Genomic DNA, 57671 nt, shown 5'->3' with positions numbered 1-57671 from the left:
TCACCTTGGTAACCGGATCGGGTTTGATGTTATCCCAGGCCTGAACGGGCCCGACCCAGGAGCCGTCCCGGATCAGTGACTCGTTTCCGGCCTTATCCACCACGGTGACGGCGAAGTAATAGTCGGTGTTATTCGCCGGAACCGGCACCTCTGCCGTGGTCATCTGCGGCAGGGTGAGGTTGCTCAGGACGGGGATCAACCCTCTTGTTATGCTTATCCGTTTCGTCTCGCGATAGACGTTGTAGTGATCGAAATCGGTCTCTTTGCTCGGCTGCCACGAGAGGATTATCACATAACCCTCATCGTCCGGCTTATCCTGAGCGGTCAGCCCCTCGATCGGCTCAGGCAGGGTGGAATCCAGTGTCAGCGGTTTGGGCGAGAACTTGAAGCTCTCATTGCCGTTCTCATCCGCCAGGAAGCCGATCAGAGACCCGTTCAATATGCTATCATCCGGTCTGACCTCATAGACGCCCGTGTATATGCCGTCGCCCGCCGTCTCGTCATATCCCGTGCCGTCATCGGCCATCGGGATCTTCACGAGCTTTCCCTTTTTATCCTTTCGGTTGTTTATGTTGAACGAAGCCCTGTTTCCGGGCTCGCCCTTCAGCTTCACCACAAGCAGATCGCCCCTCCTGAGGGGTTTGTCGCCGTTATGGGTCACCTCCTGGATCTTAGGCGGGACAGCATCTATGGTGATCGTAACCGGCGCGTATAACTCCTGTGAGTTGCCGGCCTTATCGGTGACGATGACCTTGATGGGGGTGTTTTCGATCGAGTCGCCCCTATGGACGACGTAGATTCCGGCGTATATCCCGTCACCGGCCACCTCATCCCCCTGAGCGCCGTCATCTCTCAGCTTCAACCCCGATTTGAACCCTTCGATCTCGAATTCGGCTTTAGCGTTGAGCTCAGATCTGATGACGACCTTGAGGGAATCGCTCTCTCCTAAAACCCTGTCGGACGTCACGTCGACAGGGACGAAATCCCCTCCTCCCCTGGAGATAAGGACTGAGAGATCGGTGATCTCCGGAGGTAAGGTGTCGAAGGTCACAGGCGTGAAGGCCTCTCTGCTGCTGACGTTCCCGACCTCATCCTCCAGATACCCCACCACGGAGGCACCCCGGACGTCATCCCCGGAGACAACGGTGTATTCGCCCTCATAAACCCCCTTCTCCTTTTCCTCCATCTCGACCCTTCTCAGGAAATCGCCTTTCCGGATCTCGAAATATGCGAGCTTGCAGCCGGGCTCGCCTTTGAGCTTAACGTGCAACGTTCCGCCGAGCGGAATCGGATCGTGACCGTCATGGGAGATCTCCTCTATCCCGGGCGGCATCGTGTCTATCAGAATCTGAGGCTGGAGGAAAAGCCTCGCCGCTTCAGAGGTCGAGACGTCAGGGAAGAGGCTCACATAGGGTTGATCGGAAAGTGTATCCCCCTCCTTCACCGTATAGCTCGCCGTATAAACCCCGGGCTCCTCCTCATTCATCTCGATGTCCCTGATCACCTTGGGCAGGGTGAGCGTGACCCTTTTTTCGGGGAGCCACTCGATCCGGACGTTCAGTTTATCGCCGATGCCGAGCGGCTTTCGGGCATCATGCAAGGCGGATTTCACCAGAGCGGTCGTGATCGTATAATCGCCCGGCCTCTCGTTCTCCGTCCTGACTGCCAGGAGATATCCTCCGGGGTTGACCTCCGCGTTCAAGGAGGCCCGGCCCTCATTTGAGGGATCGGCCTTCGCCGAGGCGATCATCGTGCCGTCGAGCCGTTTCAGCTCCGCTATCGTTTTCCCCACTGCGTTCGCCCTCTCGATTCCGATGGCGAGCGATCCGTGCGATTTGACCTGAAGGGCGTATAGATCGACGTCCCCGTTCGAGAAGGTTCTGCAGGATATTACGTCGTCAACCGATATACCGGAAGCCATATCGGGCTTATCGTTCGGCTCGAACTCCATCGATCCCTCGGGTTTCCTCTTGATCAGGAGAAGCGAGTATTCAAATCGGGGAGGTTTATCGGGACTCTCTATAAGCATGTAATACTTTCCCGCTTTTAATCCCACCCAGCTTTCGGCCTCCGCATGATCGGAATCCAGACTCAGCTCGTCCACCTGAACCCCGCCTTCGGAGGGCGATCCGTAAAATGTGATCAGCCTGATCGTGCTTTTTCCGCCCGATCGTATGAGCTTCAGCTCCAGCATCTCGCCTTCAACGGTCTCCGTGAAGGTGAACCAGTCCTTATCACCTCCTCCTCCCTCGCCGATCAACTCCAGGGCGTTATCGATCCGAACCGCGTTCGCGGCCATCCACTCGTCGTTGGGCTCGACCTCCCAGGCGTAGATCGGCTTGAGCTCGCGATAGACAGCGCAGATGCGATACTCCGCCGCGGGGTTTTCCGACTTAGAGATAACCCTTACCAGATACCGCCCGGGCGAGACCCCTACGCTCGAGTGGCCTCTGCCGCCTGTGGAGGGGTCCACGGTGAACTCATCGATCGCCTTGGCCGTCTCCAACCCATGGAAAATCGAGATCGTGCTCCGCCCGATCCCCTTCTCCCTTCCGAAGGTAATATCGAGCATCCCCGGTGAGTCGATCTGTATCGAGAACCAGTCCACATCGCCGTCATCGGAGTTGGTTCCCACAACCGGCTGGCCGGAGCTCAGGCGGAACGCCGTTTCAGGTGTGTCGTTCGGCTCGGATTCCCTCACGGGACTTCTCAACACGTTGAACTCCCATTTGATCGGCTGCGTGTCGGGGCGATCCGCCGGTTTCGCCCAAAAGACATGTCCCCCGTCGGCGAGCCCGAAAAAGGCGATATGGCTGCTCGCGGAAAGCTCATATGATCCGTCATCCAATCGATACAGGTATCCGGGGATGGGTTTCGGCTCGGGCGAGGGAACCCACCGGGAAAGATGAAATATCACAGCGTCGGAGAGCGATAATCCCAGCGGAGCGGCGACGATCCGGCCGGGCACGGGCTCACCCTGAGGTATGTTCGGGATGGATTGAACCGGTCCGAAGACGGACGTCGTAGCTAAGGGGGACTCATTGCCCGATCTGTCCACCGCCGTCACGGCGAAATAGTAATCCACCCCGTCCGCCGTCTGCACCTCATAGGCCGTGACGTTCCGATCGGGGACTTTTATCGGGTTGAGCCCTTCCGTAGAGGCGATCGGCTCTCTTGAGACGTAGAGGTTATACCGGCTGAAGTCCTCCGCCGGGGAGGGCCCATCCCATCTGAGGACGATCACACCTCCCAGATCGCTCGGCCGATCCTCGGCCCGAACGCCCGTGACGGGAGGCGGGGGGAGGTTATCCAGGGCTCTGATGGGGCCGAAGATGGAGCCCCCCGACTTAAGCGACAGCTTCGATTCGTTGCCGGCCTCATCCACCGCCGTCACGGCGAAGTAGTAGTCCGAATCGTTCTCCGGCACATTCACCTCGGTTCGGGTGATATCCGCCGATCTGAGCTCGAGGATCGGCTTAAGTTCCTCCGTCGAGAGGATGGGCGTGGGCGAACGATAGATCCTGTATGCGTAGAAGTCAGGCTCATCCGATCGATCCCAGGATAGAATCAGGGTGAATCCTTCATCGAGAGGCTTATCGGCAGCAGTGACCCCCTGGACCGGCTCGGGCGGATCGGTGTCGATTGAGATCCTGAGGGAGGCCGATTTTGAGGCGGACTTCCCGTTTGGTTTGACCAGGCGAACGATCACCTTCGCCCTATCGGCGCTATCGCCCTCCTTGACCGTATAGGTTCCGATGTAATTCCCATCTCCCGTCTCACCGAGTGGAAGGTCTTCGACGACCCCCTCTATCGAGAATCTGGCATCGCAGCCCGGCGTCCCCTTAACGCGCACGGTGAGAACTGAGCCGAGCCTAAGGGTCCTCGTCGCATCGTGCTCGACCGACTCTATCTGCGGCGGGATGGTATCTATGTCCAGGGCGTCCCGCGACTCGACGACGCTCTCGTTTCCGGCGGCGTCCTTCAGATGGGCGATTATCCTGACGCCCAGGGCCTGATCGCCCATCTTCACCTGATAGCTTCCCTCGTATTCCCCCTCCCTTTTCTCCTCAAGCGGGAGATCATGTCTGAGTTCGCCGATATCGAACCAAGCCTGACAGCCCGCCTCACCCTTCACGATCACCTTGAGGATCTGTCCTTCAATTAGCACCCCCTCTCCCTCATAGCTCACCTCATCTATACGGGGCGGGAGCGTATCGATCACGACCTTGTCGAACTCGCCCGATCTGCCCTTCACGACCGCCTTGGTCTCGTTACCGGCCCCGTCTCGGAGATAGCATATCACGTCAGAGCCCGACGTGTTATCCCCTTCCCTCACCTGATATTCCCCCTCGTACCTTCCGGCCTCCTTCTCCTGAAGCGGTATCTCCTCGGCGATTCCCGTTATCTCGAACCACCCCTCGCATCCGCTTTCGCCGCCCACCTCGATCCCGATCTTATCCCCGGCCTTAAGCGGTTTGACGGCGTCATGCTGAGCCCGGGTTATCCTGGGAGGGACGGTGTCCACGTTTATCCTCACGCCGGGGATCTCGAAGGGGATCACCTCGCCTGAGACGTTGAATTCCAGCCTCACCCTGCCGTCTGAGAGATCATCGCCGTCCTTTATCCTATATTCCATTCCCATCAACCCTCCGCTTCCGGAGAGCCTCACGGGCTCGATCAATCCCTTCACCTCGCCCCATATCTCGCCGGCCGTCGCCCAATCGACGGTCACCCTCAGCAGATCCCCGGCTTTCATCATCGCCCTTCGATCGACCCCTATGCCCTTCAGGATGATCAGGCCTATCTGATAGATCGCCCCGGCATCACCCTTAACCTCGATAACGTACTCCCCCGCGCTCAGGGGATGGCTCAGATAGAACCGATATCCCCCATCCTGGTCCTCATCGGTTTCCACTTCAGTTCCCCTCTCGTCCCTGATACCGAGCTGGAGGTTGCCCCAGGAGATCAAGGTCACGGCCAGCCTCTCTCCTCCTTCAACGCGGAGGCGGTAGAGATCAACATCGCCCTTTCTCTGGATCATGCCTGAGATGATCGAATCGCCATGAAGGGGAAAGCCATCCTCATCGTTGGGTTCCATATCCGCATCTGCTGCGAGGGGACTCTGATAGATGGTCACGCTTCCCTTCGTCTCCACCCTATATATCCCCGCCTTAAGCGATATCGCCCCCTGGCCCTCCATAAGAAGGTCATCGTCTCGATAGAGCTTTACCTCGACGCCGCCGTTTTCGCCGACCAGATTGAGCGTGGCGTCTCTCATCAGGACGAGGCTGCATGTGCCGGGGCCGATGAGCTTGGCGTTGGGGAGGATGGTCTCCTTTTTCCCGTCCAGTTTCAGCTCCATCGGCTCGATTCGAAACTCGCGGGATATAACCTCTCCGTTAAGCTCTATCTCCAGTTCGTGATCGCCTGGGGTGAGCGATCGGATGAGAAGATATGGTCCCTCAGCTTCCCCCTCAACTCCATCCAGGCGATATCTGAAATCTTTCGTCCCTCCATTCTTCCATCCTCTCCACCAGACGAGCACGCCATCCCCCCTTATGATCCCTTTTGGAAGGGAGATAAGCCTCTCATCCATGGCTGAGATTGCGCCCGCCCTGATCGGCCCGATCCGGATTATCTCCGACTCGTTCCCGCTGATATCCTCGGCGCTGAGCCCTATGTAGTAATCCCCATCCTTATCTGCCGGCAGATCGGCCGATCTGACCTGGTTATGGGTGATCCGGACGAGTTCTCCTCCGGAGAGATTTGGATTCTGTGATATATAAACTTTGAAGGCAGCCCAGTCGGCCGGTAGGCTCGGGTATTCCCATCCGATGTAGATCCTTCCCCCCTCCACCATCTCGGCTTTCAGATCGATGGGCTTCGGAGGAGCGAGATTATCCAGCGCGTCTCCCACAGTGACACTGCCGGCGCCTAAGGCGGAGATATTGCCCGCCTCGTCCTCGGCCACCACGGCGAAATGATACTGCCGCCCGTTCTCCTCCACATCCAGCAGAACGCTCTCCTTCTCCGTCTCGGCAATAGGGCTCATCGTCGAGAGATCCCCTATGCTGTCGGAGCTGAGGTAGACGAGATATCCCTTCAGGTCCTCAACTTTCACTCCCTGCCAACTGACCCTGACCCTGTATCCCTCATCGTCCGGGACATCCTCGACCTTCACCCCTTCCACCTCAGGCGGGGGAACGCCGTCCACCTTGACACTGCCCGCCTCGATCTGAACCGACTTGCCGTTGGACTTCTCAAGGATAGCTATCACCGACAGATCTTCTCCCCCGATGCCTCTCCCGACCTTCCAGCTTCCCACATACATGCCGTCATTCGCCTCTCCGTCCCCGTGTTCGCCGTCATCGTACAGCTTCCCCTCAACGCCCAGCCCCTCTATCCGGAATTTACCCTGACATCCCGCCTCGCCCCAAAGCTCAACCTTCACCACATCCCCCAGCTTGAAGCTTTCACCCTCGACCTTCGCCTTTGATATGGAGGGAGGGGTTGTGTCCAGATTCACCTTTCTGACTGCTTCCATGCTCGACTCATTGCCCGCCTTATCCTTCAGATGAGCCACCACCGCTGCCTCCATCGCCTTATCTCCCGTCTTCACCCGATACGTCCCGACGTAGACCCCGTCTCCGCCGGCGCCATCCCCGTGTTCGCCGTCGTCATAGAGCGGGATCCCCTTCACCAGCCCTTCGATATCGAACCATCCCTGACATCCCACCTCGCCTTCAAGCGTGATCTTCAGTTCATCCCCCTCCACCAGCAGCCTCGTTCCGTCATGTTTGACCGATTTGATCTGAGGCGGTTTCGTATCGATCGTGATGGGTGGGGGAACATCGATCGAGCTTTCGTTTCCAGCTTTGTCCTTGAGCTTAAGGGAGAGCAGGACGTCCCTCAGCTCCACCCCTTTGGGGACCGAATAGCTTATGGTGTAGACCCCGTCTTTCTTCTCCTCAAGTGGAAGATCCCGAACCAGACCGGGGATCGTCAGAAGGGGAGTGATTCCGGGCTCGGATTGGAGCTTGACGTTTATGACGGGGTTCAGGGTTGAAACTATGCCGGTTACGTCGTGTGATGCCGATTTAGCCGCTGGCGGGAGGTTATCCAACGCCTGAACCGGTCCCGTTATGGCCCCATCGCTTAGATCCGATTCGTTTCCGGCCATGTCAACCGCCGTGACGGCGAAATAATAGCCCACGCCGTTCCGCTCGACCTGCACCTGGCATGACCTCCCCTTAACGCGAGCTATCGGCGAAAGCGCCTGAAGCGATGTGATGGGGATAGGCGAGATATATACGTTGTATTCCGATACGTCCGGATCGGGCGAAAGGCTCCAGCTCAACTGTATCTGGAAGCCGTTATCCTCCGGCACGTCCTCGCCCCTCAACTCTGAGGGTGGAGAGGGTTTGACGGCATCGATGCTAACCGGCTCCTTTATCTCAAACTCATACTTCGTGCCGAATCTATCGACGAGTTTAACCCTTACGATTCCTTCTCTCACCAGATCGCCCTCCTGGACGACGTATGAGCCGGAATAGTTCCCCCTGCCGTCTCCGTAGAGCGGTATCCCCCCTCTGAGTAAGGGCGAAGGATCCTTCGTCCCTCCAACTATGTCGAAGGAGGCGGTGCCGTCGGTTATCGAGGAGGTTAGGGTTACGGTCAACCTCTCGCCCGACTTGAGGATGTGATCGGCATCGTGTTTGGCATCTATAATGGCCTTTCCCGCCTGGAGGGTGATCCTCTCGGAATATTCGTAAAGCGCCTCATCCCCTTGAGGGGTCTTGAAGGTGAAGAGCATCCTGGCGTTTTCAACCGAATCGCCTTCCCTCAACACATATGACAGCTCATACCGGCCGGGCGAGACCTCGCTCAAAGGCATCCTCTCAAATCGCTTCCTCGCCTCCTCGTCCTGGAAATCCCCCTCCAGCGTGAGATACACCTCCCTGCCGGCGGTCCAATTTACGGCTACCCTGAGTTCATCCCCCAGACCGAGCGGCTCCTGAGCGTTATGCTCTATCGAGCCTATCAAGAGGGCGTTCAGCCTATATCTCGTCGTCTCCCTTTCACCCGACGGGACGATCTTGACGTAGTATGTTCCTGGATCGGCGTCGGGAACGGGGAGGCTTCCACGCTGAGAGGTTGATGGGGAGATCTGAAAGGAGGAGATCGGTATCAGATTGGAGTTGAAAAGCTGGAGCTCCGTCTGACCGATCCCCTCAGGTCTCTGAAGCGTCAGACAGAGCAGACCCTTCCTGCCGAGGTTGAATTTGAACCAGTCATCATCCCCATCGCCCCAGCTATATCCGTAGATCCCCATCTCCACGCCGAGCGGAGTGACGTAATCGGGGTTTTCCTGGGGGGAGACCGTGTTAGGCTCAAGTTCATACTCTGATCCGGGCGGGAGATCGCCAAGCGTGAGGGTGATCTGGTAGGTGTTTCCCACCCCCTCCTGATCGTTGGACACCCTGACGTAATAGTCGCCGAACGAGACCAGGAACGAGATCGAACCCCATCCATTGCTCAGCGGCGAGACGGAGAGGGCGGAGACCTGGGAGATGTCGGAGATGATCGCTCCCTTGAAGATCTGAACCGATGTCTCACCGGCGGCTTGAAGCCTCGACAGATTCAGCCTGAGTAGCTTTGGAGAGGTGAGGTCGAAATGCAGTTTATACCAATCGGATGAATCCTGATCCCCGTTTTTCATGCCGATGGCCGTGACCCGATCCTCCACGAGGCTCAATCGAGTGGCGGAAGCGGGCGATGAATTATCCTCAACCTCCCATATCCCATGGGGAGAGGCCGGGATGTAATCGGCTGAGAGGATATAGAGGGGATGTTTCTCGTCGGGCGACGGGGCGACCTTGATGAAAAGGGTCGAATCGGGAGAGATGCCGACGGTCGCCGATCCGCGTTCGCCGTTCGAGACGTTCACGCTGAAGGAGGCAGCCTTATTCCCCTCGGAGGGCGTGTTCAGGTAGAGCGAGATCTCAGTGGAGGAGTTTCCGCCATCCCTCCGGAAGGTCACCGTCGCTGCGGTAGCGTCCTGAGGGAATGCGACCTTATACCAGTCCACGTCTCCCCCGCCGAGCAGGCTCACTCCTCTCATCTCCACCCCCAGAGGCAGATCCACCGCCAGATCGGGCGTATCGTTCACCTCCGGCTCACCTCGCACCACCGGCGAGATCCTGAAGCTCAGCTCGGCCGGCTGATCGTCCTGTCTCAACGTGCTGTCTATCGATTTGACGAGCAGACGATGCTCTCCCTTGGTCAGATTCCAAAGGGTGACGTGGTTTGAATCGGTGAAGGTGAAGGGAGAGCCGTCCAGGCTGTAATAAAATCCGATCAATCCGGCTTCATCGGAGGGTCTACCGCTCCACCAGATCGTCACATCCGAATGGCCGATGACGTTGGGCGGTGACAGGGGCAGTATGTAGGTGTCGGGGCTATCCCCGAAAGCCGTGAAGCCGGTTATGAGGAGAAACGTCACGAGCGTTATCGCTCTACAGATAGACCGGAGACTGGAGTCAGGAGGCAGAAGACCGAGATATCTTTTCTGTTTCCTCTTTCCTGTCCCACGCCTCCTGTTTCCTCTCTCCATCAGGAATAACCTCCTTCAGAGCTGAGATCGCTTGCCAGCCCCGCGCTCACCGGACTTCAAAAACTTCCCGCCAATTGCTAGATAAGTGTATCACATCATCATCTATCCCTTCAACCCTTCCTCGTCAGCGAGCCCCACGATCCTCATCTGCTTGCCGGGTAAGTCAACGTTTCGCCCTGATCCACAGAACCCAGTCCTCCTCATCTGGAGTTTTCAGGAGGATGCTCTTCCCACCTGTGATGGCCGCTGCCGGTATGATCCTCCCCGTTCGAGGATCGAACCAGCGGGCGAGGAAGCTTCCCTGGGCATCGGAGAGGTCAAGCTTGATCTCTCCGCCGTTCAGCGTATAAACCAGATAGCTTCTGCTGGGGTCGGCGAGACACCACGTGGTTTCAGGATTGTTCAGGACTATATCGGTCGGATGCATATGAGGGATCTCGCTCGCGAGGTGTTTACGAATGAAATCGTACGACGGCAGTATGATATCCACGTCGGCGGGACGGTCTTCGGCTCGGCATCGTTGCCGGGCTGCGTCGCCATGAAGTCGATCCACGGCTGATTCGGAAAGGCGAAGTTTCCCGTGACGCCGTGGACGCTCCACAGCCGATGCCAGGGGTTGTGTTTTTGCGCGAAGGTGATATCCGAGGCGACCTGTTCCTTGCTCCAACCCTCCTGCCACTCAAGGCATAACACGAACATCGTGTTCGGGTAGGCACTCAGGCGGGCCATGCCGTATCGGATGAGCCGCTCACGATCGGCCCTGGATAGTTTTCCGAAGCCGCTGTCATCGGCGAAAAACCACAGCTCGGCGATAATCCCCTCCTCCTTCAACTGCCTGATAATCCGTTCGTACATCCTCCAGCGGGCGAGGTCGAACCGCGTTTTATCGTTTCTCTCCGCCGTGCCGAGCCAAGGAGTTGTGGAGATGCCGCCGTAGTCGCCCTTGTTCGCTATGTAGATGTTGATCTTATTGGCCTTATATAGCTTGCGCGCTCGATCGATCATATGCTGGCGGTTATCCTCGGTGATCTCCTCGCTCAGGAGCGTGTGGCTGTAGCGCTCCTTAGGCGGGGCGGTATCATCCAGGAAGTTGCCCATCAGATATACATATCCGCCGTCGGCATAGCGGAAGAAGTGGCAGAAGCGCAGCTTCCAGATATCCCCGCTCTGACCGCCCTTTCCATCGCCGTCATAGAAGCCATCGATCGTCACCTTCTCCCCATCCGGCTTGGTGACGGTCGCCGTCAACGTGATATCCGTAAACGGATTCTCCGGAGAGCTCGTGGCGTGTAAGGTGACCTCAAAGACCTCCCACTTGGGTACAGTTTCGGATGCCGTTAGCAGTGCCATCACTGTCAACCAGACCGGCAACGCTGGTGGAATACTGATCATCTTTATCCTCCTCACTCTTCGTTTAGCATCCAGAGTCTAACGCTTCTCAATCAAACCATCAGGCAGATCCGTTACGATTATAGCACGGGGTTTTAAACCGCTCAAGATCAAACTCAGATAGGGGAATGACCTGGTAGCTCCGAGGAACTCCTCGAGAAGATGGAGGTCGAACAGCCTTTGGGTTGCTCTACGCTGTCCGTGTTTGAAGTCTGGATCGGGGTACGTCCTGAAGAGGAGGAGGTTACCCGCCAATTCCTCAGCGTGCTGTATAAAATTCCCGTGGACGGAGCTATAGCTTTTAAGGCGGCGGAATACTGGCGGGAGTTCAGACGTCGGGGTTTAACTTTAGGACAGGCGGACGCTATAATTGCCGCAACCGCTTACGTGTTAAACCTGGTGCTCGTCACCTACAACAGGGATCATTATCCCATGGAAGATATCACGCTCTACGAGCCGATGCCCCGGATAGAGTAGGGAAAATCCCTGTGATTGTCCTATGCCCATATTTTTGGGTGGGCACGGGGCTGCTCCTATCCCTTATTGGAACAAAGCCTTGCGTCTCTGCTGGAAGGATGAACCATCGCGCTCCGCTTTTTCCATTTCACCTTGGTGATGTCACAGGGCTCGAGGCGCGTAGTAAGGTGATCTCGAAGACCTCCCATTTTGGATGATATGGTATAATTTAAAGGGCGTGAAACTCATCGGGGATATAGGTTGAGGACCATGACGAGGCCGTACATAGTGGAGTGCGAGATAACCAACGGTTGTAATCTGAGGTGCCGACATTGCTACGCCAGATCAGGTGATGAGCCGAGAAAGGAACTTCATCCTGAAGTGATTAAGGACTTGATGCTTCAGCTTAAGGGAATCGGGCTTAGATATTTCGATATGATCGGCGGCGAGCCGTTTACCTATCCCCATCTGTTCGAGCTGATCGATTTCGCCGGGCGGATAGGCCTGAGGGTTATACTCAACACCAACGGGACCCTCATCACGAGGGAGATCGCCTTGAAGCTCAAGGATACCAACCCGTACACGCTTATAGGGGTATCGCTCGACGGATCATGTCCTCAGATCAACGATTTAATCAGAGGTGAGGGAAATTTCACAAGAGCGGTGAAAGGCGTGGAAAACCTCATGAAAGCAGGTTTCAACGTGACGTTGCTCTTTGTCGTTGCCAAGGTGAACTGGAGGGATTTCGGAAGATACGTGGATTTCGCCCGTAAGATTGGGGTTAAGGCTATCTATGTGGATAGATTCATGCCTGTGGGAAGAGGCAGGATCAATGAGGAGATCCTAAACATGTCCATCGACGAATGGGTCAAAGCTCTTAAATTTATCAGCGACGTGGTGGAGGGAAACTCCTCAGACTTTATCTTCTACGTCGGCGAGGCTTTAAACGGCGACCCCTGTACGGCGGGAGAGGAGCATTTCTCCATTTTATGCGATGGGACTGTGGTGCCATGTGGATACTTCAGATATAACCCGGAATTTTATCTCGGCAATATAAAGTATGAGCCGGTAGAGGCGATTTTCAGGCGCGGTAAGAGGATCTTCAGCTTGCCATCGCGGTGTGCTGAGTGTCAGATATATGAAAAGGGATGCTTCGGCGGCTGTAGGGCCTCCTCTATGATATTCGCCGGAAGGATCGATCTCCCCGATCCCGTGATCTGCAGATACAAAAGGGAATTCGGAACTACCTCATAATCGCCTTAAAGGGACATACCTGTTCACACATACCGCAGCCGATGCATAGGAGTTCGTTTATCCTGATGGAGTTACCATCAGGCGTCAGCTCTATCGCAGGACATCCCAGGTTAAGGCATCTGCGGCACATCCGACATAATTCCGGATCGATCCGATACGGCTTCTCCCACTGATCGCGACAAAGCAAGGCACACGTCCTTCGCGAGACCACCACGGATGCCTCGTCCGAGTTGATCTCCTCCCCCAAGATCCTTTCCGTCTCCTTAAGGTCATACGGATCGATCGTCCTGATTCTTCTTATGCCGAGCGCACGGGCTATATCCTCGATCGACACCTCACGGGTTTTATCGCCCATGAGCGTCTGACCTGTACCGGGATGCACCTGATGGCCGGTCATGGCCGTTGTTCTGTTATCAAGCACGATTATCGTGGATTTTCCCCTGTTATAGGCGATATCCAGGAGGCCGGTGATCCCCGAGTGGAAGAAGGTTGAATCGCCCACCACCCCGACGATATTCCCTTTAGCTCCCGCTTTATCCATACCGTGTGCCGCCGATATACCTGCACCCATACAGATTATGGTATCCAGCATCTCCAACGGAGGGAAAACAGCCAAGCTGTAGCAACCGATATCACCCACCACCACAGGCTTAAATCGCCTTAAGGCGTAGAAAACCCCCCTGTGAGGACATCCCGGACACATGACCGGCGGTCGGGGGGGAAGATCGAACTTTTCCGATCCGCCTTGAACTTCGACCTTACGTCCTTCGAGCTTCGCTCTGACCGATTCAAGTATATCGGGATTTAACTCGCCGATCCGCGGAACTAGCTCTTTCCCTATCGCCTTTATCCCCAGAGCTTTGACATGCTCCTCGAGGAAATCATCCAGCTCCTCGACGACAAGCACTTTTTCAACCCTGGAGGCGAAATCTAGGATGAGCTTATCGGGGAAGGGGAAGCTCATACCGAGCTTGAGTATCGATGCATCGGGGAATATCTCGGCCACATATTGATAAGCGATGCCGCTGGTGATTATGCCCAGCTTATCGCTCCTCTCGATAATCCTGTTACACTCGAGGGTGTTGACGAACTGGGAGAGCCTTTTGAACTTCTCGTCCAGCTTGAGCCTCATTTTTCGAGCATAGATGGGTACTGTCACGTATTTCTGGGGGTTCTTCTCGAAGGCGATCTCCACATCCCTTTCAATTCGTCTCCCCAACGTAACAGCGCTCTTCGAGTGGGAGATACGGGTGGAACTGCGGAGGATAACGGGTATATCAAATCTCTCCGAGATCTCCAATCCCAGTTTGACGAACTCCTTGGCTTCCTGACTATCCGAGGGTTCCAAGAGAGGGACCTTGGCGAAACGGGCGTAGTTTCGGGAATCTTGTTCGTTTTGTGATGAATACATGCCGGGGTCATCGGCCACGACGACCAATAAACCGCCTTTAATCCCCGTGTATGCCAGGGTCATAAGGGGATCGGCGGCTACGTTCAGGCCGACGTGTTTCATCGTGGCCATGGCTCTGGCACCGGCCATCGCCGCTCCGGCGGTCATCTCAAGCGCCACCTTCTCGTTCGGCGCCCACTCGCAGTAGATTCCTGAATCCTTGTATTTGACCAGGGTTTCGAGGATTTCGGTGCTGGGTGTTCCCGGATACCCGGCGGCGACCGTTACTCCGGCCTCATAGGCGCCGCGGGCGATCGCCTCATTTCCGGAAAGTAGGACTTTCATCTCGAACCGTTACCTCTGAATGGAGTTTTGGTATCCGTTCATATTATCGCTGAGTGTAGCGGGAGTAGATGAGAACTACACTCAACGGGATATACGAACGTTTAGCATATTTATTATATCCATACTCCCGCGGAAAATACAAACCGTAGACTTTATATTATAGGGGCCAGGCATCCAGGAGGAGTGCCTGGCCCCTACAGCTTGATCTAAGGCGTAGCGGAATCAGATCCCCGATAGGCTGGATATGAGCTCTACCTCGCCTTTTGGAATTCCGGTCTTTTTGGCGATCTCATCCACTGAAAGGCCCTCCTTTAACATCCTCTTCACCTTCCGAACCTTGGGGTCATCCCTATCCTCCGTGATCTCCAGGGCCTGCAGATCAACTATCTCATCTAAAACCTCAGAGAAGCTCCCAACTCCGGAGGGTTTGCCTTTATCCTTCATCCCAGAGGCTAATCTATCGATCTTTCTCCAGAGCAGATATAGCGCTGCGAGGAGGATAAGATTGAAGAAAAGCTGAGCCACGAGGAGAGGTGGGATGCCGATTCCAACCTTTGGCATTTCGACATCACCCGTCCTCTCCCTCTCAGCCCTGCTCAACATCGACGCGAGATCAGGCGAGGAGGAGCCGGCATCGCTTTTATCCTCGGGGGGAGGGTATGTGACGGACGGTGAGGGTTTTTTCGGCTTAGGTTTCTCCTTCGGCTTTGGCTGAGATGGGGTGGATTTCCGATGTGTCGGCCTCCTCATCGCCGCTGCCTGAAGCGGTGTTTTCGAAGGTGAAGGGGAAGGCCGTTTGACGGTGATCTTTGCCGGAGCCAGGCTGGGTTTAAGTTTGGGTTTAGGCCTGGGAAGCGGATAGAGATCGACTATGAGCTTATAGGGAGATCGGGTCATAAAGGCGCTGAGGTTTGCCTTCTCCCTTAGATCGATCGTGATTGATAGATCCTCCCCACTTGGCTTGACGTCGATCGATCTCACAAGTTTATCCTTAAAGCGATCGGGAATAGATCCTATTCCCGATCTACACCCTTTAAGGATGATCAGGATTTTCCCTTTCGCCGGAGTGATCTCGTATTTCGCCATCCCATTTAAATCGAGGGTTATCCTGGACCCATTATCCGAGGATCTATATCTCAAACCCATCAGTTCTACCCCCTCTCCTCTCACGGAGATCAGGGATATGAGGGATAGACAGAGGATGAAGTTCAGGAGATAACGCCATCCGGTTTTCGACATCTTATCCTACCTCCCGATTCCTCGAATATGACATCTTCAAGCATATCCGTGATCTGCATGCTTGTGAAGTTGATCGTGATCTTGACGCCGGGATAGACCTTCTTGAAAACCCTTATAAATCCCCCGGACAGATCCTCCTCTATGGCCTTTTGGACCGATTGATACATCCTGGAGTATTTGCCCAGTTCCTTTGACAGGTAGGAGAGCTTCATCTGGAGGAGTGGGATCTGGTCGAGCAGTTTGAGCTGGCGTTTGGAGAGGAATCGCGGATCGGAGTTGACGACCAGGTCGAACACCTTCCGTGTCTTGTCTAATTCCTCCCTGAGGAACTCGATCCGCTCGGCGATTCTCTGGCTTTCGGCTCTGAAGATAGGGGTTATACCGATTTCCAGAATGGTTTCGGTTTTGTAAAGCGAACCGAGGGTAGCGGCGGTGATGGCATTACCGGCCCTTGCTCTTCCTCCTGAAAGCAACCCCCTTTCAGGGTCAAGGGAGATCTCATTATCGGCTGTGAGCATGCAGTGTGTGGCGCCCGTCTTGATGAAGATGTTTCCCGTGCTGACGATGCTGGAGTTGTTGGCATAATGGATGATCACGCTGCCACCTGAATCGAGATATGCTCTGCCGGGCAAACCGCCATGGACGATGATGTCGCCATGTGCTCTTATTACCGCTGCCTCCACCATCCCATAGACCTCAACGCTCCCGTTAACGCATATGGAGACGCCATCCCGAACGTTACCGGTAACGATCAGGTCACCCTCGAAGAACCTCTCCGATCCGGTTAGCCTCAGATCCCCCTCTATGATTTCCCTTTGTCTTTCTCTGACGATCTTCCCTTCATCCATAGGCTCTTCTCCCGACAGAAGCAAGCAGATCTTCCTTTAATCTCTTGAGCTTCCCCCTCAGCCTCAAGATGGCGCTTGAATGTATCTGACTCACCCTGGACTCGGAGACCCCCAGAACTTTTCCGATTTCCTTCATGGTCATTTCCTCATAATAATAGAGGCTGAGGACGATCTTCTCTTGTTTAGGCAGGGATTGGATCGCCCCGGCCAATATACTTTTCGCCTCCTCGAAGGCCATTTGGTCTTCGGGGTTCGCCGCTTTCGGATCGGCTATGAAATCCCTGATCGCCCCCTCTTCCTCCTTGTCCAGGGCGATATCCTCCAGCGTTAACAGTGCCATACCGCTGACCTCAAGCAGCGTCTTTCTGAGCTCTTCGACCGATATCCCCAGGTAATCGGCTACCTCCTCTTCTGAGGGAGGTTTCATCAGGCGCTGTTCGAGTTCAGAGTAGGCCTTTTCCAGCTTTTGAGCTTTCTCCCGCGTGGACCTCGGCACCCAATCCAACGCCCTGACTTCATCCAAGATCGCACCTTTGATCCTGTAAGTGGCGTATGTTTTAAAGCTAGCGCCTTTAGAAGGGTTGAACTTCTCTATGGCATCCAGGAGACCTATTATCCCGGCGCTGACCAGATCGTCGATGTCATGAGATGGAGAGGCATATATGGAAAGCCTCTGGGCTATGGCTCTTATCATAGGCAAACATTGTTTGATAATCTCATCCTTCGCCCTTTTATCGCCGTTGAGCTTGTAAGCCCCCCAAAGTTCCTCCAGCATTTTTCTCCTCTGCTTTCCCTCCATGGATTGGAGTGGCCTTCTCGCTCTGGGCGAGAAATCCTATGAATTCCTTCATCAGTTTCATGTCTAATTTCGATCGCATCTCGTTAAGCATTATGTTTAACGCTTTAAGCGGTAGCAGCTCATCCGTTCTAACGATCTCCAGATGAATGGGGATAAATTCCGGTGGGTAGATCTCCTCCATATCCCTTCTCCCTAAGCCTTCTTCTTCTCCTTCTATCCTCTTCAAATAGATATTTTATAAGCTCATTTCTATCGAGCTCGTTTATGATGAGGAACTCCACACCATTGCCTGACTTGGTATGTACTACTCTACCGATCGCCAGAATAGGATCGGATCTTCCGGGGAGTTCTATCTCCATCTCTAGTATAGCGCCTACCGGCAGGGTTTCCTGAGGTTTTAAGAGCACTCCCCCTCCGCTTATATTGGCCGTCATGGCATAGGCTCGTTTGACTTGATCCACCCTGCCGGCCATCTCCACCCTTGGGATCACGGCATATCTGACCCAAAGTGAGGTTTCAACTCTCAGAAATTGTCTTTTCCATCTGTAGAACCTTCGGGGTCGGGTTAGAACATACGATCCATCCGCCTGTCTTCCCTTCACGGTCGAATCGAAAGCGAATTCTCCCTCGCTGAGCGAGAATGAGACCCTGAGCAGTGTATTGGGAGGTATACCGGTTTGCCCTCCATCCTCGAAATCGTAGATAGAGGGTTTGGCTATATAGATATAGTAGTCGTCGATATGAGTTATACGGCTCAGGAACCTGCATCTGGGAGCCCCGGATAGCGTTTCGACCTGAACCTTGATTCCGGGCTTAAGGATTGGTTGATTCATTCTTCCTCCTCCGATCCTAGCGACCTTTCCAGGGAAAGAGATATCTTCTCGAAGAAATCCATATGACATGTCCGTTTCGTGCTCCCGAGTATGCTATAGATCCTGCTGGCAATGGCCATTATGTGCCTGGAGGCCGGAGCGCCCGGGTATTTCAACACCAATGGCACCTGTCCTTTAAGGGCCTTGGAGACGAACGGATCGAAAGGGATAAAGCCGATATAATTGAGCTCCAACTCCAGAAATCTCCGCACCACCAGGATCAGGCTCAGTGCAACTTCCCTTGCCTGGCTCTCATCGGCGGCCATGTTCACGATGAGCATAAACGGCCCCTTTTTCCTTCGGGATAGTACCTTAGTCGTGGCATAAGCATCCGTTATGGCGGCAGGATCGGGGGTGGTCATTATAATGATCATATCCGCCGCCGAGGCAAAGGCCAGCACATTATGCGATATTCCGGCAGCCGTGTCGATGATCATCACATCGGCCATATTCGACAACTCCCCCAGTTTTACGATCAATCTTCTCCTTTCCCTCTCCGGCAGATTAGCCATCATCTCAACGCCTGAGCTTGCTGGAACCACCTTGATACCGGTGGGTCCTTCCAGTAGTATCTCCTCTATCTCCTTCTCGCCACTCACGACGTGTTTGAGGTTGTACTTCGGATGGAGGTCGAAGAAGACGTCGACGTTCGCCAGCCCCAGATCGGCGTCGAAGATGATCACCTTCTTTCCTATCTGTGAAAGCGCTACTCCTAAATTAGCGGCGAAGTTCGTCTTACCAACCCCTCCTTTGCCGCTCGTTATGGCTATCGTGCGGAATCGTGGGTTATGCCGTCGAACTAACGGCTCCTCCTCCATGTCAATATCGAGTGTCGGATTGGAGAAAAGCTTTCTGAGATTGGCAGCTTGATCTTTCATGCTCATCTCCTGAAACCTCTTAAAAGTAGGGATGTCACTCTTTCCACCGTGGCGACCTCTATATCTCCCGCCACATCCTGGCCTGTCGTAAAGTAGGACAGGGGTTTGCCGGAGCGTATTGCGGCATTGACGATCGATCCGAAACATGAGGCCTCATCCAGTTTTGTGAAGATCAAGCCGTCCACCCCTACACTCCCGAAGCCGTTTAATATCTCGTATATCTCCCTGCTTCTCGTGGAAGCACTGATCAACAGATAAACTTCAACCTGAGGCAAGACGGCTATGAACCTCTCTATCTCGCCTATCCTCGCCGCATCGTAATGGCTTCTCCCAGGCGTGTCTATCAGGATGAGATCGTGGTCAGAAAGAGACTCGACTTCCCTGACCAGTTCCTCCGGATCATCGGCGACCTTCAGGGGCGATCTCATTATATCGGCGTATATCTGAAGCTGCTGAACGGCGGCTATCCTATAGGTATCGATCGTCAGAAAGGCCACCTTCCTTTTGAGTTTAAGCTTAAAGTAAGCCCCCAGCTTAGCGATAGTGGTGGTCTTGCCCACACCTGTTGGTCCGATAAGCGCTACGCTTTTCATCCCACCTTGCAGCGTTATCCCACCGTTGAACTTCGTCGCCTTGCCGATCAGCTCGGCCAACCTCTCGTTTATCAATTTGCCGTTATCTGAAAAACATGGTTCTAGGCCTTTGGCCAGATCATAAGCTATCGCCGGATCAAGTTCGCTCTTGATGAACTTTTCATAGATCCCTTGCACCGTCTCGGGGAGATCCAGTGATTGTTCCCTCTTGACGTTTGACAGGAGTATGTGTAGTAGATCCCTTATCTCCGACAGCTCCTCGCCTATATGTTTAAGCTCGTAACCTCCTTCGGCTCGTCTGTAGGAATTGGCAGTTAGGATAGCCTTTGCTCGTTCGACCGGCTCTTCGTTCTTCTCCTCGTCGTCGCCGATCACCTCATCTATCTCTGAGGGTGCCTCTCTATCTACGGCGACGATCACCTCAACAGTCGAGCCGCCGAGGATACTGGACTTGAGCGTCCTGGTATGAAGCAGTATGGCATCGGGACCGAGCTCCGCCTTTGCTTTTTCCAGAGCGGCATGAACGCTTTTGCCATAATATCTCTTAATCTGCATCTGTCGAACTCCCCCTGACGGTATCGAGGTGAAAGTTAAGCAAGAAACATGCCTTTGCGGGCTTAATCCGTCCCCTCAATGTTTACAACGCCCAACGGCTTTACCTCCATCTCCGGAGGGATCTCCTCATAGGAAAGGACTACCAGTCCGGGGATAAATCTTTCCACCAGTTGCCTCAGAAAAGGTCTGACAAGCGGTTCGGCACATAGTATGACGGGCTGAACCTGAAGCTGTCCCATCTCGGTTATCGCGGTAGCGATCCCGTTTACGATCTTTCGAGCCACCTCCGGATCGAGTGCGAGATACATCGTCCCGTCCTTATCCTGTATCGCATCAGCTATGTTCCTCTCCACCTCCGGTGACAGGGTCAAAACCTTGAGCGTGCCGTCCTCATCTACGAGCTCCTTACAGATCGTTCTGCCCAGCGCTCTTCTGACGAATTCCGTAAGCAGCATAGGGTCTTTGGTCGTCTGGGCGTGATCTGAGAGCGTCTCCAAGATCGTGATCAGATCTCTGATCGGCACCCCTTCCCTCAATAGATTCTGAAGCACCTTCTGCACCGTGCCCAGGGACAACAGGTTTGGAATCAGCTCATCCACGAGAGCGGGGTATCTCTCACTTAATCTGTCCAAAAGCCTCCGGACATCCTGTCTGGTTAGAAGCTCATGGGCGTGTTTATTTATCGTCTCCATGAGATGAGTGGCTATGACGGTCACCGGATCGACGACCATATATCCTGCCATCTGTGCCCTCTCTTTGTCCTTCTCACGTATCCACAGTGCCGGTATATTGTTGGTCGGCTCGGTGGTAGGTATCCCCTCGATCTTCTCCGTCACCCTGCCCGTCTCCATCGCCAGATAGTGATTGAGCATGACCTCGCCTTTGGCCACGACGTTCTCCTTGATCATGATCGAATATCCGTTAGGTGGCAGGCTCATATCATCCCTTATCCTTATGAGCGGCACGATGATGCCCAGCTCTCTGGCGCATCTGCGTCTTATCATCTTTATCCTCTCAAGCAGAACTCCGTTCTGCCTCACATCTACGAGCGGCACGAGGTTATAGCCTATGTTCAGCTCCATGATGTCCATATCCAGCATCCGCTCCACCTCCTCAACCTCGCTTTCGGGGGAGGGTTTCTTCTCCTCACCTTCTTCGGTCTCCGCCTGTGCAGGCGAAGTGCGCATAAGCAGATAGGCCAGCGATCCGGTGATACCTGAGAGCATGAAGAAAGAGATCTTGGGAAGCCCAGGAACAAGTGCGAGAGCGAAAAGCACAGCCGATGCTATGCCGAGGGCTCTGGGCTGAAAGAGTATCTGACCGGTGAGGCTCTTTCCGAAATCGGTCTCCGCTCCAGCCCGCGTGACCAACACGCCTGCCGCTGTGGATATGATCAGAGCGGGCACCTGGCTGACAAGGCCATCGCCTATGGTGAGAAGCGTATATCTCCTGGCGGCCTCCGATATGGGCATCCCCTTCTGAAGCACGCCGATGAGCAATCCTCCGATGATGTTTATCCCGGTAATTATCAATCCCGCTATGGCGTCGCCTCTGACGAATTTGCTTGCGCCGTCCATAGCACCGTAGAAGTCCGCCTCTCGCGCCACCGTCTCCCTCCTGGCTCTCGCCTCCTCCTCCGTGATCAAACCGGCGCTGAGATCGGTGTCTATGGACATCTGTTTCATCGGCATGGCATCCAGCGTAAACCTCGCGGCGACCTCCGCTACCCTGCCAGCACCCTTCGTTATAACGACAAATTGTATGATCACGAGGATCAGGAAGACCACGAAGCCGATGACGTAGTTCCCCCCCACGACGAACTTACCGAACGAATTTATCACATGACCGGCGGCGAACTCGCTCTGATCGCCGTAGAGCAGTATCCTCCTGGTAGAGGCCACGTTCAGCGATAGCCTAAAGAGGGTCGCTATAAGCAACATCGATGGGAAGACCGAAAAGTCCAGGGGTTTGGTCACATAAAGGACGATAAGCAGTGTGACGAGCGAGAAGGTTATATTCATGGCTAACAGCATATCCAACAGGAGGGCGGGCATCGGCACAAGCATAACGAAAAGTATGCCGATCACACCTAATGCGACGGCGATATCGCTTTGCCTTGTCACCCTCGAGACGAAGCCTGAATTTGTGGGGACGAGGGCCTCGGATCTCATACCGCAACACCTCTCATCCTATAAACCTGAGCCAGTATCTGCGCCACAGCGAAATAAAGCTCCTCCGGTATCATCTCCCCGATATCGACCGTTTCATACAGAGCCCTCGCCAGGGGTGGATTCTCGAAGATAGGCACTTTATGTTCCCTGGCGATCTCCTTTATCCTCTGCGCCAGCAGATCCGCTCCTTTGGCCACGACGAGAGGGCTGGGGGCGATCTTCTTGTCGTATTTCAAAGCTACGGCTATATGCTGTGGGTTTGTGACGACGACATCCGCCTTGGGAACCTCCTGCATCATCCTCCTTCTGGCGATCTCCATTCCTCTTTCCCTGAGTATCGATCTGATTATCGGATCGCCCTCCGTCTCCTTCAGCTCCTCCTTTAGCTCTCTACGGGTCATTTTGAGGTTCTGTATATGTTGCCATCTCTGGAATCCGTAGTCCATCGCCGCCACGAACAGCATCAGCACGACGACCTTCATTCCCAGATCGAAGATCGCCTTCATAGCATATGCGGCGATCCCCGCGGCATTCTCCGATGTTAATAAGGGCAGCTTATCCATCTGACCCCTGATGGTCGTATATCCTATATATCCGATAGCGCTGATCTTTATCAGCGATTTGACCATCTCCATAGCTCCCATCTTGGAGAAGATCCTCGATACCCCCTTGCCCGGGCTTATCCTGCTTAGATCGGGGGTGATCGCCTGGATTGAGAAGACTCCTCCAACCTGAGCGAATCCGACCATGAATCCAACACAGGCCAGGATCAACATTATCGGCAGCACGATCCACAACATTCTGACTATCGCCATTGGGAGAACGTCATACGAAATTCCATCTGTCTTCCAGAGTTCAGAGTTCCACATGGCTCTGAAGGTATCCTCGATACCGAGCGATATTCTCGGCGCGAGGAATCTGAGAGCGAGAAGGCCTATCAGGAGCACAATAGCCGTATTCAGCTCGCGACTTCTGGGAACCTCCCCTTTTTCCCGTGCCTTCTCCTGTCTTCGTTGACTTGGCTGTTCGGTTTTCTCCTGATCTTCAGCCATTTCTCAGTATCACCTTTGTCCAAGCTTCAGGGGTTAACGGGCCGAGATCAGCTCTGATGATTAAAAATGCGTTTTGGACTTCATTATCCCAGGCCCAAGACCTATAGCTCAATCTGTAATGGGACTGCAGTGAGGATGAGATCTCCCGGTAGATCTTTCCAAGCTCACCGGGATCGCCGGTGGCATATAGGGCGCCACCGGTCGATATGGCCAGGTTTCTGAGTGTTCCCTCGTCGACCTCATCTCCCAGAGCTATGGCGTGGATGCTTATCCCGTTTTTAAGAGCGTTATGGATGACGTCTTTGGCCGTCTTGGTACTTCCGCTGTCCTCCCCGTCGGTCAGCACTATGGCCAGCTTTATCCCCTCCAGCTCGTTGAGGATAGAGATCGCCCTATCCAAGGCATCATATAGCATGGTTCCGTCTCTGTCCCCCTTAAATCCTCCTCTGATAGGGTCATGACGCAGGCGATCCACCTTGTTCAGCGGCTGTGGGACGTATATCTCTGAGGCGAACTTCAGGATCGCTATTCGATCCTCACCTTTCACTGAGGAAATAAACTCTGAGACAGCCTCTTCCATCCTGTATATATCTTCGTCCGACATGCTCAAGCTGTAGTCCATCAGTATCACAACATAAACCGGCATTTCCTCTCCAAGTCGCTCGAATCTGCAGTCTATCGGCCTGCCGTTTTCGAAGAGGTGGATCTCCTCTTCCCTCAAGGTATCTATAGAGTTCGAGTTACCATCCATGAGAGACACTGAGATTGAGATCTCCGGAAGGTTTTCCAACGAAAGATGGAGGATCCTCATATGCAGTTCATCGGGAAGGGTAGAGGTGATTTCGGCCGTTGTTTTCAGCCTTTCAATTGCCTTCAGAGCTTTTTCCCTGACAGAAGGATCAGGATCGGATCGAGCCATCTCCTCCAGCCGATCGAGCGTTTCAAATCTTCCGAGGAGGCCGATCGTCTCCGCTGCCAGCGATCTAACGAGAGGGTTCGAATCATCAAGCAGAGGTTTCAGTCTTTCGATTATCGCCTCATCTTCCCATCTTAGGATCTCGGCTATGGGAGCGGCAGTTGAGGGCATGCCCTCTTTGAGGGTCGCCAGGAGCATATCCGGCATCGTTTCCACCCCTCCGCTGAGGATCGTCAATCTATCCTCCGGCCTCTGTATCATCGCCTGGATACCCTCTATGATCCTGCTCCAGAACGACATCTTGTCAAATCGGATCGCCGACATCAAGGCGAGTAGAAGCAAACCGTCATCCGCCATATCCTCAAGACCGCCGGCTATGGATTCTATCAGCTTGCGCCTTACGATCGGGGAATCGACCGGCGGAGCAGCGCTGAGCACCTCAACAAGCATCTCAGATCTTATCGATCTCAGGGCAGCAATTCTTCTGAAAAACCTCAGAGGGTTTGAAACCGCATCCGGATCGATCTTGTTCATAAAGCGGATGAGATCCCGCAGGGTGGGAACAACCTTTTTGGTGAGTATCTTCTCGATCGCCCTGATGGCATTGCGGCGGGCTATCTCAGCTGGATCTCCGGCAGCCATACTTTCGAGCTTCCCTATCATACTGGTATCTCCCATCTCGCCCAACACCCAGGCGGAACTGGCGCGCATCATCCCATCATGATCATCAATCATCTCTTTCAACACCTGAAGTCCCCTAGGATCACCCATCTCGTAGAGTCCTTTGGCCGCATTAGCTCTAACGCGGTTGTTCTCATCGCCGAGAGCCTCTAGATATATATCCCTCGCCTTTGGGTTATCAAGCCCCCATAGTCCTTCCACCGCATTGGCTCTGACGCGCGGATCTGGATCTTTAAGGGCGTTATGGAAGAAATGGAGGTTATCCGAAAGCTTACCCAGTATAAGCGCCGTTTTGGATCTTATTCTCTGATCGTCGCTCGAGAGCAGATTGACCAATATCGGAGCTATTCCCTCGTTATCCGCCACATCATAAAGGACATCGAGGAGTTTAACGCTCTTCTCTTTGTTTATACCCTTTATACCTTTCGCCGATCGGGCTATATCAAGCACCACCCTGTCATCAACCTTCTTGAGGATCTTTCCCAATGATTTGGCCAATTCAACCGGAAGCTCGCCTAGAAGATCCACGTATTTTTCTATCAGCCCCAAATTTCTCATCCACTGGCTTAAGGTCCGCCTTTTCTCCCCCCACTCCTCCCCGTTTTTGATGGCGTTTATCACTATATATTTGAGCACATCCTGTTCCCTCAGCTTGTAGAGAACCTCAAACATCTTCTGACCGAAGTAGCCGATCTCCTCCCTATTGAGCAGCATATGATCCAGAAGCTTGAAGAGGGAGGCTTGATCGAGCTTCCTTATCAACTCAGCTCCTTCCTGAGCTAGCCTTTTATTCTGTGAGCTGGCAACCAACAATATATTGGCTAATACGTGCGGCGAGTCGATCGTCGAGAGGGCTCTGATTGCCAGGAGCCTCTCCCGAGTGCTGGCCGCTTCATTTCTCAGGATAGCCGATAGCCTTTCGACCTCCTTCGAGCTTAAACCCTTCTCCTTCATCCTAACTCTCCGATGAGAAAGTCTATGTCCTTATGCATCTGCAGGAAAAGGTTTATCAGGAGATAGGCGATAGCCTTCAAGGAGAAGAAAAGAAGGATCAGACCAACGGCGATCAGGACGGGAAATCCTACGACGAAGATGTTCATCTGAGGTACCACCCTCACCATTAACCCCAAAGCGGCATTCGTTATCAGCATAGCTACAACTATCGGTGCGCTCATCTTCAGGCCTATCAGGAATAAATCCCCCACGAGGGCCATCATCCGAGCGAAGGTAACCTCACGCAGTACCATTCCTCCAGGTGGGATAAGTCGGAACGATCTGGCCAAGCCTTCCAAGAACCAATAGTGTCCGTTTATCGCTAGAAGCACCATCAGAGCGAAGAGCACGTTGAATTGGGCCAGCAGGGATGATTGTGTCTCGAACTGGGGGTCCACAGCTGTTGCCATCCTAAGCCCCATCTGCATCCCCGCCATCTCGCCTGCGAGTTCCACCCCGGAGAACACCACATGTCCGGCCAGACCTAACACAGCACCGACGGCTGTCTCTTTCAGTATCATCCAGCTCAGTTTGAATATATCCTCCGTCGGCGAGAAGCTTACCCCCGCCGATATGGAGTAGAACACGACGGCCAGGACGAAGCAGAGCCCTATCTTGACCTTAACAGGTATCAACCTACTTCCCCAAAAAGGCACGAAGGTCACAACTCCAGCAGCTCTAAAGAGAACCAATATGAACCTTTCCATGCCCGTTAAATCTATACCCATCTCTTTATCCCATTGTCACCTTGTCTCCTTGTCATTATTTTCTCGCTCCTTGTTCCTCAATATGAACGAAGGTTATCTGATGAACAGGTCTACGTTTCTGAGCAGAGCTGTAGTAAAACTGACAGCCAACTTCAGCATCCACGGCAGAAATATCGCCAGCGTCACGAAGGCGGCCAATATCTTGGGCACAAAACTGAGAGTGATCTCCTGGATCTGAGTGAGCGCCTGAAGGACACTCACTATAAGTCCCACGCCAAGGCAGGCCAACAGCACGGGCCCTGAAAGCAGAAAAACGAGCTTTATCGCTTCACTTAATACATAGACCGTCCTTTCAAGCTCCATAGTCTCCCCCTATCTGAAACTGCCCACAAGAGAGCCGACGACGAGGCTCCATCCGTCCACGAGCACGAAAAGCAGGACTTTAAATGGCAGTGAGATTATCACCGGCGGCACCATCATCATCCCCATGGCCATCAATATTGAGGCCACGACCATATCTATCACCAGAAACGGCACGAAAAGCAGAAATCCTATTTGGAACGCCGTTTTCAGCTCGCTGATCACAAAGGCCGGTATCAGGACATACGTGGGCACATCATTTTCGTTTTTGGGTTTCGGCATCCCGGAGAGCTTGACCATTAAGGCCAGATCCTTTGTCCTTGTCTGTTTGAACATGAATTTTCTAAGCGGGGAGATGGCATTATGGAACGCCTGGGATTGATCTATCTTACCATCCAGATAGGGTTTGAGGGCGTTCTCGTTTATATCCTTCCATATTGGCATCATCACGAAGACGGTTAAGAATAAGGCCAACCCTGCCAATATCTGATTGGATGGCAACTGCTGGGTCGCAAGTCCATGTCTTAAAAACGAAAGCACTACTATGATCCTGGTGAACGATGTCATCATAATCAGGAAGGCGGGTGCCAGGGAGAGGGCTGTTATTAGGAAAAGGATCTGTATGGCCGTGGAAAGCTGCCGTGGGTTTTCCGCATTGGCCGCTCCCACATCGACGGTGATGCGGGGTAGAGGTATGATCTGCTGGCCCTGGCAAAGACAGGGAATCAGAGACAGGGCGATCACAGCTATGGCAACCCACCTTCTCATCTTTTAAACCTCAAACCGCTCAGCTTTTTGAAAGCTGAGATGAGATCGGTGGATCCGCCCATCTCCGGTCGGATCTCAAGTGAGCTCGCTTCCTCATTCGTTAGCGTCATCAGATGGGATATGTTTGTGTTCGTCACGCCCAATACCAGCACCTTATCGAGAACTTTGACCAGGCATATGGATCGCCTCGGCCCGATGCTCTGTTGCCAGAGCAGCTTGACCGGTATGTCTTCCTCTTGCAGCCTCACCCTACCTGAAAGCCTTTTTAGAAGGTAAAACCCTCCGATAAGAAGGGCTACCACGATGATAAGCCCCAATGCCACGCGCAGTGTCGCTCCTAGGAGATCGGGCATGCCTGGGAGATCGGGTCTCTCGTAATCGAGTCCACCCTTAGGTCCCGATTGCCCTGTCCAGGCGAATTGTGCCATTGCGCTGAACGTAACGAACGCTATAACGCAACGAACTCCAAAACTCAACAAATTCCTCTTCATCCCTCACCCTAGGCTTTTAAGTCTCTGCTCCTGATTGATTATGCTGGTGATCCTCACGCCGAAGTTTTCGTCCAGGACCACCACTTCTCCCTTAGCGATAGGCTTGTTGTTGACCAAAACATCCACCGGCTCGCCGGCGAGCTTATCCAGTTCGATTATAGCGCCCGGCACCAGCCTCAATATGTCTCCTATCCGCATCTTGGTCCGGCCCAGCTCGATTATGACATCCAGCTCGACATCCATCAGCAGCTCTATGTTGTCCTTCGGGAGCTCCTCCTCATATGGGATCGATATCTTCTCCTCTCCCTCTTCCACCTGAAATTCCTCTCCTAAAACGTCCTCTTGGGAGGAGTCCGCTAAGCTCTGAAGCTCCTCCGGCGACATATTGTTTATCTCTTCAGGCTTTAGATTCTCCATCTTTCACACTCCCGGTCCCGTGGAAGTTTATCTCATCCTCGTCAGTTAAAACGCCGATGATTTTGACCGCCTTCTTTTTGCCGACCCTCCCCGGTTTGGCGACGAACCGTTTCTGGCCGCCGACATCCAGTATGACCGGATCGAGAAGCTTTCCGTTTTTGATTCTCACATCGAGTTTGATTATATCTCCCACCTTCAGTCTCAGGAGATCTCCAAGCTTTATCCTGCTTGGTGGGAAATGGGCCCTGACGACTATATCCGCTTTCTCCACCCTTCTCCGTATCTCAGGCGTGTATTTCTCATCGCCGCCGCTATGATAGTTGAAAAGCCACTGCTCAGGTCGGGCGTTGATAAGGGCCGGTTCTATCATAGAGAAGGGATAACATATGCTCATCATCCCGATCGTCTGACCGAATTTAACGTCGAATACGATCAACATAACCGTATCGCTGGAGGCCATAACCTGAACGTATTGCGGATCGGTTTCTATTCTCTGAAGCTCAACGTTGATATCCTTGGAGACGAATTTCCATATCTCGCCGAGGGCTTCTAAAGAGGCCTTTATGGCCCGCTCTATTATGGATTTTTCGATCTCGGTCATCCTATGAGGTTCCACTGATGTCATCCCCGATCCTCCCAGCAGTCTATCCACCATGGGGAAGATCAACTGCGGTCCTATCTCCATCACCGCTACCCCTTTAAGCGGCTCCATGGAGAATATAACCAGACAGGACATCTCCGAGAGGGACATTAGGAAATCGCCGTACGTCAATTGCTCCACCTGAGTGCACTCTATCTCCACAAGCGTTCTCAGAAGCGATGAGAGGGAAGAGCTGTAGATTCTGGCGAAGTGGCGGTGCAGGATATGTAAGGAACGGGTGTAATCCTTTGAAACCCTGCCCGGCCTGCTGAAATCGTAAAGCCTAACGGATTTCGGCTCATCCTGGGATGGTTGACGCGCCTCATCGATCCTCTTATTCGATATAGCATCTAAGAGAGCATCTATCTCCTCCTGAGAGAGAAGCTTCTCCATCCTTTCAACCTCTGATCACTGGATGACGAATTCGGTGAAGAATACCTTCAACACAACTTTCCTTCCGAGCACTGAGTTCATTGCATCGGTTATCTCCTTCCGGAGATCTCCCCTCTTGGATACGTCCTCCAGCTCTTCCACCGTCTTTGAGGAAAGGATCTGTAGGGTCACATCCTGCAGTTTTGGTTTATACTTATCCACGATCTTCTGATATTCCCCTTTGCGCAGTTCCAGATAGATGGTCACCTTCAGAAATCTGGTGCCCTCAGTTTGAGCCGGATTGGCGATGACATCTCCAAACTCATAAAGCACCCCGTTTTCTTCAGTTTCGGCCTCCTTCCTTTGAACTGCTCCCCGCTGTATTGAGGCACTGGAGGGCGGTGCGGGCATGAATCTGGTTACCATTATATACGCGATGGCGGTTAAAGCGATCAAAGTTCCCAGATACGGAATGAGGTTTTTAAGCATCCCTGAACCTCCATTTTTTTCCCCTTCCCCTTCTATTCTTTTCTCCTTCGCCATTTATTAAGACCTCCCACTCGTGAACATCAGCGGCGGCAATCCGCCGCCTATAGTGAAATGGCGTTTAAAGGCCCAGCGCCTAAGGTCAGAAAGCAATTTCTATGCCATGACTTTGGAGGCTAAATGACTAGGGAGAATCGGAGCTACGATCGGAGGAAGGGGTTAGAGATGGGAAGAAATTTCCGCTTTGATAGGGAACTAGATCCACTCTGACCTCATCGCTCTCCAGGATGAACCCTGTTATTCGGATGAGACCCGGAGAAGCCCGATCAAGCTGCCCTATCACCTCTTTGACCCTTTTGTAAGCCAGTTCTAACCCCCGGATTGGATCGCCGGGAGATATACCAACTCTCAGATTCACAGCCACCCCAGGATGAGCTCTGACAAAGGAGAGAACTTCGCCGATCCGATTCATACCTTCCGAGGTGAGTTCTGCTGATTTGGGGTGAAAGAGTATCGAGGATGAGAAGAAGGAACCCTTTTCCTCGGGAGGCCTTACGACCAAGATAACGAAATTCGAAAGGATCATACCTTTCTCTCTTACCACACATATATAGACCCCTGGATTGACCGACTTGCCATGAGCATCCTTCCCATCCCACCTCACCAGCTCCGGTCCACCATTCAGCTTTCTCCCCCATACTTCCGCCCCCTCCTCGTCCATCACACATAGCTTAGGCCGAATAGATAGGTGAGTCGTTCCTATAGGGGTGATGATCACCAAGGTGGAGGTCCCACCCGATAGCTCTTTCGGTTGAGCTTGGAGGCGAAATTTGGGGAGTTCGGAGATGTATCGTGAGGTAGGCAGGAGGATCGCTCGTGGCGTTGATGGGAAATCAACTCCCCTGAACGAGAGAGTGAGTTGGTAGATCACACCTCCGCTCAGATCACCTGGCGCCGACCAGACGATCACGCTTGGAGGAAGTTTCCCACCTTCGAATCGCTTGATGAGCTCTCCATCAGACGAGTAAAGATCAAGCCTCCATCTCAGTCCTTCAGGAGGGGATGGGAACTTCATCGCTGTGTGAAAGATAGCTCTCCTTTCAGCGATATCGAATTCCGATTTGATCGTAAGGGAATGCATAGCCGTTCTGATCGTCGATATCGTCTTGACATCCGCGAGGGGTATAGATGATAGTATGAAACTGAGCGTTAGGACGTTGAACGTTAAAACGTTAAACGCGTTCAGCCATCCCATCGGCTAATCTCCCGAACTCCTCCAGACTCAGCATTTCGGGTCGGCTCTCTGGAGGTATATCGGCTCGCTTTAACGTTTCCTCAAGCCTTTTCCTATCGAGTCCGAGTGATCTGAGTGCGTTTACGATCATCTTGCGTCTCTGCTGAAAGGCCGCCCTGACGATCTTGAAAAACAACTTCTCATCCTTCACCCTTACCCTCGGTTCCTCCCTAAATCTGATCCTGATGACACTGGATGAGACGCCGGGGCTCGGCCGGAAGGCTCCAGGCGGTATGTCGAAAAGCCTCTCCACGTCGGCGTGATACTGAACCATTATGCTCAAAGATCCATATTCCCTCCCGCCGGGTGAGGCGCATATCCGTAGAGCGACCTCCTTCTGGACGGTCAGGACACATAGGTTCAAAGCCGACCTGCTTTCTATCGCCTTCTCGATAAGAGGTGCGGTTATGTAATAGGGTATGTTCGATACGAGCTTAGCTTTGCGACAGGAATCGATCCCCCGGATCAGGTTCACCCAATCCAGTTTCAGGGCATCAGCGTGAAGGAGATGAAGCTTGGATGAAGATGAGAACCTCCCTTCCAAGATTGGGATCAGGTCCGCATCTACCTCGATCGCTATCACCTGATCGGCCCGATCGATCAGGAACTGCGTCAGCTCACCTGTGCCGGCTCCGATCTCCAAGACAAGATCGCCCTCCGACACCTCCGCCGATGAGATGATACGGGCGAGGTATCCTTCATCCTTGAGGAAGTTCTGTCCTAACCTTTTTTTGGGCCTAACCTTCACCGCGGATCATCTCTGATATCCTATCCAGGATTCTATGCGCGACCTCATCCTTGGAAAGGATCGGAAGCTTTTCGGCCTTTCCCCTTTCGTCTATTATCGTGACGATATTGGTGTCGGATTCGAATCCGGCTCCTCGTTCCAGGATGTTATTGGCGACGATCAGATCGAGATTCTTGGCGCGCAGTTTTTCCAGGGCGTTGGAGACGACGTGTTCCGTTTCCGCGGCGAATCCGACCAGGATCTTATTTCCCTTTTCTCCGCCCAGCTCGGCAAGGATATCAGGGTTGGGCGCGAGCCTGAGAACCAACTCTGAATCGGATTTTTTGAGCTTACGCTCCAAGCTCTCTTTCGGCCTGTAATCCGCCACGGCGGCCGCCATGATGAGCACATCCGCCCATTTGAACCGCTCCATCACGGCATCTTTCATCTGCAGGGCGGTTTCGACCTGGATAAACTCCACATACGGAGGAGATCTGAGCGATGTGGGGCCGCTTATCAGGGTTACCTGAGCGCCTCTGTCGCGGGCGGCCCTCGCCAAGGCGTATCCCATCTTACCGCTGGATCTGTTGGTGATGAACCTGATCGGATCAATCCTCTCCCTCGTCGGTCCGGCTGTAACCAGAACCTTGATCCCTTCAAGATCCTTAGGTGTCAAAGTCATCCTGATCGTCTCGACGATCACGTCTAAATCGGCCAGCCTCCCTTTCCCTTCATATCCACATGCGAGGGGACCGTATTCGGGAGCGATGATGAAGAACCCCTGTTCCTCCAGATATCCCAGGTTATCCTGAAGGATGGGGTTATCGAGCATGTTGGAGTTCATGGCGGGCGCCAATATAATGGGACACCTGACGGCCAGAGCGATCGTCGTCAGAAGGTCGTCCGCTATCCCATGGGCGAGTTTGCCTATGACGTTGGCGGTCGCCGGGGCTATGACGAAAAGCTCAGCCCAGTCGGCCAGCGATATATGTTCGGGCTGCCAACTGATAGGGGAGAACATATCGAGATAGACGGGGTTGCGCGAGAGCGTTTGAAAGGTGAGCGGCGAGATGAACTGGGTGGCATTATGGGTCATCACCACCTTCACGCTCGCTCCCAACTTGATGAGCTGACCGGCAAGGGAGGCGGCCTTAAAAGCCGCTATCCCTCCGGTGACTCCCAGAAGTATGTTCCTATCCTTGAGGGCGTCCATCAGGTATCCTCGAACTCCATTGCCTCTCTATCCATTCTCATCTCCTCCTTCTCGGTGACAAATCGCATCTGTTTGCGGAATTCCTCGGAGATCTCCTCGTCCACCTCTCTGCTGGGATAGAGAGCTCTATCCGGTTTGGCCTCCCGCGGCAGCGGTTTATACTCCAACTCTCCGGCGGCCAGCTCCTCCAAAGCGATGGAAGGATACTTCACGTGGTTTGTCTTGATCCTAGGCCTAACGCCTATGTTAAGCTGGCGTGCTCGTCTGGCCGCGATATTGGCAGCAAGATACTTGTTTCCGACGATCTCCTCCAGATCTTCGATCATCACGTTTCTCATACCTTATCACCTCCGATCTCGAAATGGATATCATACTCGTCCGATAACCGGCACTTCACCGTGTTAAACACATATCGAGTTTTCTCCAAAGCCTCATCTGCATCGGCTTCCGTATACCGTTCAGAGGGAAGCCATATAGGTAGATCTCGGCGTCCAAATAGCGGATATTCCGTGCGGGACCTCATTGCTTCCATCTCAACAGCGATGTCCGCCAATTCGCTGCAGCATTCCCAGTCAAAGCAAGTCTGCCTGAAATCCTCTGATATTTCATGACGATCGGTGATGAGCACATCCCTAATGGCCAATGCCGCCTTAAGCGTCTTTTCCACGGTATGTTGACAGTGGGCTATACATCGAGCGTAAATGCCCGCCTGCCTTAGTACTTGCGCTGCCTTTAAATCGGTATATGCCTCTATCAGTAAAGCCCGGCTGATATCACGATGGGATAACACTCTCAGGAACCTCCCAGACCCCCTGTCTTTTCATTCGGATTCCTCGTTCCTTTATGAGATGCTCCATACGAATTATACAGTTTCTGAAGAATCCATTCTGATCAAAGATAACTTTATGAGCGTTATAAATCTCCAGCATCAACGGCGCCGCATATTCCACGGAATCTTCTACATCCTCCGGGCTTACAAACATAACTTGGAAGCGCTTTCCAAATTGTCGCCCTTTGAACGTCCACCTATCCTCCAAACGGTGAATGGTATCCCAATCTCGCGGCAATCCCCTCACCACCACCAGAAGATCAACATCAGATTTCGGTTTAGCCGATCCACGAGCATAACTTCCATAAACGACAACGGCTATAAGTCGATCTCCGAACTCCTGATGGAGATTCCGCATCATACTATCAAGATTTGCTTTGATATCCTCTATGCTTAGTCCGGTCATACTGGAGCTAAAGTTCTCACCCTATATAAGCGTTTGATCTTCTCGATCCTTCCCCTGGTCAAACGGTGTTTTCCGATCGATATGATCCTCTCCACCTCCTCAGCGGCCTTCTCCAGCTCGCCCTCCCGATTGATGACGAAAAAGTCGTAGATCTCTATCTTGGATATCTCATCCTCCGCTATACGGAGCCTTCGTTCGATCTCCTCCTCCGATTCGCTCCCGCGCCTTTTGATCCTTTCCCTCAGCGATTCCGGTGAAGGAGGTAAGATGAATATGAGCAGGGCATCGGGATAGATCCTCCTTATCTGAGCTGCTCCCTGAACCTCTATCGTCAGCAGGATATCCTCTCCCCTGGAGATAGCCTCATCCACCCCTTTTCTGGGTGTGCCGTAGTAGTTCCCGTTATAGACCGCCCACTCCAGGAACTCCCCCCTCTCCATCCCCTCCTTGAACCTCTCGACGCTCATGAAGTGGTAATCCACGCCATCACGTTCTTCTCGTCTGGGCCGACGTGTTGTGGCGGAGATGGAGCGGCGCAGGGATGGATTTCTCCTCAGAAGCAGATCGACGAGACTGCTTTTGCCCGAGCCGGAAGGCCCGGATATGACGATGAGCTGTCCCTCACTCGACATTCTGGGCCATCTCTCTCAATTTATCTATCTCCGACCGCATCTTCACCGTTTCGGAGACGATCTCGGCCGATATGGCCTTGGAAGCCATGGTTGTAGCCTCTCTGAGCATCTCCTGCAACAGGAAATCCATCTGTCTGCCGACGGGATCATCCGATTCGACCAGCTCCTCAAACCGTTTTATATGGCTCTCCATTCGGACGATCTCCTCGGAGACATCCGACTTTTCAGCCAGCATGGCTGCCTCCATCATGAGCCTCGCCTCATCGTATTCACCCTTCAGAATCTCCCTCATCCTCTCTGAGAGCTTTCTCATATATCTTTCCACGTCGTTTCGGGCGATCTCCTTGATCCTCTCAATCGATCCGGCGATAAGGGAAAGCCGCTGGGACATATCCGATTTCATCCTCTCCCCCTCAGCAAGCCTCGACTCATCCAAGGCATCCAAAGCCTCGTTCAATCCCTCCTCCAACCACCGCCATGTCTTCTCCTCATCCAGATCGGGCTCGACCAACTCGAAAACCCCCGGCATCGATCCTATCAAAGAGAGCGAAACCGGCTCATCTATCCCAAGGGATTCGCGAAGGGAATCGAGATAACGCTTGTACTGTCTGGCGAGATCGATATCCACCACGACCTTTCTGGGGAAGGTGGTCCCCTCATCGGAGATCAACTCCATGTTCAGATAGATCTGCCCACGAGCGATCCTATGCTTCAGCGATTTCAGTATTTTCGGTTCGAGCGATGAGAGCTGAGAGGGAATTCGAGAGGAGATCTGGCTGTATCTGTGATTGACCGTTTTAACCTCAACGACGAGCCTGCCGAAAGGTGTCTCAATGGAGCTTCGCCCGTAGCCCGTCATACTTTTCAATTCGTTCACCCCTGTTCGGGATTACCGGACAAGATTATATCACAGGAATCGGATAGGTGCAAACCTGCAGGAGATCGCCTCGCCGAGGGCTTTTCAATGATTTGGCATAATCGAGCATAGGTAGGGGCATGCCCCTGTGCATGCCCTCGATTCTGGCAGGCACGGGGGCCTGCCACTACAGTGTCGGTGAAAAGCGTTGAAAACCCCTACGCCTCGCCCTTACAGCTTGTAATGGATGAAAAGGGTATGTTAAAATAACAATGATCCCCTTGGGGTCAATACGCCGATCGACGGAGGGTGATATGTTAGATCTGAGAGATCAGACAAAGGTCCGAAAGGGGGATGAACTTATAAAACATCTTAGGGAGTTCAAGCTCGAGCCGAAGTTCTCCGCCGGCGTGTGGTACTTCTCCCCCGCGGCAAGCAGATTCCACGCCAGATACGGAAGAGAGCTCAGCATCAAGGAGAGATTGGATATCGCCGCTGAGTTGGTGGATTACGGGCTTAAAGGGCTTGAGGCACATTACCCGACCGAGGTGAACGAGGAGAACATCGAGCTTTACAAACAACTTCAGAAGGATACGGGGTTAAGGCTGATCACGATCGTCCCCGGTCTCTTCTACGATCCGGAGTTCGAGTTCGGCTCCCTCTCATCGCCCATACCCGAGGTGAGGCGTAAGGCCATCCAACGAACCATAAGGACGCTTGAGCTGAACAAGGAGCTCGACACCGACTTCGCTATCGTATGGCCCGGCATCGACGGGTTCGAGATGGCTTTCGGCATCGATTTCTACGCTATGTGGGATAGATTCGAAGAGGGGTTAGCCGAGGCGATGGATGCCGTTCCGGGGGTGAGGATCGCCATCGAGCCCAAACCTTACGAGCCTCGCGGCAACAACATCTATCGCAATACCGCCGACGGACTCATAATGGCTCAGGACGTCGAGAAAAAGCTCTCATCGGAGGAAAACCGAAGGCTGCTTGAGGAGGGACATGCCCTTGTGACGCTCAACCCTGAGGTGGGGCATGTTCTGATGGGATTTGAGGATCTGGCGTATTCGTTCAGCAGGATATTGAGGCAGGGCAGGCTGGCCCATACGCATTGGAACAGTCAACCGCTGGGTAATTACGACCAAGACCTGAACGTCGGGGTGATCTCCCCCGAACAGGCCTTTGCCGCCCTATATGTGCTGAAGATGCACGGGTATAGGGGGTATCTCGGCATAGATATAAACCCCGAGAGAATGCCGGTCGATCGGGCGCTGATCAACAATATGGATAGGCTCAAAGCGCTTATACAGATGACAGACGAGGTGGACCACGAGCTCGTCCTAGCGTGTATCGAGCGTCCGCATAAAAACAGAGGCGTGCTCGAGGCATATCTGACCAGGCTCTGGCATCCGAACGCCAGAGACCTATCTGAGATGCCAGGATACGTCTGAGGAAGATTTTGGGGGCGAAAGATTTTTCGCCCCTCCCCCGTGAAAACTTGGGAAAGGATATCAATTTGGAGGGGTGAAGGTTGTTAAAACTTCTGAGGTTTATATATCACCTGCCCAATTTCCTTAAGCTCGCCTGGAGGCTGTTCTGGGATCCGCGGGTTCCGGTCTATCTGAAGTTCATACCCCTGATTTTCGGCGCCATCTCCGTGATCTTCTTCGCCCTATACTACATCATGCCCGTGGATTTCTGGCCCGATTTCCTGCCTCTAGGAAGACTCGATGACCCGATTGTTCCGATTCTGATCATATTCATCCCCGGGCTATATATCTTCACGAAGGCGTGTCCAAGGGAGATCGTCTTGGAACATGCCGAGAGGATAGATGAGGAACGCAGGAGCCGAAAGATATTCTTCCGGTTTTGACAGCCTATCATCACTCAATCGCCAGCTTGCCGATCGCCCTGGAGACATCTTTCCCTCGGCGGGCTGAGATAAGATAGAGATATATCCCCGGAGCGCATCTCCTGCCGTTAGGATCTCTCAGATCCCACGGTCCGAATTCGTTTCGCCCTATAACATCCTCCATCTTCCCACCGTAAACTCTATCCAGGTTCAAATTGAAGACGGATATCTCCACCACATCAGCCATGCCCTTGTTCTCGAGCTCGAAGTGGAACCTCACGTTATCCCCTCGATGGACCGGATTGGGATAGGCGTAGACCTTGGTGAGCTTCAACGGCGAGGATGATGGAGTGACAGGATCGATGCGGACGTGATAGGCGTGGATCGGGTCGTATCCGGATATACGTCTTACCACCAGATATCCGGTTCCGGTGCCGGGCGGGTTGTAAAGGATGATAAACCCCTTTTCCCCCTCCTCACTTTTCGCCAACACGTTGCCGAGCCCATCCACCAGCTTGGCATCGATCACCACCCCCTCAGGGATATCCTCCACCTTTATCTCCACCGGCTCGCCCCTTTTGAGATCGATCCTGTATACGTCGGCCGGATCGTTCCCGTCGAATATATAGGACGCGTAGCTGATCCCGTAAAGCAGCGGCCCGTAGGCGAGCTGGATCGTGTCGTTCGGCTCGAAGGTATCGCCGAAGTAGACCGTGATCGGCATCTTGATCCCCTCATGTCCGATGTTGACGATCGATATGCCGGAGGGCGTGCCGTCGTTGGCATCGCTGTTCGGCTCGGACGATGGGGTGAACTCGGTCTGGCCGTCATCCAGAGAATAGGCGGCCCCGGCGGTTATATGCTCCAGATCGAGATGCTCAGGATCGGACGGATCCTCCACCCATACCCTTTCCGACGCGTTCGTATCGCTTCGAGGGGCGGTCTCATCTATATGCCAGATCAGAATTCCGGATTCTGGAAGATATGTGTCATACATCCCCCCCGAGTTTCTCTCGCGGTTCTCTATGAGGAAGAACTCCCTACCGTTTTTGCCGGGGATATCTATCTTGTAGAGGACCTTATCCGGATCGCCCGTCTCGAAGGCGGGTATGACGAGCGCCTCCGTATTTTGCGTGATCTCCACCGGCTTGATCCATCCGTGCCGGCCGTTTTCCGGCCTGGCGTCGAAATCCCATTTGAGATATCCACAGATGTGGGCGGGCGCAAGTCCGTTCCTATTCGCCCCCTGATAAGGCCCGAACATCCCCATCAAGCTCCATTGCTGGTCATGTGGCCCCGCCACACTGCCGCTGTAAAGGTCGGGCGCACCGAAATCATGGAAGAACTCATGGAAGAAGATTCCCAGATGAGGCTTCGGGTAGCTCGGCTCCTCGGCTACGACGGCGACGTTGTTTATCCGAACGCCGTCATATCTGAGGTTGACCGATGGGATCAACATCGACCAGATATCCTCAAACCGGCCTGAGGAAGCCTCATCGTCCCCGGCGTGTATCAACATCAGGTGATCGACATATCCGTCCCCGTCCCTATCGTATTTCGAGAAATCGATGTCCCGATCGGCGGCGTCGCAGGCGTTCCGTATCAGCTCATGATATCGATCGAGCATCATTCGCCCCTCGCCATAATAGCTCATCCTCTTTGGCATCCTATACCACTTCTCACCCCAAGGGAGACTGCCGCCCATAGGTCCCGGGGAGATGGTCATCTTGCCGTAAGAGACCTCCTTATAATAAGTATAAAGCGAGACCTGATCCCTGCCGAAGAAGAAGCCGTCCACCTCCTCCTTCGATCTGACGGCGGGTTTATCGGGAAAATCCACCCGTATCACAAGCACATATTCGATCCCATCCTTCATCGGAATGGCGTAGCGGCCGGGTCTGAGATCGTGGCCGGCAAACGGCAGTTGAGAGGAGAGGGTCATATCACCTTCTCTCTTCCATCGTCTCACGAGATCAGGATGGGGCGGAGCGGCGTAAAGGAAGGGGATCATCATCAGGATCAGAGGGAGGATGAGGATCGGGATCACTTTACGAGACATACTCTCCTCCCTATCTCGACGCTCCCGTGTTGATTTACAGCGATGAGATGGATCAGATAGATCCCCGATGCTGCCTTCTCGCCGAACCGATTTTTCCCGTCCCATATGACCACATCGTTAGGGCCCCACAACCCGCCCTTCGTGCCGCTGACGAATTCCCTCTCCCCGATGAGATGGCCTGTTAGATCGTAGATCTTGACGAATACGTCGGCGTCAGAGCTCAGCTGATACGCCATGCGAAGGCGGCCGCCGTTGTAGGGATTCGGATAGACCGTAGCTGAACCCCATACCGCGGGCGATCGTCTCACCTCAACCTCGCCCGAGGCGAAGTTATTCCCGAAATCGGTCTCAAGCGATCCGAGGTTGAGGTTCAGGAACGCCCTTATCCTATATCTCCCCCACTCGGACGGCCTGTATGAGAGGTTCAACCTCCTCCTTTCGCCCGGGCCCAACGAGATACTCCTCTCGGCGATCTCCGCCCTCTGGCCGTCCGGGGTGAGGGCATAAACATGCAGTTTCAGGTCGTCGGCCTCGTTTTGAGATAGATTGACCACATCCACCGAAATAGGCAATTCGGTTTCAATCTCGTCCAATTTCCGTGGCAGGGCGAAGCTATCGATCGCCACATCCGTCCGATCGGCTGGAATCGGATCGGCTAACAGGGCGAGGGCGGAGAGGACGAGCTTCAGGCCGATCCTCCCCAGACCGAGGTTTATATTATCGATAACGTCCTTGGACGAGTGGATATATTGAGGCCATTCGGGCGATTCCATATCCGACTCCTCGCTTATCATGGCGGCGCTGTATCCGTATTTCCAGAACGGAGAATGGTCGCTCCAAACGAACTTCGGATCGACGACGGGCTTCAGAAGACCGCCGATTCGGAAGGCCTCCTTGGCGGTGACGAAGACGTTTCCGATCCAGGAGGACCTCTCGTTCGTCACGACGTGCACATCGAGCGCGCCATCTTCGTCATGGCCCAACATATCGACGTTCAGCACGGCGGCTATCGGTTCGTCTCTATCCGCCGCGTGTTTGGAGTAATCGCGGCTCCCGAACAGCCCGAGCTCCTCGCCGGAGAAGGCGATGAATTTTATGGTGTAATCGAAGTCGTATCGGCTCAGTATCCGGGCTACCTCCAAAACCATGGCCACGCCCGATCCGTTGTCCGTGGCTCCGGGAGCCGGTATCTCGTTCCAGTGCTCCTTCCAATCCTCCTCATGTGAGGCTATCGAATCATAATGGGCCGTCAGCAATATCTCCTTGTCTCGATCAGGCCCTTTCCCCGGTAGGGTTGCGACGACATTATGTAGGGTATACTCGCCCAGAAGTTCGCCGCTGAGCGATTCGACTCTATGTTTAAAGGGTATCATTTCAGCCTCGAGCCCATAGCTTCGGAACCTTTCAAGTATATATCTAGCAGCGTTATCACATGCTCCATCCGGCTTGGGCTGCCCCTCAGCCTGGTGATAATCGTCAACCCTGAGGCAAAACCTGCTCCTGTAGCCGTCGTTATAGGCGAGATCCCGAATGGTGTTGAACCACGCGTTCACATCCACCTGAGAGAGCATCCTCTCTATAGCGGTTAAATCGTCGGATGGTATCGGTTGAGCTTCAAGGGAGGAGACGAATAAAAGGACGAAGATCAGGAGCAGGATCGAAGAAGATGACCTTCTCATCGAATTCTCCCGGGAAAGAGATTTCGTCTCAAATATAACTTATGAGGTTGGGGTTTGTCAACTGAAGCTGGCGGGGGCGCTATGGGGCGGGCGAAGCCCGCCCTTTCATCTTCAGGCCACTCTGATGGTGAAGTTTTTGCGGGTGACGTTGCCCTTTTTGTCGGTGATGACCGCCGTGGCGGTATATTCGCCTGGAGGAGCGTCATAGGGCACGTCCTCAACAAGGGTATAGATACCGTCGCCGGCGACCTCATCGCCGTGCGTTCCATCGTCATAGGCCGTCAGGACCCATCCTCTCGGGTCATAGACCTTGACCGATTCGATGCCGTCCGGCGAGGTGATCCGGCAGGTGACCTTCACCTTTTTGCCGGGCTGGAGCGGATAGGGCTCGATCTTGAAATCGGAAAATTCAACCGCCATAACGATAACCTCCTTGAAAATTTCATTGACTGATTCATCAGTCATTATACAATATCCTCCCATCGATGTCAAGCCCCACCTGATAGCTGGGTGCATAAGAAATTTATCGGTAACAGGGAGATGGATCACAATTAGGGTGACAATTTTCGCCGTTATAGGGGGCGCAAGGCCTTGCGCCCTCAAGATGAACCATCCCGGTTTGTAGGGGCTAGGCATTCAAAGAATGCTTAGCCCCTAAAAGTGATCGTTTTATGGAAACAGCGTATACATGTTCTTGGTGAGGATAACGCCGATCAGACTCCACATGCTGCCCATGAAGAACTGGCCTAGGATCAATCCCAGGAAGAAGGGCATCGCCTTCCTATAGGTTCCGAGACCGCCGAATCCTATGAGCAATCTCTTGGCGAGCCAGCTCAGGAAGATCGAGAACCACATCCAGCTTATGGCCCATCCTCCCCCAACGGCATATCCGACGGGGTAGAAAGGCCACCAGATAAATCTCCTACGCATGATCATTAGGAAGACAGTGAAGCCGAACCCGAAACCCATCTGTCTCAGGACAGGTGCATCGTATCTTATCGGATAGGTCAGCCAGCTTTGAAGCCTACGGAACTCTCCTACGCCCCATATGACGTAACGGTATCTGTAATAGAGGACGAGATGGAAGAAGATGGCGGCGAATGTCCCTATTACGCCGGCTATCACCATGGATACGGCCAGCTTCCCCTCCCTCATCTTCAGCATCGAGGCCAGCTTGAAACCCTCAAGCTGATGCGGCATCGGATGGCATCTATATCCGTACGCGATCCAGTCGAGCAAACTCGAAACGGCGAGGTTCTGAGGCCCGAACCTCCTAGTTCCGGCTATGACGACCATGATCCTATCGGGGTGCATATTATGGAGCTCATGCGTGGGAGGACCGAGTTCGGCCCGCATCCTGGTGATCGTGATGGAGAACAGGAAGAAGATGGCCAGGTAAAGGGTCGCATACCAGTAATCCATCCCCGCCTGTCCCAGGAAAACCACTAAGAAGGTGAAGCTGAAAAGCGCTCCGAAGACCGCCACCTTATACATCGAATCCCCGCTTCCGGTGAGAACCGATTTGACAACCCTCCACACGTGCTTTCTGAGCGACCAGACGGTAATGAACCCTAATCCCAACCATGCGCCTCCCCTTTGTTCGCCCAGGAGCCATCCCGCGCTGGATCTCATCCCCAAAGCGGCCGTGAAGACGAGCTGAAACTTCCAGAAGAGATAGAAAAACCAGAGCGATAACGACAGATCCAGCGGTATCAGGTATCCCAGGCCGACGGCGAAGGGGTATACGTTGACCGGAAGCCACCCTATGGCGTTCCACGGTTTTTCGGTGAAGTATCTGCCCACCTCGTACTTCAACTTCGGTGATGGCACTGCCGGGTAGAGGTAATGTATGCCGGCGATCAGCTCCAGGAAGAAGGCGATCCCGAAACCGACCCACATCAGCCTGTTTGAAAACAGCTCCCTGCTGTTGGCCATCATCTCATGTGGCAGCCGTATTATCGGGTAACTCAGCTTCTCATATTCCGTCCACTGCTTTCGGATGATGATGTTTATACATAGCATCAAAAATAAGGCGACGATGATAAAGGCCGACCAGGCGAGGGAGGGTATGAGCCATGCCTTTACGATCTTATCCTCGAAAAACGTTCCTCCACCCTCGTAATATCCTCTCAGCACAGTTTTATCGCTCACGGTGAGCCATGAAGGGAGATATCTGTGGAAGAGTTCCGCCCATTCGTTTTCAGGCGTGGCGTACCAGAAGGGATTGCCCATCATGGGGATGAGCTGTCGTATCATATCATGTCCGGCCATTCCGGTCGCTATGGAGATCATGACGTATATCGTGACCAGCTCAGCCGAACTGAGCGATAGGTTCCTGAAGAACCTTGCGGCTAGGAGATTGAGAAGGATGAGGATGAAAAGGGTGGAGAGGGTTGTGGGAAAGATTGAAAAATCGGTCAGTTCCCAGATAACTCTGTTTTCGGAGGCGACGATCCAAAAACAATTAAGTCCTATGAGGAGAACTCCCAGGATTATCGCTCTCGCCGTGAAGCCGGAATTTCTGCCCTCCAGTTTGCTCATTTCCATCTCCAACAAGAACAATTAATGACATCGCTCATATTATCGCTGAGTGTAGCAGAGATTTTTAAAGCTACCGTCCGCCGCTTATAGGTCATTTATTGTCATTTGTCGTCATTGATAGTCATTTGTAGTCATTAATGACGGCGAAGCCAAATGACATAATGACTACAAATGACAGCTGATCTATGGACGGCGGACAATTAGCCATAGATAGTACGGGCGAAAAATCTTTCGTCCCTACTCAAGGGAAATAAGAGCGAATGACATTCACATCTATGTTATCATATCCGACGGCGTAAGACGTAGACCTTCGGTTTCATCTTTCCGTCTCTAACCCCCTTTCATCGGGGTAATTTAGAACCTACAACGAGCAGCCTTGCGATCCTTTCGGCGGCGTCCGACAGTAGTTTCGGGCCCTGGGCCATCGCTTCGTCCAGCGTTATAGGTCGCGGGATGATGCTCATCAGCCCATCTATCCCATGCTCATACACGACCGATGCGTCATCGGAGATGCCGCCGGCGACGGCGAGGACCGGTATGCCGAATTTTTTGGCGACCTTAGCAACACCTATCGGCGTTTTGCCGTAGACGGTTTGACTATCTATGCCCCCTTCACCTGTTATGACCAGATCCGCGCCCTTAACCTTCTCCTCAAGGCCGGTGGCCTCGATAACGATATCCACTCCGAGTTGCAATTTCGCATTGAGAAAGGCCATCAGACCCGCTCCTAATCCGCCTGCGGCCCCCGCCCCGGGCACGTCCTTGATATCCCTGCCCAGATCCCGTTTGACCGCCTCCGCGAAACGTTCCAGGGCTTTATCCAGGATCTCCACCATTTCGGGCGTGGCGCCTTTTTGGGGGCTGTAAACTCTCGCTGCCCCCCTCGGTCCTGTAAGCGGATTGTCCACATCACATGCGACCACGATCTCGGATTCGGCTATTCGAGGATCGAGGGTGGAGATATCGATCCTGTCCAGTTTCAATAATCCTCCCCCGCCAAACGGTATATCGTTGCCATCTTTATCCAGGAGTTTTACGCCTAAGGCTTGAGCCATCCCCCCTCCGCCGTCGTTAGTGGCGCTTCCGCCTATTCCGATTATGAACCTGCGACATCCCATATCCAGGGCGGCCTTTATGAGCTCACCCGTGCCGTATGTGGTGGTCACCATCGGATTTCTTTTATCGGGGGGGACCAGAGGTAATCCTGAAGCGGATGCCATCTCTATCACAGCGGTCCTGCCATCGCCAAGGATTCCGAACTGCGCCTCGACTTTATCGCCCAGAGGTCCTGTGACGACCTTTTTAACTATGCGGCCGCCGGTAGCATCGACCAACGATTGAACGGTACCTTCACCGCCATCAGCCATGGGCACCTTTACGATCTCCGCTTTCGGGAAAACCCTCTTCAATCCCTCCTCTATAGCGTTCGCCGCCTCGAGAGCTGTGAGACTCCCCTTAAAGGAATCGGGAGCGATGACGATCCTCACCGACGTACCTCCGAGTCTCGTCCGAAGTTATTTTCAAATTATACATCAGCCCAGTCATATAGGTCAAGAACGGCGCGACTCGACCTTGGGAATTTTCGTCATCCAAATAATAGTCGTCATGGTCTCGACCATATCGGGCCATACGATGATGGCGATTCTAATGGGCACATTGGCGCATCCCTACTGGTTCGCCTCGCCCGAAAACGAATGGAAAAGCCTCTTTTGGAGGTATATCCCCTACTGGTTCACCGTCTCAGACACGAAAATCTTGAGGGGATATTTCTACGGCGAATCCACCTTCCATACCCTCGATCATCTCAGGGCTTGGGCGGTCTCCATCCTGACATGGTTTTCGTTCATCTTCTTTCTCTATCTCTCCTACCTTTGTATCGTCTCGATCCTCAGGAAACAATGGGCGGAAAACGAGAAGCTGAGCTATCCCGTCGTTCAGCTTCCCCTCGCTATGGCCACCAAGAGGAGGTTTTTCAGGTCAAACCTGCTTTGGACTGAAGGTTCACAGGCGCGGCATCCCTTTCTTCTTCGGGCTGATACTGGGAGACTACATCCCCCGAAGCATCCTCAGCATATTGAGTTTGATCCTCAATCTGAACATGCCTTCCGCAGGGGCGGGACATACGCTTTAATCCGATCGTTACAAATAAGGCGTTGGGAAAGGCGGAGGGGAGAGCCGCTGTAACCTCGTCCTTGATTTCCCGTCTATCTTCGTGTATGCTAAAGATGCTCGAAGCTTAAGGTGGTGATGGCGATGATCGGGCTAATTATGCTGATCGTAGCCCTATTGCCGACAGGATCAGGTGTGATCATAACCGAGGTTATGGCCAACGCCATAAATGAGGACACAGGTGAGTTCATCGAGATACTCAACATCGGCAGCTCATCCGTTAACCTGACGGGATGGGGTTTCACCGATGGCGATGCCAAAGATGAGATCATCCCCTTTAACGGCAAAACACCTATCCTTAAACCCGGTCAGTTCGGGGTGATCCTCGATAGCGAATACGCGGGGGAGTATGAGATCCCACCTGAAGCGCTGCTTTTAACGACCAAAAACACCACCCTCGGCGATGGCCTTTCCACGAAAGACCCGATAACCCTGTTCGACGAGAAGGGCGAGACCGTTGATACCTTCTCACATCCCTTTAACCCCGGCAACGGAATATCGGTCGAAAGGGTATCATTGGAGATAGGCGACGTGGAGGACAACTGGAAGCCGTGTCCGGACCCCTCCGGCTCCACGCCCGGACGTCCCAACGCCATATGGAAGGTCAAGCCTCCCGCTGAAAAGCCGAAAGAGATCGCTTTATCCCGGGATGTGATCATAAACGAGCTGATGTATGCGCCGGAGACGAAGGCCGGTCATCCGGAGTGGATCGAGCTCTACAACCGTTCGACCGAGCCGGTGGAGATTTCGGGATACCAGATCGTAGACTCGTCCGGGAAGGCCTGTAGGATACCGGATGGGACCTTCGTAAGGCCGCTCAGCTATCTTGTGCTCACAAGAAAGCTTGCCTCCTTCAAAGGGTGGTTTCCTCATGCCGAGGCGGTGGAGGTCAAGCTGCCATCCCTGAACAACTCCGGTGATACCGTTTCGTTTCTCGGTCCTGGAGGAGGGTTGATTGAGAGAGTGAGTTACAAGGGCGGAGGTGAGAGGGACAGATCGTTAGAGAGAATCGATCCTAAAGGACGGGCAAATGATCCGAACAACTGGCATGTATCGCTCGATAAAAGGGGAGCCACGCCTGGGGAGAGAAACAGCGTGACGGGTCTGCCGAAGGAGGGGAAAATCACCCTCTCAGTTAAGCCGAGGATGTTCAATCCCGAACGGATGAAGCTTAAGATCTCCTATGAGGTGCCGATGGATTCGAGGATAAGGCTCTACATCTTCAACTCCGCCGGAAGATTAGTGGTCACGCTGATCAAATCCGAAAGTGGCGGCGGCCGAGGGCAAATTGAGTGGGATGGAAGGGGAAGATCGGGGAGGAGGATGCCCACGGGTCTGTATCTCTGCCAGCTCATAGCCGAATTTGGGGAGAATAAAGCCGCCGCTACGGCGGTCATCCCCGTGATCATATCCAAAAAGTAGGAGGTGTGTCTTGGGAAAGCTGGACGGGAAGGTCGCCATAGTGACCGGCGGCGGACGGGGAATAGGAAGGGCGATCGCACTTGCATTCGCGCACGAGGGCGCCGATATCGTCCCTGTGGCCAGAACCCTCTCGGAGATAGAGAACGTCGCTAAAGAAGCACGCTCGATGGGCGTGAGGGCGCTCCCGATACAGGTCGATGTGACCGGCGAGGATCAGGTTGAGGCGATGGTGGAGAAGGTCATCGATGAGTTCGGCAAGGTGGACATCCTAGTCAACAACGCCGGAACGGCGATACACAACAGGGTGGTGGATATCAAAACCGAGGACTGGAAGAGGATGATGGATCTGAACCTGACGGGCATGTTCTTCTGCACGAGGGCCGTGATGAGATGGATGGAGAGGCAGAAAGGCGGTCATATCATCAACATATCCTCCATGGCGGGCAAACACGGATCGAAACGATACGCAGCATACTCCACCACCAAGTTCGGCATGATGGGGTTCACGGAATGCGTTGCCAGGGAAGGATTGGAGAACAACATCTTCGTGAGCGTCATCTGTCCGGGCCCTGTCGCCACAAGGCTGAGGGCGTCCAATCATCCGAATGACGATCCGGAGAAGCTGATGCTGCCGGAGGACATAGCCGATGTGGCCCTCTTCCTGGTGACAAGGCCCGACAGGGTCTACATCCCCGAGGTTCAGGTCATAGCCGCTAAGTTTTAGTCCCTGCCCTGGAAGGCTTCAGCGCTTCGAGGTCTCAGCTTGAGCGGCGGAGGCGCCGAGGAAAAGAGGATCACCACCACATCGGGATGCATTTCCGACAGCTCAGCTCATTTGAAAGGTTTCCAGGAAGTTGGTGTAGGTGCGGCCCTGAACGAACCTCTCTTCCTCCATGACCCTCCTGTGGAACGGTATAGTCGTCTTGATCCCCTCGATCGAGATCTCATCGAGCGCCCTTTTCATGCGTGCTATCGCCTCGTTTCTGTCCCGGCCGTGAGCGATCAACTTTGCGATGAGGGAGTCGTAATAGGAGGGTATCTCGTATCCCACATAGATATGTGTATCAAGCCTGATCCCCGGCCCTCCGGGAGAGTGGAATCCCGTTATCCTTCCGGGGAAGGGGGTGAAATCCGCGTACGGGTCCTCGGCGTTTATCCTGCACTCGATCGCGTGGCCTCTGAGCTCCACCTCCTCCTGTCCTATTGAAAGTCTCTTGCCCATCGCCACCCTTATCTGCTCCTTGACGATATCCAAGCCTGTTATCATCTCGGTGACGGGATGTTCCACCTGAATTCGTGTGTTCATCTCTATGAAGTACAGGTTCCCCTCCTCATCCATCAGGAACTCGAGCGTTCCGGCGTTCACATATCCTATCTTCTTAACCGCCTTGGCGACGGCTTTGAACATCTCCTTTCTCCTCTGGCGATCCAGAGCGACTGAGGGTGCCTCTTCGATGAGCTTCTGGTGTTTGCGTTGGACGGAGCACTCACGTTCGCCTAAGACCACCACGTTGCCGAATTCATCTGCGATGATCTGGAACTCGATATGTCTGGCGTTTTCGATCCATTTCTCGATATAGAGCCTCGAATTCCCGAAGGAGGCGTTGGCCTCCGATTGAGCGGTTTTAAATGCGTTGACCAGGCTGATGTCGTTGTGGGCCACCCTGATCCCCTTGCCGCCGCCGCCTGAGACGGCCTTTAATGCCACGGGATATCCGATCTCGCGGGCGATCTTCACCGCCTCCTCTTCGTTCCTGACGGTGCTTCTCCGCCGGAACCTTCCCCTTTGACTGCCGGGCACCGGCTTCAGGCCGGCCTTTGCCATCTCCTCCCTAGCCCTGACCTTATCGCCCATCAACGCTATGACTCGGGAGGGCGGTCCGATAAATTTGATCCTACACTCCTCGCATACCTCAGCGAAGGAGGGGTTTTCGGAAAGGAAGCCGTAGCCGGGATGTATGGCATCGGCATCGGTTATCTCCGCTGCGGCGATGATGTTGGGGATGTTCAGATAGCTCTCGGAGGCCGGTGGAGGGCCGATACAGACCGACTCATCGGCATATCTGACGTGCAGCGAGTCCCTGTCGGCGGTGGAATAAACCGCCACGGTCTTAATCCCCAGCTCCCTGCACGCCCTGATGATCCTGACCGCTATCTCGCCTCGATTGGCTATCAAAACCTTATCCATATCATCTTCTCTTGACTTTAAAGAGTCTCTGTCCGTATTCAACTCTCTGCCCGTTTTCAGCTAATATCTCGACTATCTGGCAGTCGAAATCCGATTTTATTTCGTTCATCACCTTCATCGCCTCGATGATGCAGAGCGTATCGCCCTCGTAATCCTCCGATTTACCTCTCACCTCATCGCCCACCTCGACGAAGGGATCGGCCCCGGGCGCTGGAGCCCTGTAGAAGGTTCCGGGCATCGGCGCTGTGATGAATTCATATCCCTCCTCCGCCGGAGCCTCCTCGGCAGTTATGGAGGGATGCCTCTCGACGGCTGGAGCCTCCTTTTTTGCCTGAAGGAGTGCGCCCTGGAGAAGGGCAGAGATATCCGGAGTTCGTTTGACGCTTACCTTAATGCCCTCTCCCTCATAGCTCAGCTCGCTGAGATCGTAATCCCTCATCATTCGGGAGAGGGCTTCGACGATTTGTCGCAGCTTGTCGAGGTCTACATCGTTGCCCTTTCTGGCCATAGTTTCCCTCACCTGCCGACACGCTCGACGTATTCGCCGGTGCGCGTATCGATCTTCAGGACCTCCCCCTCTTCGATGAAGAGGGGAACCCTGATGACCAGCCCTGTTTCAAGCTTAGCGGTCTTGGAGCCTCCGCTGACGGTATCGCCCCTTATACCCGGCTCGGTCTCCACCACCTGGAGCTCGACGAAGGTGGGCGGACGAACGAGAACGGGTCTATCGCCGTCGAACAGTATCCTGGTATTGGAACCCTCTTTGACGAATCTCATCACATCGCTCACCTGTGCCTTGGTCAGTTCATACTGTTCGAAGGAGTCGGTGTCCATGAAGTAGTATCTGCTACCGTCCGAATACAGATACTGTGCCTCTTTCTCCTCGAGTCTGACCTCCTCGATCCTCTCGCCCGATCTGAAGGAGCGTTCGAAGACTGAGCCGTCCGAAACCCTTTTGAGCTTCGTCCTGACAAAGGCTCCTCCCCTTCCTATCTTTACGTGTTGGAACTCCACGATGGTGTAGAGCTCTCCATCATCGAGCCTGATCACCATGCCATTTCTGAAATCAGCCGTCGTAGCCATCGGACTCACCTCCTGGTTGAAGTTGAAAATGTCCGCCGACCGCCGTTGTGATCTACGCCGGGATATATCCATCCCGTTACATAAACATTAAATGTGCATTTCCGGCTCCGGTCCCCGCCGCGCTTATGTTTAATATAGTATATCCGATACCGCTTGGCCGGTCAACAATCAGTGTATGATCCTAGGGGTTTTCAACGCTTTTCGCTGGCGCTGTAATTGTAGCGAGTAGCGAGTGGCGAGCAGCGAATAGGGGAGAATCACCACTCGCTACTCGCCATTCGCCCTTCCTCCTTGTGCCTGCCGGATTCGGAGGCACGCACAGGGGAACGCCCTTACCACGCCTAATCATGCCAAATCATTGAAAAGCCCTGACCAGGTATGTGGAATCCTTGAATCAAAGGTGGGTTTGTGCTATACTATTAACGTTTTGCTTGAAAGCCTAAACGGCTGATTTAAAATCCTAAGGGAAATAAGGAGGCTGGCGGGTCATCGCTGAGATGGCCCGTTGGAGGTTCTTTCGATAATGAGTGAGGAGATTAAACAACCGGACGAGGAACAACAGGAGGAAATAACAAAGGAGGAGGAACGGGAAGAGGATATCCCCTCAATGGAAGCTCTCTCCGAAGAAGAGCTCATAGAGGTTTACAGCGAAACCTTCAAGGATTTCGAGGAAGGGGAGATCGTCAAGGGAACCGTCATTAAGGTTTCCAACGATGAGGTGCTGGTAGATATAGGATACAAATCTGAAGGCTATATCCCCGCCAGTGAGTTCGAACGGCTGCCCAGTGGAGAACCGAATGTCAAGGTCGGAGACGAGATCGATGTCTACCTGCTGCGTAGGGAAGATCCCGATGGGATGATCGTGCTCTCCAAACAGATCGCTGATCAAAGGCTGGCATGGGAGAAGGTGGAAAGGTCATACCGCGACGGTGAAAATCTGGAGGGACGCGTCATCAGAAGAGTTAAAGGCGGCCTGAGAGTTGAGATAGGTCCGCTTAAGGCCTTCCTCCCAGCTTCGCAGGTGGACGTCAAGCCGGTTCAGAACCTTGAGGAGATGGTGGGACAGACCATAGAGGCTAGGGTTATAAACCTTAACAGGCGCAGCCGAAACATCGTTCTCTCGAGAAGGGTGATCCTCGAAGAGGAGCTTGAGAGGAAGAAGAGAGAACTATTGGAATCGCTCCAGCCCGGTCAGCTCGTCAAGGGAAAGGTTAAGAATATAACCCAGTTCGGCGCCTTCATAGATCTCGGCGGTGTGGATGGCCTGCTACATCGAACCGACATGTCCTGGGGCAGGATCAACGATCCTTCTGAGGTGGTATCGGTCGGGGACGAGATCGAGGTGGTCGTCCTGAAGGTGGACAAGGAGAAGGAACGTATATCGCTGGGGCTGAAACAGAAAACACCTGATCCGTGGGAGACCGTGGAGGAGAAGTATCCGATAGGCTCCGTCGTGACCGGGAAGGTGATCAGCACGGTGGATTACGGCGCGTTCGTGGAACTTGAGGAAGGGGTTGAGGGGCTCGTGCACGTCACCGAGATGACATGGTCTCATAGGCCGACTCATCCCTCGAAGCTGGTTAAAGTTGGCGATGAGATACAGGTGAAGGTGTTAGATATAGATAAGGAGAAGAAGAGAATCTCCCTCGGCATCCGTCAGCTCTACCCCAATCCATGGGAGGAATTCGCTAAAAAACATCCCATCGGGACGAAAGTTCGAGGCAAGGTTCGTAACCTTACCGACTTCGGAGCGTTTGTCGAGCTTGAAGGCGGGATAGACGGGTTGATACATGCCTCCGATATGACGTGGGCCAGGAAGATGGTTAACCCGCGCGAGATCCTCAAGGAAGGGGATGAGGTTGAGGTCGTCGTGTTGAACGTTGACGTTGAGAGCCAACGGATATCGCTCAGCCTCAAACATGTCAGGCCCAATCCCTGGCTGACGGTTCCGGAGAGGTATAAGGTCGGCTCCATCGTCGAGGGTGAGATCGTTAACCTCACCGACTTTGGCGCCTTCGTCAAGCTGGAGGAGGGCGTCGAGGGACTTATACACGTATCCGAACTGGACAACAAGCGGGTTGAAAAGCCCGAGGATGTGGTCTCGGTCGGCGATAGGGTTAAGGTCAAGGTCATAAGCCTCGATCCGATAGACCGCCGGATCGGGCTCAGCCTCAGGGCATATAAGGCCGAGCAGGAACGTAAGGAGACGGAGAAGGTGGTCGAGAAGTACTCCCCTAGGAGCGCTTCAGCCGGAACCACCCTCGGCGAGTTGATCCAGAGAACCATAATGGAACAACAAAAGCTTAAATCCGAAAAAGGGGAGTGAATCCTTGAGGGGTTCCTTCCCATTTCTCCTCCCTTAAAACTCTCTGTATCTAAGGAGATGTAAGTTGAAAGGTAAAACGTTTCTCTTCACCTCGGAGTCCGTGACGGAAGGGCATCCGGATAAGATCGCCGACCAGATCTCCGATGCCATCCTGGATGCCATTCTCGCCAAGGACCCGCTGGGACGGGTGGCCTGCGAGACGCTTGTGACCACGGGATTGGTCTTCATCGCGGGCGAGATCACAACCGAAACCTATATAGATATGTCTAAGGTAGCGCGCGAGGTGATCAAAGACATCGGATATGTGGACGCCTCATACGGCTTCGACTACAATACCTGTGCCGTCGTGACGGCGATCGACGAGCAATCGCCCGATATAGCGATGGGAGTCGATAGGCTCGGCGCAGGAGACCAAGGGATGATGTTCGGTTACGCCTGCAGGGAAACATCACAACTGATGCCGATGCCGATCACACTGGCACATGGGCTAACTAGAAGGTTGGCCGAGGTGAGAAAGAAGGGGATACTGCCGTTTTTGAGGCCAGATGGGAAATCACAGGTTACCGTCCTGTATGAGGATGGCGTTCCCAAAAGCGTCGAGACGGTGGTGATCTCCGCACAGCATGATCCGGATGTCTCACGCGAGGATCTGGAGGAGGGGATAATCGAAGAGGTGATCAAAAAGGTCGTTCCCGAAGAGATGATCGGCCCGCATATCAAATACCATATCAATCCGACGGGACGTTTCGTCATCGGCGGACCTCAGGGGGATACCGGGCTGACGGGAAGGAAGATCATCGTGGACACCTACGGCGGAATGGCTTGTCATGGCGGTGGATGTTTTTCCGGCAAGGATCCGACTAAGGTCGATAGAAGCGCCTCATATGCGGCGAGACACGCCGCCAAAAACATAGTGGCGGCAGGATTGGCGGACAGGTGCGAGATACAGCTCTCCTACGCCATCGGGATCGCTGAACCCATCTCCATCATGGTCAATACCTTCGGCACAGGTAGGATACCTGACGAGAAGATAGCGATGCTGTTGGAGAAACACTTCGACTTTACCCCCTATGGCATGATAGAGAGGTTCAACCTGCGCAGGCCCATATATCGTAGGACAGCCGTCTACGGGCATTTCGGCAGAGAGGAAGAGGGGTTCACCTGGGAGAAAACCGATTACGTCGATCTGTTGAGATCTGAGGTGGAATGAGGAGGTGATATGAGATACGACGTCAAGGACATCAAGCTTGCCTCTGAGGGATTGCTCCGTATAGAATGGTCTGAGCGGTTTATGCCCGTCTTGAGGCTCATAAGGGAGAGATTCGAGAGGGAGAAGCCCCTTAAAGGGGTGAAGATCGGGGCGTGTCTTCACGTCACAACCGAAACGGCGAACCTGATGAGGACGCTTAAGGCCGGCGGAGCGGAGATTGCCCTTTGTGCGTCAAATCCGCTTAGCACGCAAGATGACGTCGCAGCCGCACTGGTGGAGAATTACGGGGTTTCAGTCTTCGCCATCAAGGGCGAGGACAGAGATACGTATTATAAACATATAAACAGCGTCCTCGATACGGAACCCATGATCACGATGGATGATGGTGCCGATCTGGTCTCCACGCTCCACTCGGGAAGGCGATCTCTTCTTGAAAACGTCATAGGTGGCACGGAGGAGACGACGACCGGGGTGATAAGGCTCCGAAGCATGGCAAAGCAAGGAGTGCTGGAATACCCGATCATCGCCGTCAACGACGCCAACACGAAACATCTCTTCGACAATCGATACGGAACCGGACAGAGCACCATCGACGGCATCATCCGCGCCACAAACGTATTGCTTGCGGGGACAAACTTCGTCGTCTGCGGATACGGATGGTGCGCGCGAGGAGTGGCGATGCGCGCCAAGGGTATGGGAGCCAACGTGATCGTAACCGAGGTCAACCCGCTTAGGGCTCTGGAAGCCGTTATGGACGGCTTCAGGGTCATGCCGATAGCTGAGGCCGCTGAGATCGGAGACATATTCGTCACCCTCACCGGCGATATCAACGTCCTTAGGGAGGAACACTTCCGTAGGATGAAGGACGGCGCCATCCTCTGTAACTCAGGCCATTTCAACGTGGAGATAGATATCGAAGCGCTTGAGAGGATAAGCGTCAAAAAGCGTAGGATAAGAGAGTATGTGGATGAATACACGCTTGAGGATGGAAAACGGTTGCATCTGCTCGGCGAAGGCAGGCTGATAAATCTGGCGGCAGCGGAGGGCCATCCGGCCAGCGTCATGGATATGAGCTTTGCCAACCAGGCGCTTTCGGTCGAATATATAGCGGCGAACGCCGGTAAGCTCGAAAATAAGGTCTACCCGGTTCCGGAGGAGCTCGATATGATGGTGGCCTCCCTTAAGCTGGAGGCGCTTGGGGTGAAGATAGATAAACTGACAGATGAACAGAGAAAATATCTGGAAAGCTGGGAGATGGGGACCTGAAGATGATAATCATCGGAGAACTTATAAACACCTCTCGCAAAAGGATCGCCAGGGCCGTTGAGGAGAGGGATGCTGGATATATCAGCAAAGTGGCCCGAAGGCAGGCTTCAGCCGGCGCACATTACATAGATGTTAACTGTGGGACAAGGCTCGAGAGGGAGATCGATGATCTGCCATGGCTGGTTGAGATCGTTCAGGATGCCGTCGATCTCCCGGTGTGCATAGATTCCCCCAGACCAGAGGCCATAGAGGCTGCCCTTAAGGTAAATCGTAAGGGCGTGCCCATCATAAACTCCGTCACGGCCGAAAGGGATAGGGCCGAAGCGATACTGCCGCTGGTCAAAGAGCACGGCTGCAAGATAGTGGCTTTGACGATGGACGAGTCGGGGGTGCCTCGAGACGCCCACTCCAGAGTTTCCATCGCCGAGAAGCTGGCCGGACTGATAGAGGATTGCGAGATACCGATGGCGGATGTCTTCTTCGATCCTATAGTTCAACCTGTCAGCTCCGATAGCATACAGGGGATCGCCTTCTTGGATGCAGTTGGCAGTATAAGGGAGAGGCTTCCTCAATCCCACATCATCTGTGGGTTGAGCAACATCTCATATGGCCTGCCCAACAGGAGGCTGATAAACAGGACTTTCCTCGTCATGGCGATGCTCAAGGGACTGGATTCAGCGATACCCGATCCCACCGATCGACATCTTATGGCCGCCGCCTGTGCTGTCGAGGCCCTTTTAGGGCGAGATGAATTCTGTATGGAATACATCAAGGCCTTCCGCGAGGGAAGGTTGGAGGTTTAGTCCTTCAAAAGGGGATGTCCCCGTGCGAAAGAGCGAAAAATGGGAAACCATCATCATAGTTCTATCTATCCTTTTCCTCTGGCCGGTCATTAAGTGGTATAACTCCAACCAAAACACCCCCTTTTACTATCATATCTTCCTGGTAGTGGTTCTGGGGGTTTTGGGATTTATAACTTATAGGAGGATAAAAAGGCTGAGGGCTGCTTTGAAGGATCTGAAGGCTAGGAGGGAAAGGAGACCGTTTCCACCGTTTTTTTGATACCATATAAAAACAGCAAGGAGTGAAAAGTTGAAGGTGGAATTGCTGAGCAGGCTTAACTCCGGAGAGGTTTTGGTGTGTGATGGCGCCATGGGCACGATGCTTCAATCCTTCGGCTATACCACCGGCGATCCCCCTGAGAAGTGGGGAGTGGAGCATGAGGAATCGCTGAGAAGGGTTCACAGCGAATATATCGAAGCCGGTGCAGATATAATACTGACGAATACCTTTGGCGGAAGCAGACCGAAGCTTGAGAAATACGGCCTGGGTTCTGAAGTGGAGCAGCTTAACAGGGATCTGGCCCAGATAGCGGTCGATGAGGCCTCCAAAGCGGAGAGAAAGGTCTATGTTGCCGGTGACGTCGGCCCCACGGGCGAATTCATGGAGCCCATAGGGATGCTAACGGAATCCGATATGATCGAGATCTTCTCGCAGCAGATTAGAGCTTTAGCTCAGGGCGGTGTAGATCTGATATTCATAGAGACGATGATGGATCCGAACGAAGCAGCCGCCGCCGTCAAAGCGGCTAAGAAAGTCTGCGATCTACCCGTCTTCGCCTCGATGAGCTA

At 53.6% G+C, this 57671-nt stretch carries 50 protein-coding genes (1 of these 50 running past the window's edge); 13 read left to right on the top strand and 37 right to left on the bottom strand.

What is annotated here, in order from left to right:
* The 3 genes from J7M22_14345 to J7M22_14335 all read right to left on the bottom strand — a co-directional run.
* Positions 1–9613: the 5' portion of an Ig-like domain repeat protein gene (locus J7M22_14345; protein MCD6507785.1), read on the bottom strand. The gene continues 1364 nt to the left of window position 1, outside the view; 9613 of the gene's 10977 nt are visible here — the first part of the coding sequence; the start codon lies at positions 9611–9613; its stop codon lies beyond the left edge, outside the window.
* A gap of 163 nt (positions 9614–9776) precedes the next feature.
* Positions 9777–10040 (bottom strand): hypothetical protein, encoded by a 264-nt coding sequence (locus J7M22_14340; GenBank protein ID MCD6507784.1) that lies wholly within the window; start codon positions 10038–10040, stop codon positions 9777–9779.
* Positions 10022–11005 carry a DUF5060 domain-containing protein gene (locus tag J7M22_14335; GenBank protein ID MCD6507783.1) on the bottom strand — a complete coding sequence of 328 codons (984 nt, stop codon included), beginning with the start codon at positions 11003–11005 and terminating at the stop codon, positions 10022–10024. Before J7M22_14335 ends, J7M22_14340 begins: the two co-directional genes overlap by 19 nt.
* Before the next feature lie 159 nt (positions 11006–11164).
* Between J7M22_14335 and J7M22_14330 the strand changes: the two genes are divergently transcribed.
* Entirely contained in the window at positions 11165–11479 is a 315-nt protein-coding gene (locus J7M22_14330; GenBank protein MCD6507782.1) for a PIN domain-containing protein, read from the top strand.
* Positions 11480–11719: 240 nt separating this feature from the next.
* On the top strand, positions 11720–12712 hold the full coding sequence (locus J7M22_14325) for a radical SAM protein (GenBank protein ID MCD6507781.1): 993 nt from the start codon (positions 11720–11722) through the stop codon (positions 12710–12712).
* Here J7M22_14325 and iorA read toward each other — a convergent pair.
* The 26 genes from iorA to J7M22_14195 form a co-directional block, all read right to left on the bottom strand.
* Entirely contained in the window at positions 12702–14447 is a 1746-nt protein-coding gene (iorA, locus tag J7M22_14320; GenBank protein MCD6507780.1) for an indolepyruvate ferredoxin oxidoreductase subunit alpha, read from the bottom strand. The two genes, J7M22_14325 and iorA, sit on opposite strands and share 11 nt — an antisense overlap.
* 222 nt (positions 14448–14669) lie before the next feature.
* Positions 14670–15686: a hypothetical protein gene (locus J7M22_14315; GenBank protein ID MCD6507779.1), complete on the bottom strand. Its 1017-nt coding sequence runs from the start codon at positions 15684–15686 to the stop codon at positions 14670–14672.
* On the bottom strand, positions 15656–16534 hold the full coding sequence (locus J7M22_14310) for a DUF342 domain-containing protein (GenBank protein ID MCD6507778.1): 879 nt from the start codon (positions 16532–16534) through the stop codon (positions 15656–15658). The genes J7M22_14315 and J7M22_14310 overlap by 31 nt, the downstream gene beginning before the upstream one ends.
* Positions 16527–17309 (bottom strand): FliA/WhiG family RNA polymerase sigma factor, encoded by a 783-nt coding sequence (locus J7M22_14305; GenBank protein ID MCD6507777.1) that lies wholly within the window; start codon positions 17307–17309, stop codon positions 16527–16529. Before J7M22_14305 ends, J7M22_14310 begins: the two co-directional genes overlap by 8 nt.
* A complete protein-coding gene (locus tag J7M22_14300; GenBank protein ID MCD6507776.1) occupies positions 17266–17514 on the bottom strand; it encodes a hypothetical protein in 249 nt (82 codons plus the stop codon). Before J7M22_14300 ends, J7M22_14305 begins: the two co-directional genes overlap by 44 nt.
* The gene (locus J7M22_14295) at positions 17462–18166 is read right to left on the bottom strand and encodes a flagellar brake protein (protein MCD6507775.1); all 705 of its coding nucleotides are present in this window, start codon (positions 18164–18166) and stop codon (positions 17462–17464) included. Before J7M22_14295 ends, J7M22_14300 begins: the two co-directional genes overlap by 53 nt.
* A complete protein-coding gene (locus J7M22_14290) occupies positions 18163–19089 on the bottom strand; it encodes a MinD/ParA family protein (protein MCD6507774.1) in 927 nt (308 codons plus the stop codon). The genes J7M22_14295 and J7M22_14290 overlap by 4 nt, the downstream gene beginning before the upstream one ends.
* Positions 19086–20231, bottom strand: coding sequence for a flagellar biosynthesis protein FlhF (flhF, locus tag J7M22_14285; protein MCD6507773.1), 1146 nt, complete (start codon positions 20229–20231; stop codon positions 19086–19088). The genes J7M22_14290 and flhF overlap by 4 nt, the downstream gene beginning before the upstream one ends.
* Positions 20232–20293: 62 nt before the next feature.
* The gene (gene flhA / locus J7M22_14280; protein ID MCD6507772.1) at positions 20294–22402 is read right to left on the bottom strand and encodes a flagellar biosynthesis protein FlhA; all 2109 of its coding nucleotides are present in this window, start codon (positions 22400–22402) and stop codon (positions 20294–20296) included.
* Complete coding sequence (gene flhB, locus J7M22_14275) at positions 22399–23454, bottom strand: flagellar biosynthesis protein FlhB (GenBank protein MCD6507771.1); 1056 nt, start codon at positions 23452–23454, stop codon at positions 22399–22401. Before flhB ends, flhA begins: the two co-directional genes overlap by 4 nt.
* Positions 23447–26005: a HEAT repeat domain-containing protein gene (locus J7M22_14270; protein MCD6507770.1), complete on the bottom strand. Its 2559-nt coding sequence runs from the start codon at positions 26003–26005 to the stop codon at positions 23447–23449. The genes flhB and J7M22_14270 overlap by 8 nt, the downstream gene beginning before the upstream one ends.
* Positions 26002–26772 (bottom strand): flagellar biosynthetic protein FliR, encoded by a 771-nt coding sequence (gene fliR / locus J7M22_14265; protein ID MCD6507769.1) that lies wholly within the window; start codon positions 26770–26772, stop codon positions 26002–26004. The genes J7M22_14270 and fliR overlap by 4 nt, the downstream gene beginning before the upstream one ends.
* Before the next feature lie 72 nt (positions 26773–26844).
* The gene (gene fliQ / locus J7M22_14260) at positions 26845–27114 is read right to left on the bottom strand and encodes a flagellar biosynthesis protein FliQ (GenBank protein MCD6507768.1); all 270 of its coding nucleotides are present in this window, start codon (positions 27112–27114) and stop codon (positions 26845–26847) included.
* Positions 27115–27123: 9 nt separating this feature from the next.
* A complete protein-coding gene (gene fliP / locus J7M22_14255; GenBank protein MCD6507767.1) occupies positions 27124–27879 on the bottom strand; it encodes a flagellar type III secretion system pore protein FliP in 756 nt (251 codons plus the stop codon).
* Positions 27876–28355, bottom strand: coding sequence for a flagellar biosynthetic protein FliO (locus J7M22_14250; protein MCD6507766.1), 480 nt, complete (start codon positions 28353–28355; stop codon positions 27876–27878). The genes fliP and J7M22_14250 overlap by 4 nt, the downstream gene beginning before the upstream one ends.
* An 18-nt stretch (positions 28356–28373) precedes the next feature.
* The gene (gene fliN, locus J7M22_14245; GenBank protein MCD6507765.1) at positions 28374–28787 is read right to left on the bottom strand and encodes a flagellar motor switch protein FliN; all 414 of its coding nucleotides are present in this window, start codon (positions 28785–28787) and stop codon (positions 28374–28376) included.
* Positions 28768–29820 (bottom strand): flagellar motor switch protein FliM, encoded by a 1053-nt coding sequence (gene fliM / locus J7M22_14240; protein MCD6507764.1) that lies wholly within the window; start codon positions 29818–29820, stop codon positions 28768–28770. Before fliM ends, fliN begins: the two co-directional genes overlap by 20 nt.
* 15 nt (positions 29821–29835) lie before the next feature.
* On the bottom strand, positions 29836–30342 hold the full coding sequence (locus J7M22_14235; GenBank protein MCD6507763.1) for a flagellar basal body-associated FliL family protein: 507 nt from the start codon (positions 30340–30342) through the stop codon (positions 29836–29838).
* A gap of 127 nt (positions 30343–30469) precedes the next feature.
* A complete protein-coding gene (locus J7M22_14230) occupies positions 30470–31540 on the bottom strand; it encodes a hypothetical protein (GenBank protein MCD6507762.1) in 1071 nt (356 codons plus the stop codon).
* Positions 31518–32327, bottom strand: coding sequence for a ribosomal RNA small subunit methyltransferase A (gene rsmA, locus J7M22_14225; protein MCD6507761.1), 810 nt, complete (start codon positions 32325–32327; stop codon positions 31518–31520). The genes J7M22_14230 and rsmA overlap by 23 nt, the downstream gene beginning before the upstream one ends.
* The gene (gene coaBC / locus J7M22_14220) at positions 32317–33519 is read right to left on the bottom strand and encodes a bifunctional phosphopantothenoylcysteine decarboxylase/phosphopantothenate--cysteine ligase CoaBC (protein ID MCD6507760.1); all 1203 of its coding nucleotides are present in this window, start codon (positions 33517–33519) and stop codon (positions 32317–32319) included. Before coaBC ends, rsmA begins: the two co-directional genes overlap by 11 nt.
* Positions 33519–33857, bottom strand: coding sequence for a DNA-directed RNA polymerase subunit omega (gene rpoZ, locus J7M22_14215; protein MCD6507759.1), 339 nt, complete (start codon positions 33855–33857; stop codon positions 33519–33521). The genes coaBC and rpoZ overlap by 1 nt, the downstream gene beginning before the upstream one ends.
* A complete protein-coding gene (locus tag J7M22_14210; protein MCD6507758.1) occupies positions 33854–34309 on the bottom strand; it encodes a HEPN domain-containing protein in 456 nt (151 codons plus the stop codon). Before J7M22_14210 ends, rpoZ begins: the two co-directional genes overlap by 4 nt.
* Positions 34293–34754, bottom strand: coding sequence for a nucleotidyltransferase domain-containing protein (locus J7M22_14205; protein ID MCD6507757.1), 462 nt, complete (start codon positions 34752–34754; stop codon positions 34293–34295). Before J7M22_14205 ends, J7M22_14210 begins: the two co-directional genes overlap by 17 nt.
* Complete coding sequence (gene gmk / locus J7M22_14200) at positions 34751–35386, bottom strand: guanylate kinase (protein MCD6507756.1); 636 nt, start codon at positions 35384–35386, stop codon at positions 34751–34753. The genes J7M22_14205 and gmk overlap by 4 nt, the downstream gene beginning before the upstream one ends.
* The gene (locus tag J7M22_14195) at positions 35376–36254 is read right to left on the bottom strand and encodes a YicC family protein (GenBank protein ID MCD6507755.1); all 879 of its coding nucleotides are present in this window, start codon (positions 36252–36254) and stop codon (positions 35376–35378) included. The genes gmk and J7M22_14195 overlap by 11 nt, the downstream gene beginning before the upstream one ends.
* A gap of 302 nt (positions 36255–36556) precedes the next feature.
* On the opposite strand from J7M22_14195, the gene J7M22_14190 reads away from it, so the two are divergent.
* Positions 36557–37696, top strand: a complete 1140-nt coding sequence (locus tag J7M22_14190; GenBank protein MCD6507754.1) for a TIM barrel protein — start codon at positions 36557–36559, stop codon at positions 37694–37696.
* Positions 37697–37776: 80 nt separating this feature from the next.
* Positions 37777–38118 (top strand): hypothetical protein, encoded by a 342-nt coding sequence (locus tag J7M22_14185; protein ID MCD6507753.1) that lies wholly within the window; start codon positions 37777–37779, stop codon positions 38116–38118.
* Between the two features lie 10 nt (positions 38119–38128).
* Here J7M22_14185 and J7M22_14180 read toward each other — a convergent pair whose 3' ends face one another.
* The 5 genes from J7M22_14180 to J7M22_14160 all read right to left on the bottom strand — a co-directional run bounded on the left by J7M22_14180 (position 38129) and on the right by J7M22_14160 (position 45863).
* A complete protein-coding gene (locus J7M22_14180; GenBank protein MCD6507752.1) occupies positions 38129–40156 on the bottom strand; it encodes a M6 family metalloprotease domain-containing protein in 2028 nt (675 codons plus the stop codon).
* Positions 40141–41835, bottom strand: a complete 1695-nt coding sequence (locus tag J7M22_14175; protein MCD6507751.1) for a M20/M25/M40 family metallo-hydrolase — start codon at positions 41833–41835, stop codon at positions 40141–40143. The genes J7M22_14180 and J7M22_14175 overlap by 16 nt, the downstream gene beginning before the upstream one ends.
* Before the next feature lie 111 nt (positions 41836–41946).
* Positions 41947–42255, bottom strand: coding sequence for a hypothetical protein (locus J7M22_14170; GenBank protein MCD6507750.1), 309 nt, complete (start codon positions 42253–42255; stop codon positions 41947–41949).
* Positions 42256–42504: 249 nt separating this feature from the next.
* Entirely contained in the window at positions 42505–44376 is a 1872-nt protein-coding gene (locus J7M22_14165) for a hypothetical protein (protein MCD6507749.1), read from the bottom strand.
* A gap of 341 nt (positions 44377–44717) precedes the next feature.
* Positions 44718–45863 (bottom strand): glycerate kinase, encoded by a 1146-nt coding sequence (locus J7M22_14160; GenBank protein ID MCD6507748.1) that lies wholly within the window; start codon positions 45861–45863, stop codon positions 44718–44720.
* 85 nt (positions 45864–45948) lie between these two features.
* Here J7M22_14160 and J7M22_14155 point away from each other — a divergent pair, with 85 nt between their 5' ends.
* From J7M22_14155 to J7M22_14145, 3 genes are all read left to right on the top strand, one after another.
* Positions 45949–46560: a hypothetical protein gene (locus J7M22_14155; protein MCD6507747.1), complete on the top strand. Its 612-nt coding sequence runs from the start codon at positions 45949–45951 to the stop codon at positions 46558–46560.
* A gap of 69 nt (positions 46561–46629) precedes the next feature.
* Complete coding sequence (locus J7M22_14150) at positions 46630–47967, top strand: lamin tail domain-containing protein (protein ID MCD6507746.1); 1338 nt, start codon at positions 46630–46632, stop codon at positions 47965–47967.
* Between the two features lie 10 nt (positions 47968–47977).
* Entirely contained in the window at positions 47978–48691 is a 714-nt protein-coding gene (locus J7M22_14145; GenBank protein ID MCD6507745.1) for an SDR family oxidoreductase, read from the top strand.
* Between the two features lie 102 nt (positions 48692–48793).
* Here J7M22_14145 and accC read toward each other — a convergent pair whose 3' ends face one another.
* Genes accC through efp form a run of 3 tightly spaced genes read right to left on the bottom strand, consistent with a single transcriptional unit; the run spans position 48794 to position 51238 of the window.
* The gene (gene accC, locus J7M22_14140; GenBank protein MCD6507744.1) at positions 48794–50155 is read right to left on the bottom strand and encodes an acetyl-CoA carboxylase biotin carboxylase subunit; all 1362 of its coding nucleotides are present in this window, start codon (positions 50153–50155) and stop codon (positions 48794–48796) included.
* A 1-nt stretch (position 50156) separates the two neighbouring features.
* Positions 50157–50663: an acetyl-CoA carboxylase biotin carboxyl carrier protein gene (gene accB, locus J7M22_14135; protein ID MCD6507743.1), complete on the bottom strand. Its 507-nt coding sequence runs from the start codon at positions 50661–50663 to the stop codon at positions 50157–50159.
* An 8-nt stretch (positions 50664–50671) separates the two neighbouring features.
* A complete protein-coding gene (gene efp, locus J7M22_14130) occupies positions 50672–51238 on the bottom strand; it encodes an elongation factor P (GenBank protein MCD6507742.1) in 567 nt (188 codons plus the stop codon).
* Positions 51239–51761: 523 nt separating this feature from the next.
* On the opposite strand from efp, the gene J7M22_14125 reads away from it, so the two are divergent.
* The 6 genes from J7M22_14125 to J7M22_14100 form a co-directional block, all read left to right on the top strand.
* Complete coding sequence (locus J7M22_14125; GenBank protein ID MCD6507741.1) at positions 51762–53564, top strand: 30S ribosomal protein S1; 1803 nt, start codon at positions 51762–51764, stop codon at positions 53562–53564.
* A gap of 64 nt (positions 53565–53628) precedes the next feature.
* A complete protein-coding gene (gene metK / locus J7M22_14120) occupies positions 53629–54774 on the top strand; it encodes a methionine adenosyltransferase (GenBank protein ID MCD6507740.1) in 1146 nt (381 codons plus the stop codon).
* 9 nt (positions 54775–54783) lie between these two features.
* On the top strand, positions 54784–56040 hold the full coding sequence (locus J7M22_14115) for an adenosylhomocysteinase (GenBank protein ID MCD6507739.1): 1257 nt from the start codon (positions 54784–54786) through the stop codon (positions 56038–56040).
* A 2-nt stretch (positions 56041–56042) separates the two neighbouring features.
* A complete protein-coding gene (locus tag J7M22_14110; GenBank protein MCD6507738.1) occupies positions 56043–56843 on the top strand; it encodes a methyltetrahydrofolate cobalamin methyltransferase in 801 nt (266 codons plus the stop codon).
* Positions 56844–56865: 22 nt separating this feature from the next.
* Positions 56866–57102: a hypothetical protein gene (locus tag J7M22_14105; protein MCD6507737.1), complete on the top strand. Its 237-nt coding sequence runs from the start codon at positions 56866–56868 to the stop codon at positions 57100–57102.
* A 30-nt stretch (positions 57103–57132) separates the two neighbouring features.
* Positions 57133–57671 (top strand): homocysteine S-methyltransferase family protein (locus J7M22_14100; protein MCD6507736.1); only part of this gene is annotated, 539 nt, incomplete at its 3' end.

The organism is Candidatus Poribacteria bacterium (assembly GCA_021162805.1).
Classification (GTDB): domain Bacteria; phylum Poribacteria; class WGA-4E; order B28-G17; family B28-G17; genus JAGGXZ01.
Note: the sequence above shows the minus strand (reverse complement) of the source record. Positions and strands in the feature narration are given on the sequence as shown.

Excerpts from the sequence above, each read along its gene's own strand:
- J7M22_14295 (MCD6507775.1), bottom strand. The coding sequence starts at position 18,166 with ATGAATCAACCAATCCTTAAGCCCGGAATCAAGGTTCAGGTCGAAACG.
- flhF (MCD6507773.1), bottom strand. The coding sequence starts at position 20,231 with ATGCAGATTAAGAGATATTATGGCAAAAGCGTTCATGCCGCTCTGGAA.
- J7M22_14330 (MCD6507782.1), top strand. The coding sequence starts at position 11,165 with ATGGAGGTCGAACAGCCTTTGGGTTGCTCTACGCTGTCCGTGTTTGAA.
- flhA (MCD6507772.1), bottom strand. The coding sequence starts at position 22,402 with ATGAGATCCGAGGCCCTCGTCCCCACAAATTCAGGCTTCGTCTCGAGG.
- coaBC (MCD6507760.1), bottom strand. The coding sequence starts at position 33,519 with ATGGACGCCCTCAAGGATAGGAACATACTTCTGGGAGTCACCGGAGGG.
- J7M22_14175 (MCD6507751.1), bottom strand. The coding sequence starts at position 41,835 with ATGAGAAGGTCATCTTCTTCGATCCTGCTCCTGATCTTCGTCCTTTTA.
- J7M22_14165 (MCD6507749.1), bottom strand. The coding sequence starts at position 44,376 with ATGAGCAAACTGGAGGGCAGAAATTCCGGCTTCACGGCGAGAGCGATA.
- J7M22_14190 (MCD6507754.1), top strand. The coding sequence starts at position 36,557 with ATGTTAGATCTGAGAGATCAGACAAAGGTCCGAAAGGGGGATGAACTT.
- rpoZ (MCD6507759.1), bottom strand. The coding sequence starts at position 33,857 with ATGAGAAACGTGATGATCGAAGATCTGGAGGAGATCGTCGGAAACAAG.
- J7M22_14205 (MCD6507757.1), bottom strand. The coding sequence starts at position 34,754 with ATGACCGGACTAAGCATAGAGGATATCAAAGCAAATCTTGATAGTATG.
- J7M22_14170 (MCD6507750.1), bottom strand. The coding sequence starts at position 42,255 with ATGGCGGTTGAATTTTCCGATTTCAAGATCGAGCCCTATCCGCTCCAG.
- fliM (MCD6507764.1), bottom strand. The coding sequence starts at position 29,820 with ATGGAGAAGCTTCTCTCTCAGGAGGAGATAGATGCTCTCTTAGATGCT.
- accC (MCD6507744.1), bottom strand. The coding sequence starts at position 50,155 with ATGGATAAGGTTTTGATAGCCAATCGAGGCGAGATAGCGGTCAGGATC.
- fliR (MCD6507769.1), bottom strand. The coding sequence starts at position 26,772 with ATGGGTATAGATTTAACGGGCATGGAAAGGTTCATATTGGTTCTCTTT.
- J7M22_14235 (MCD6507763.1), bottom strand. The coding sequence starts at position 30,342 with ATGGCGAAGGAGAAAAGAATAGAAGGGGAAGGGGAAAAAAATGGAGGT.
- J7M22_14270 (MCD6507770.1), bottom strand. The coding sequence starts at position 26,005 with ATGAAGGAGAAGGGTTTAAGCTCGAAGGAGGTCGAAAGGCTATCGGCT.
- J7M22_14290 (MCD6507774.1), bottom strand. The coding sequence starts at position 19,089 with ATGAGCATGAAAGATCAAGCTGCCAATCTCAGAAAGCTTTTCTCCAAT.
- J7M22_14315 (MCD6507779.1), bottom strand. The coding sequence starts at position 15,686 with ATGTCGAAAACCGGATGGCGTTATCTCCTGAACTTCATCCTCTGTCTA.
- iorA (MCD6507780.1), bottom strand. The coding sequence starts at position 14,447 with ATGAAAGTCCTACTTTCCGGAAATGAGGCGATCGCCCGCGGCGCCTAT.
- efp (MCD6507742.1), bottom strand. The coding sequence starts at position 51,238 with ATGGCTACGACGGCTGATTTCAGAAATGGCATGGTGATCAGGCTCGAT.
- J7M22_14115 (MCD6507739.1), top strand. The coding sequence starts at position 54,784 with ATGAGATACGACGTCAAGGACATCAAGCTTGCCTCTGAGGGATTGCTC.
- J7M22_14180 (MCD6507752.1), bottom strand. The coding sequence starts at position 40,156 with ATGTCTCGTAAAGTGATCCCGATCCTCATCCTCCCTCTGATCCTGATG.
- J7M22_14310 (MCD6507778.1), bottom strand. The coding sequence starts at position 16,534 with ATGGATGAAGGGAAGATCGTCAGAGAAAGACAAAGGGAAATCATAGAG.
- fliN (MCD6507765.1), bottom strand. The coding sequence starts at position 28,787 with ATGGAGAATCTAAAGCCTGAAGAGATAAACAATATGTCGCCGGAGGAG.
- J7M22_14300 (MCD6507776.1), bottom strand. The coding sequence starts at position 17,514 with ATGGAGGAGATCTACCCACCGGAATTTATCCCCATTCATCTGGAGATC.
- J7M22_14340 (MCD6507784.1), bottom strand. The coding sequence starts at position 10,040 with ATGCATCCGACCGATATAGTCCTGAACAATCCTGAAACCACGTGGTGT.
- flhB (MCD6507771.1), bottom strand. The coding sequence starts at position 23,454 with ATGGCTGAAGATCAGGAGAAAACCGAACAGCCAAGTCAACGAAGACAG.
- J7M22_14150 (MCD6507746.1), top strand. The coding sequence starts at position 46,630 with ATGATCGGGCTAATTATGCTGATCGTAGCCCTATTGCCGACAGGATCA.
- accB (MCD6507743.1), bottom strand. The coding sequence starts at position 50,663 with ATGGCCAGAAAGGGCAACGATGTAGACCTCGACAAGCTGCGACAAATC.
- fliQ (MCD6507768.1), bottom strand. The coding sequence starts at position 27,114 with ATGGAGCTTGAAAGGACGGTCTATGTATTAAGTGAAGCGATAAAGCTC.
- J7M22_14125 (MCD6507741.1), top strand. The coding sequence starts at position 51,762 with ATGAGTGAGGAGATTAAACAACCGGACGAGGAACAACAGGAGGAAATA.
- J7M22_14230 (MCD6507762.1), bottom strand. The coding sequence starts at position 31,540 with ATGGGATGGCTGAACGCGTTTAACGTTTTAACGTTCAACGTCCTAACG.
- gmk (MCD6507756.1), bottom strand. The coding sequence starts at position 35,386 with ATGTCGAGTGAGGGACAGCTCATCGTCATATCCGGGCCTTCCGGCTCG.
- J7M22_14335 (MCD6507783.1), bottom strand. The coding sequence starts at position 11,005 with ATGATCAGTATTCCACCAGCGTTGCCGGTCTGGTTGACAGTGATGGCA.
- fliP (MCD6507767.1), bottom strand. The coding sequence starts at position 27,879 with ATGAGAAGGTGGGTTGCCATAGCTGTGATCGCCCTGTCTCTGATTCCC.
- J7M22_14305 (MCD6507777.1), bottom strand. The coding sequence starts at position 17,309 with ATGCTGGAGGAACTTTGGGGGGCTTACAAGCTCAACGGCGATAAAAGG.
- J7M22_14110 (MCD6507738.1), top strand. The coding sequence starts at position 56,043 with ATGATAATCATCGGAGAACTTATAAACACCTCTCGCAAAAGGATCGCC.